This is a genomic window from Streptomyces sp. JN8, assembly GCF_055808075.1.
The window spans coordinates 113337-168482 of record NZ_CM147852.1 but is presented as its reverse complement, the minus strand read 5'-3'; the positions used below and the strand labels follow the sequence as shown (position 1 = coordinate 168482).

The window sequence follows — 55146 nt, the reverse complement described above, 5'->3', positions numbered from 1 at the left end:
GACGTCGACGGCCCACGCCGCTACGGACAGGAGCGGCGAGGAACGGCTCAGCATCCCGACCAGCAGCGCGTGCAGGGCGGGCCGTACCGTCATGCAGGGCATGGTCGCGGGGGCGGGCGGCCAGCTCTACATCGTGTTCACCAAGGCGGGTGGGGAGGAGCCGGTCCTCTCCAGGTGGTTGCGCGACGGCTCGACCTGGGACGGGAGCAGCTGGACCTGCGCTGGGGCGCCGACCTCCATCCCCGCACTCGGCCACGGCAACGACCTCGCCTACCATCCGAACTACCAGGGTCAGGGGCCTGCCTTGATTGCGACGCAGGGAAGTCAGTCGGCCTTCCCGAGCGACGATGTGGCGATCGTCCATCTGGATTCCTCGGGAGCCATCGGCGCGAGCGAGGTGGTTCATCTGCCCATCGGCAACATCAGCGGCCTCTGCTACAGCGCGACGGCGGCCGGAGGGGCCGGCAAATACGCCGCCCGCCGTGCGGGCAACCTGTGGACCCATCCTGGTTCCGGTTCGCTCACCAGCGGATGGACGCTGGTGAAGAGCAACCTGACAAGCCACGACAATCGTTCCGACCAGGGCATCGACTGCTCTGAGAACTACATCTGGAACACCAGGTCCATCAACACCTCGACGCCCGTGACCGGCTGGAACTGGGTCTACCAGTACAACTGGTCCGGAGGTGACGTGGAGAGCGACATCGGTATTCCCGGGAACGACCTGATCGACGAGATCGAAGACATCACCCACGTGGGCAGCGACTTCTTCATCAGCGTCAACCGAAACGACGGGGCGGCCGACTCGGTGAAGGTCTTCACCCCGTGAAGTCCGCCCCTCCCCGCAGCTGAGCATCCGCACCGACCGGCGACTCGCGCCCCCGCGCCTCAGGCCCTGCTTCGGCCTCGCACCCGAGGGCGTGGCCGTCGCTGGTCGGGACGCGGCCCCTCGGGCGACACATCACAGACGGCGTATCGAAGGGTCCCTTCACCTGCGAAAGGCGGGCTATGGCCGGCACCAGCTCGTGCCGGCTGCTGTGGTGCCAGCGCCGTGTCGGTGTGTCCAGCGACAATGTGGCGGTGATCGATGCCTCAGCCAAGCTCCCGTATCGCGGACGGAACCTCCCGGTCGAGCGCCGAAAGCGCTTGGCTTCGACCATCCGCGACTACTCCCAGACGTCGTGACAGGGGGAGAAAGGCCGGGCAGCGGCCGAGAACCGCGAGAGCGCGATGGCGCCTTGTACGAGGCGCTGGACTTCCTCACCACCTTCAAGAGGGCCCACCAGAGTGCCCGCAAGCAGGAACTGCAAGCAGCGTTCATCGGCGCCTTCGGACCGAGGCGCGTTCGGAGCGTGCTTGTCGGCGACGGCTATGCACTCCGGTTCGCAGAAGCGCAGGCGGGTTCCTTCTCGAACACGGTCTTGTCCCTCTCGGCATTGCAGCAACACGACCAGGCTCCGTTCGTCGTCGTCGTCGTTCGTCGAGATCGACTGGACTTCATGCTTGCCAACTCGACGATGCTGAAGAAGGTGAGCCACAGCTCGCGGGACCTTCGGATCGGCCGCGTTCGCGGGAGCTTCAACGGCAGCGACATCGTCCGGGAGTACGACGAACTGTCCAACATCCCGGCCAACTTCGGCGCACTGTTCGCCCTCCACGCCGCGTTCACCTGGGATGACAACGTCGAGCGCCTGGTAGAGGCAACCCATGCCATCGTCCCGCGGGACGTCCGCTTCCATCCCGGCACCGACGAACAGGCGGCGATTCTGGCCGCCCCGAACCGTGCCGCAGCGGCTTTGGCCTCTGAGGAGTTCGCTGCCATCGGCCACGAGCTCGTCACCACGGTGAATCACCGTCGCCAGGCCATCCTCAGGCTCGCCGCCCTCGACAACGTCAACCTTCGCGGCAACGAGATCGAGCAACTCATCACGGGAGACGGATCCGCCCACCGACTCGACGATCTCGAGCGTCGGTGTGCCGACGTTCTGCTCTCCATCGACATCAAGACCAAGCTGCTGGACCGCGCTTCCGCGCCGAAGGCGTACAACGTCGACAAGATGCTGCGGTTCCTCGCGAGGCCCGACACCGTCGCCGCGGTCCTCGTGATCGGCATCGACGTGGCCGGCCACGATGTCCGCGCCCTGCTGATTCCCGTCCTCGAAAGGTCCCTTCTCGCGGCGACGAGGATCCAGCACCACTGGGCGGGCCGAGGGTCACGTGGGGTCACGCAGCTCTCGGGTCCGTTCCATCAGGTGCTCGCGAGTGGTTACGGTCCGACCGTTCCCCTTGACCAAGGTCGTGAATTCCTGCGAGAGCTCATCGCCCTCTGAGCGCGAAGGCGCCGTCCGGCCGCCGGCGTCGAAGGTGCGCGGTGTCTTGCAAACCGTCATCGGAGTTCCACGAGACTGTACACAGCCGTGCAAGGTGCTGAGGGTCGGCCGAACAGGTCCTAGCCGAGCCGCTGATGCCTGCGGCCCGTCCAGCCGACGGCGACCCAGGCGCCGAAGAGGGCGATCGCCGCGACGAATCCGGCGACGGTCTCGGTGAGGACGAGCGCGAAGAGCGCAGAGAGCAGCACGACCGTTCCCGTCGAGGACGTGGCGACGGAGTCGGCTTTCAGGACGGCACGAAGGAAACCTGAGGGGGTTGACTCGGGCAAGGCGTATCCGATCTCTGACAAGAACTCTTCGTGGTCACATGATCATAGAAGGCGTCTCACCCTCACCGGCTCCACCTGGGAACCGTGGTCCCGACTTGGGGCGTCTCCGAGTGCGACCTCGACGGGGGCGGTGGCCGAGCATCTCTGAGGGATCGATCAAGTGGCTGGCCAATCAACACACTTGACGTCAGTCCGAATGCTGCGGCGTCATGGATGAGAGCGGAGGTGGTGTGGGGTGAGCAGCGAGGAAGACGACACCGAGAACCGGAGCGACGATCGCCCGCGAGGCAGCGGTTCAGGAATCGAGGACCACTTCTGGTTGTGGCTGCTCGTGGTGATCGTGGCGGTTCTCTTCCTGATCGGACTCACGCGCGGAGACAGCGGAGGAGGACTTCCGGACGGGTACACCGGCTGGCACTAGTAGCGTCGGCGCACCCATGATCGATAGCCTCGCCAGCCATGAAGCAGCGCAAGCAGAAGAAGTTCTCCCACCATCTCTTCGAAGCAGTGCTGGCAGGCGACGCCATGCGCACGAAGGCTCTGTTGCGCAGTGGAGCAAGTCCGGAGAGACCAGACAGCGACGGCACTACTCCGCTGTACCTGGCTTCAGTGCAGGGCGAGGCCGAGATAGCTCGTTTGCTCATGGCAGCCGGAGCTTCCCCCGAGACCGAAAGCAGCGGCCTCGGATCGGAGGGCACGCCGTTGTGCGCAGCAGCCTGCTGGGGGCACACCGAAACGATTCGGCAGTTGTTGGCATTTGGCGCCGATCCCGACCTTCGCGAAGACCACGGCACAGGCAGATCCCCGCTGGACTGGGCGAACAACGGACCTCACCCCGACACGGCCGAGATCCTCCGGGCAGCAGGGGCGCAATCAACCACGCACCCAGCTTCGTAACCTGCGCTGCCTCGGCATGCGCTGTCGTGAACCCCCCCCGAGGGTCTGTACGGCGGATGTTGCCAGGCCCTGCCGGGCGCAGTCGGCACTGGGGGAGACTTGACGGCACTTCCGATCAATTGGGTCGACACCCGTTCCGGGCTGCGGGAAACTCCTCGAGATGACTCGACGAACCGACACGCCTTCCTCGTGGGACGAGCGTACGCAGCTGGTCACTTTCCTGGACTACGCCCGTGACACCGCGCGAGCCAAGTGTGAGGGCGTGTCCGCCGAGGACGCCCGCAAGGCCCCGCTCTCGAGTTCACCGCTGATGACGCTGTGCGGGCTGATCAGCCATCTGCGTTGGGTCGAGTACTACTGGTTCCAAGTGATGTTTCTGGGCGAAGAGCTCGCGGGGCCGCTCACCGGGGCGACCGAAGATGATCCCGACCCTGAGATGCGGACAGCAGTCGACATTCCGTTGCCCCGGCTTCTTGCCGAGTACGAGGAGCAGAGCGCGCGCTACCGCCGGCTGGTGTCCGACCACGACCTGAACTCAACGGCCAAGCGTTCCATCAGCGACGGCCGCAATGTGGACCTCCGGTGGGTGATCCTCCACCTCATCGAGGAGACCTCCCGCCACAACGGCCACCTCGATGTCGTGCGTGAGCTCGTCGACGGGCGGACCGGCGCCTGAAACCGGGGCTTCCGGGGCGCGCGTCTCTTCCCGGCACGCGCGGCGGCTTCTTGCGTGCCCCGGCGGCGGGCTGCGGGGTCACGGCACGAATGCCGCGCCGGTGAAGATGCTGCTCAAAGAACTTGCGGAACGCACTCGCGCGGTCCGCCAGGACGGCATCCGGTCGGGTCCGTGAGCGTCCCAGCCCGCTTCGCGGAACACGGATGCCTGCCGTGGCCACCTGGCAGGCAGGCGTGCCGCCCGCCTGGCTCGCGGAGACACAGATGGCCGAAGGTCGTGCGTGGCCGTCGCTGACGACACACCGGAGAGGTCGGAGGCAACGGCTCCATCCGGGCCCACACTTCGGCGCCCCGTGACTGTCAGCGCCCTGACGTAGGTTCTGTTCGTTCGGCCTGACAGGTGGGTCGTTGAGTCGAGGGATCTTCGTAGTGAGCATCTACCTGCACTTCCGTGCCGTGACTGAGTCCGAGATCCGACACGACCACACGTGGCTCGCTGCGTTCATGGCTGAGGCCTGGGAGAACGACGACGCCGAGTACGCCGCCGGCATCGCTCACTCGATCAACAAGGGGTGGGACGCTGTCAACGACCTCTACGCGGCAGCCGGGTACCCATGCACTGACTCCGACGAGCCTTGGACTCTGCCGATCTACGGAGGCCGGCCTGTGCCGCACAGCGCTGGCGCCGACTACTCCGACGTCCCTTTGATGGTTCTGGAGCCGTCCGGTGTGTCAGAGGCTTCGCGGTTCCTCACCACTGTCTCCTTCGACGAGCTGTGGAGCGCCGTCGGCCCCAAGTTCGCTGACCTCGGGTGGAGCAGGGAGGAGCACCTCGACCATCACAGGGACCTCCAAGAGTTCTACGGGCAGGCTGCTTCGGCGGGCCACGCCGTGGTCAAGGCGGTGTGGGCTTGAGCCGTAGCGCCGTGTCGATCACTGCCGCGCAGTGCTCCTGTAAGTGGTTCATCCCGCATTCAGCGTGGACGGCCCTGTCCGGAGGCGGCGCACGCGGACTCATTCCACTACAGATGCGAACCGCGCAGGGACGAAGGCATCCGGAGCCAGGGTGAACATGCTCGCCCCGTCCGGTCCTGCCCAGTCGTCCACGAGGACGAGGTGGTCGACCGCCCCGGGCCGCAGATCCGATGCCTCCCGCACGACGAGCCCGGAGCAGCTGTGGCCGACGAGTATGAGTTCCTCACCCCTCCGGGACCCGACGCCGACGAGTGGCGCCAGAGGCTGTACCGCCGAGCCGCGAACGGAGGGCTCGTTCCTGAACCTGACGGCGCAGCAACGTGAGGAGCCCGGCTCCGGAAGGCCTCCTCGGCTGCCGCACACCGTACGACGAGGCGCCGGACGGCCGGTCGTTCCAAGTCCGGCGACTCAGGCGACCGCCTCCGGGATAGTGGGATCTCATGGATGAGGTCAAGGTCGTCGTAGCCCATTCCGAGCGCGCCACCCTGCGCGTCGGCGACGTGTTTCTCAAGGTGGACTCCGATCAGGCGCGTATCGACGCCGAGGTCGAGGCCATGTCCCTCGCACCGGTCCCGACCCCGGAGATCCTCTGGCGCAGGCCGCCCGTGCTCGCGATCGCCGCGGTCCCCGGGTCGACCCTCGGGCGCCTCGGCGGGCCGTCGACCGGATCGTCGGCGGCGTGGGCCGCGGCCGGCGCCGCCATCCGGAAGCTCCACGACGCGCCGCTCCCGGACCGTCCCGGCGGGGCCGGCCGGAGCGTCGTCGCGCTCGCGGCGGAGCTCGACGAGGAGTGCGAGCGACTCGTGGCGGACGGCCTCCTGCCCGCCGAGCTGGTGCACCGAAACCGACACATCGCTCAGGCCGCGCTGCGGCCGTGGACTCCGGTGTTCACGCACGGAGATCTCCAGATCGCGCACGTCTTCGTCGCCGATGACGAGGTGACGGGCATCATCGACTGGTCCGAAGCCGGACAGGGCGATGCCCTGTACGACCTGGCCACCTTCACCCTCGGACACGAGGAGCGCCTGGACGACGTTCTCTCCGGCTATGGCGCCAGCCACGGCATCGGTATCAGCAACGGCACCGAATCCGACCAGGCGACCGAAACCGGCCTCGACGCGCGCACCGAAACCGGCCATGACGCGCGCAACGGCACCGGGATGGGCCTCGCCCCCGACCCTGACCTCGACGTGATCCGCGGATGGTGGTCGTTGCGCAGCCTGATGGCAGTGCGCTGGCTCAGCGAGCACGGCTTCGACCCCTTCGCGCCCGGCTGCGAGGTCGACGTACTGCGATCTCGGATGTGAGCGCGCGGGAACCGCTCGGCGCTCGGCGCACGACGCCGGTAGAGGAGCACCCTGGCTGTGGCGAGCTGATCGGGGTGTGGGGTGACGGTGTCGGTGGTGGCGTGGTGTTCGTGGTTGCGGCCGCCTGACGCGATGCGTCAGGGAAGGGGTTCGGGGTGGGTGGCGAAGCGGGCGAGGTTCTCGGCGGAACCGCGGGGGAGGCCGGACACCGCTGAGTCAGGCAAGCCCGTGATCACCTTGCACAGCCGTTTCCTGAGGTCCGGGAACAGGCCCCAGGCCGAAGCCGGGGCGTCCACCGCGGCGAGCAGCAGGTCACCCTCGTAGAAGTATGCGTCGAGCATCGGCTCGTCGAGCAGCAGGCCCACGGCCAGCGGCAGTACGTACGGGAGTGCCACCTGCTGGGAGACGAGCGTGCGGAGATCCGCCGGCCCGAGCGCGCGGAGGGGAACCTGCCGCAGGCCGTGCACCGTGCGTACCAACGGAGTCGCGTCCCCGCCGGGAGGTGCCCAGGCGGGCGGATCGAGTTCGTCGAGGGTGCGGTCGAGGTGCAGGAGACGGTCCATGCGGTCATTGTCACCGAGCGCCGGCCGGCGGCGGCTCGCGTCGGGGCCGGCTCCACCGCTGCCGCGGAGCGTCGGCAGGGGGGGGCAGAGGGGTGCCGACCGGGCATGTCGTAGAGCGGGGCGCGGGCGTGGCCGGCCCTGGCCCGCCGCCCGCGCACAGGGTCGTCCGGCCCGGTCGGTGGGGCCGGCGTCGAGTCTGCGGCGAGCCCTGCGGACCTCACGCGCTTGACGGGGCGCGTGCCTGCGAATCCAAACCCTTCCCGCGCCCTGGCGTCTTCGTTCCGAAGGGCTGAGTGTACATCAGGCATCGTCATGAAGGGAGGGTGCTGCCAAGTGGTGCGCTTGGGCGGGGCTGGCTGGACCCCCGCGCGGTGGGCGCGAGAGGCCGTGGGGCGGGCTCAGTAGCGTCGTGACCATGCCTCGAAGTGAACCAAGCAGGGCTGACCGGGAACTGATCCGGTATGCCCGAGCGCAGGGATTCGAAGTCAGTGCGAGTCAGTTGGAAAGATGGCGGCGGCGCGGTCTCGTCCCGCAGCCCACGCGTGTCTACCGCGGCCGGCACGGCACCGCGTCGGTCTATCCCGGCGGGACGAGTGACCTCGTCTGCGCGCTGGCGCGGCACAGCGTTCCGGGACGACGGAGCGACGACCTTGCCCTTCTGGCGTTCTTCGACGGCTCCGACGTCCCCGAGACGGCACTCAAACTCGCGATCGCACGCGCGTACTTCGACAGCCGCCTCCGTCACGAGAACGTGCTCTCGGAGGCATCGGCAAGTGTCCCTGAAGGTTGGGGATCACTGCTCGGCAGCGACTGCGAACAAGCCGAGGCGGAGGCTCGGATCGACCTGGCGAAGGGCGGACGGGCGGTGCGTCAGATGAGGATCAACCTGCGCCGTCTCCCGGATCTCGCGGGTGCTCCACAGCGCGAGGTCGACGAGCGGCTCCTCGGCGTCCTCGTGGGACTGAACAGGCTGCGTCTGCCGGAGGACGACCGCGAGTTCATGACCGACCTGTCGGCGGCGCTGGCCTTCGACTGCGGTGAGGACGGCGACGACGCCTTCGCCGTATGGGAGTACGCGGCCCTGGCGCATGGACCGCAGATGGCCGGTCATCAGGAGACGTCCCCCGAGGAGCGTCTCCACCTGCTCCTGCAGGCGAGCAGGGAGGAGCTCCGCAGCCTCAGGGAAGAGGTGCGCACGGCCGTCGACCAGGTGTGGCACCGCGCGACGTGGGGCCTGGAACCCGAAGCGGACCTGACTCGCCCGTGGATGGCCCGGAACTCGGCCGGCATGCTGATGGAGTGGATGAGCGCCCGGCAAGTCCAGCCGGGGAGGGTGTCCATGGCCGACCGCTATTTCCTGAGTCTCGGCCATCTCGAACTGTGTTGCCGGGCGGCGGAGCGCCGCGCGGGGGAGGAGTGGCAGCGCCCGGTGGGCGAGGGGCGTGCCGGGTTCATCGAACGTACCGCCCGGTCCGCGGATCGGGTCGGATCCACCACCGCTGACTGACGGCGCCGAGGGTGCGAGGGCCCGCCCCGCCGTTGCGCGGCGGCCCCCTGGCCGATCTCGTGGCTGCTCTCATGAGGAGAGGCCCACGCGTGGACCGAACAGCTGCGAGCAGGCCCGCCGGTCGATGGCGCGGCGCCCCGCTGAGCGCGTGGCACGTGACGGGACGAGCGCGCACTCCGGCCCTGTGTAAGGTTGATCTCTTCGGGCGCCGTCGGGGCCTGGAGTTCTGAAGGTGTGTCGATGACGCCTGGCGAGCCGCCCGTCGTGTGGAGTCTCCCGATCGAGGACGCCCGAGCCGGTTGGCGGGCCCTGTGGTGGACGGTCGGACCGAGCAACGCGCTCGGCGTGATGCTGGTCCATGAACGGAACCTCCACCGCTCTCCCCACAGCAGGGGATGGGTCGGATGGCGTGTGGTGGCTCCGTGCGACGGAGTGTTGGTGGTGGTCTCGGACGGGCGGGAACAGCGCATCCCGGTGACCGGCATAGACGCCGGCACGAGCCACCTGGCCCTCCTCTCCTGGTCGCGGTTCCTGCTGGTCTCGTCCCGTACCAGCCGAGACGAGAAGGGGACCTGGAACCGGAACGCGATCGTGTACTCCCCGGGGGACACCCCATGAGCCACCTCTGCATCGGCGACGACATCGAGGACGTGCTCACCGACCGTGAGGGAGGCATCTGGACCTCGCACGGCGATGAGGGCATCTACGGACTCCACCCTGCCTGCTCCGAGGGCCTGGCCCGCTGGGACACCGACGGCGCACAGACCTGGGGCCCTCTGGGAGAGCAACGACTCCCCGTGTTGCCCCTCGGGGCCATCGGCGGCACCACCGAGGGCGGCGTAGCCTGGCTCGGTTGGTTCAGCCCCGAGGGCGCCTTCGTGACCAGGGTCGACCCCGCCCTCGGCGAGACCACCAGCTATCGCCTCCCGCAGAAGGACATCGACGGCATCGCCGTCCGCGGCACCCGCATGCTCCTCAGCCACGCCTTCCACAACCGCCCCGGCGTCGAGCTGGCTCGCCTCGAACTCGTCGGCGACGCCTGGGCGACCACCTCGCACGAACACCTACGGCTGAGCGAACCGGTCACCAGACGGTGTGTGCAGGGCCGTGAGGGTGTTCTCTGGATCCGCGGTGGCGACACCTGGACACGGATCGAAGCCTGAGCCGCCTGGCGCGTCGAGGACCCCGGCCCGCCGGCCCCGCCGCGCACGCGGGAGAGGGTCACCGCTCGGCATGTGACCTGGTGAGGGCGCCTCCGACCCTGGCCAGCATCTGGCCGAGGAGATGGAGGGCGCGCGGCCCCGTCGGCAGGCCGCGCGCCGTTCCCGTCCAGTACGCGTCGGTGAGCTTCTCGGTCACCGAGAGCGTCTGCTCTTCGTCGCGGGCGGCCAGCACGAGGACGAACCTCACGTAGTCGCCGATGTCGCTCCCGCGGGGGTGCTGATCGGCGAAGGGGCGCAGGCGCGGGGTCAGCGCGGGCAGGGTGCGGTCGGTGGGGAAGACGACGGCGAGGCCGGCGAGGGCGAGCCGCACCGCGGGACACTCCGCCGGCCAACGGGCCAACAGATCCGGGAGGTGTGTCCTGACTGCGCTTCGAGCGGAGGCCTCGTCGGCGGGGGCGCTGTGGATCGGTGCGCCTGGCCGGGATTCGGCGAGCCGGCGTTCGGTGACGGTGGCGGCGCTGAACAGCTGAGTGACGGCCTTGAACCTGTAGCGGGCAGGAATGCGGTCATCGACGGCGAGGGCCGCGACCAGGGCCAGACCGCCGGCGGTGGACGGCCGGCAGGTGTCCTGATGGAGGATCTCGTTGAAGAAGTCCCCGAGGAAGCTCCCGTCGTCCTCACAGGGGTCGACCGCAGTATCGAACAGCATGGAGGCCTGGGGCGGCCTGGGGTCGGGTACGCGGTCGGCCACGACCTCCCGGAACAGCTGCCGGATCGGCGGACCGGCACCGAGCGCGTCGCTCCGGGACTGTGGGGGTTCGGCACTCGTCTGCGTGGCCGACGCAGCCTACAGAACCCTCGTGGGCCCTCGTCCGATCCCGGAGCCGGACGGCATCGACCGGTGCGTCAGACCACTCCCGAAGGCGGTTGTCAGCCGGAACCCCCTGGCAGCATCGGCCCTGCGCAGGCAGGGCTCGGGGTGATGACCCAGCACACCGAGGAGACCGCCGAGGCACGGGCGGCGGCCCAGGCGCGGTGGGCGGCGCCGCCTCCCGATCAGCTGCGCCGCGGTCGGTCAGTATCAGCAGAGCCATGGCGGGGGAGCCACGGCGTGCCCGACCCCACGCCGCCCTGCGGCCATCGGGCCAGGAGGCCCTTCACCGTACGAGGTGCTCTGAGAGGATCGGCGTATGGCCCACGCAACCATGCAGATCAACGCCCTCATCATCGACGCCCGTGATCCCGAGCGGCTGGCAGCCTTCTGGTCCGAGTTGCTCGGCAGGCCGGTCGTCGGCCGGATGGGACCCTACGTGTGGCTGCAGCGGGAGAACGGCTTGGGCCTGGGATTTCAGCGGACGAACGAGTCCCAGCAGGGCAAGAACCGGCTGCACTTCGACGTCACCTCACCCGACCCGGCGGCCGAGCAGAAGCGTGTCGAGGCGCTCGGCGGTCGTCGGCTGGAGGAGTACGACGCCGGCGGGTTCCTGGTGATGGCCGACCCCGAGGGCAACGAGTTCTGCATCATCCCCGAAGGCCCCTTCGAGCTCGACGACGAGGGGCGCGCGGACTATCTCTCCTGACGGTCCGCACCCCGGGACCTCGGTCTTCGACGGTGTGCCCCTTACCGGGAGCGCCAAGACCAGCCAGAGCGCCGAGAGAACCAAGAGCACGGCGATCGCCGAGCGTCACGGCATCTCCGCCCTGAGCCGCCCTGAACCGCCCTGAGCCGCCGTGAGGCCGTCACGTGTGCGCAGGATCGTGCGGCCGTCCCCGGCGCGACCGTCGTGCCGGGTCCGGCTGTGGGGAGTGCGCTGTGCGACGCTACCGGGACTCGCGTCTGCGGCGGCGCGCACGTTCGAACTCGTCGACGTCCGTGAACCACGGGCCGTGCCGGTCGAGGGCGGCGCAGCCGCCGCGGGCGAAGGCGCTCACCAGGGTCCGGTACTCGCTCATGCCGTCGACGAGGCGGTACTCGACCGCGTGCTCCGGCTCCGATCCGCCCCTGCTCTCGCGCAGCGTCGTGATGCGGGCGAGGGAGTCGGCGTAGAAGTGGACCTGGATCCCTTCGCCCATCGCCTCGTCCTCGATGGTGAACACGTCGTTGTTCGGACGCGACCGCTCGGCGACGAACTCCCAGAACGCCGCAGCGGCGGTACTGCCGCCGCCGTGTCGCCACTTCTGCTCGGCGTCCCTGTCGTCGGTGAAGGTCAGGGCCGTCTTCCGGCCGCCTCCGCCGGAATCGGCGTGCTCCTCGTCGGTGTCCACGGGGGCGTTCCTGGAGCGGGCGGCGGCCTCGCTGCACATCAGGAAGCAGACGGTCCGTACCGCGTCGTCGGCGAGTTCGGGGTGCGCGCGGCGTAGGGCCGCGGCGACCGCGGACTCCATGCGGGCCCAGTCTCCCTTGTCGGTGGCGCGCTTGCCCCGCCGCGGATCACGCCCGATGGCCATGCCCGCGGACGCCTGCTCCGCCGTGCCGACCACGCGCATGACCGTCGGAAGCAGCGCGGGGTCGACGGCGTCGGGCTTCCGCCCGGGGATCGTCGAACCGTGCACGTACTGGCCCGTGTACTTCAGGATCGCGGCGTCGAGCCGGGCGAGGACGACGCCGCGCGCGGCGCGACGGCGGTCCGCGTGGTGCTCCTGCGCACGCTTCTCGTTCGGCGTCTCCGTCGCCGTGCGCATCGCCTCGTACACGTGGCCGCGCTCCAGGAGACCGATGTGGGCGCCGTGGGCGACGAGCCGAGCCCTGCTCCAGGGGATGCTCCGGAACAGCGCGTCGACGTCCGCGGACGTCCCGTGGAGGAGGGGGTCGAGGAGCGCGACGGCAGCGCTCTCGTCGAGCGGTCCCCGGGTCCCGGCCGCCTCGCACAGGGGAAGGACCGCGGCCCACAGCAGCAGGTGCCGGGGCAGGTCCTCCTGGATCACCGCGAGGTCGGCCTCGGTGACGGGGAAGGTAAAGGTGCGGGGCTCGTGGTTCGCGTCGGCCCCGGCGCCGAGCATCAGCTTCAGCCCGTCGTCGTCGCGGATCACCGTCGGGATCCAGCCGCTCGCACGAGTGAAGACGATGTCCCTCACCGGTGCGGACCCGTTCGTCCCGCGGACGGCAGAGGGAAGCCCCGGCCGCCGGCAGAACGGTGCGGCCGCGACAGTGCCCTACCGCCTGCCGTCATGACCATCGTGCGCATTCGGCGTGCAGGCGCGGGTCGGTGCGCACCCAGACCTCGCCCGCGGCGGCCCCGGCCGGGGCGTCCACCCGCTGGAGACCGAGGAACCCGATCAGATGCAGCAGCGCCGCGCGCTCGGCCGGCTCCTCGTCGACGTCGTGCCCGTCGAAGAAGACGTAGTACTGGTCACTGGGGTCCACACAGCCCGAATCCGACCAGATCCGTCCGACCTCCTCCAGCGCCGAGGCCTCGGTCGTCATGGCGGCGGCGCGGGCGGCACCGCGCGCCTCCGGCGACGCGTCGAGGGCGGAGAGGTCGGAGAACCACTGGCCGAAGTGGTCGAGCCCGCCGAAGCCGTTCTCGAAGAACAACATCGCGCTCGGAAGGTAGCGGTTGGGCCGGTCGATCCGGAGGTACTCCGTCCGCCGGGGCTCCGCCTCCTCGACACGGCAGACCACACCTTGCTCCGGCATGAGCACCAGACGCTGCCCCGCCGGTTCGTCGACGATGCTGCAGGTGTCGGAGGTCCGACCGCGGAAGTACTCGGAGAACGCCACATAGGCCTCCTGGGGATCCCCCACGGAAACCTGCCGGTCGTTGCCATCGCCGGACGCGAAGAGGAACTGCTTCGGCCCGGACTTGTAGGGGCGAGCCATACGCGTCCTTCGCTTGCGTGTTTCAGCGCCGCCAGCCTAGCCGAGCCCGGGGCGGGCGGACCCGGCCGGGCCCGCGCCGACGACGGCAGCGGCGCGCCGACACCCGCCCCGCGCCTCAGGCGGCTCCTGTCCGCGGCGGCACCCTCTGCGTAACGGTGCGCCAGGGTTCCGGCGCGAGCCGAGGACGACCCGCGCCCACGGGGCGGCGACGCCGGGAGCCCCGCACCCACTCGGGGGCGAAGGGCCGGGGGTGAGCCCGACTGCGGGCAGGACCACTCCGCTATACCGTCGACGGCGTTTCCGGACTGGTCTAGGTCGGCATCTGTCCTAGTTCCGTCCTACGGTCGTCGCATCGCGAGGGACCGTACGAGAGGACGAGACCGATGAGGCACACCGCGCCCGAGGGGTACACCAGCGTCGCACCGTGGGTGGTCACCGACGACACCGGTGCGTTGCTCGACTTCGTCACCGCCGCGTTCGGCGGCGAGGAGGTCGCACGGGTTCCGGTCGAGGACGGCACCATCGGCCACGGCGAGGTCCGCGTCGGCGACACGGTGGTGCTGGCGTTCGACCGGCGGCCGGACTGGCCGGTCATGCCGGCGCTGCTGCGGGTCTACGTCCCGGACGCGGACGCCGCCGTGGCGGCCGCCGTCGCGCACGGCGCCCGGGTGGTCACCGAGGTCGCCGACAGTGCGTGGGGGGATCGCGGGGGGCGGGTGCGGGATCCGTTCGGCAACATCTGGTGGGTGGTGAGCCGGGTCGAGGACGTCGACCCGGACGTGGCCTGGGAGCGGATGGACGAGCCCGAGTACGCGGAGGCGATGCGCGTGGCGCAGCAGACGCTGGACGTCGAACTGAGCGGCCGGGACTCGGGAGTGGCGAGTGCCCCCCGCCGCCCGGGCGTCGAGTGACCGATGCCCCGCGTCGCCCCGGCGCGTTGAGCGGCCCTCGCAGCCCCGGTCGTTGAGTGATCGATGCCGTATGCGGTTCGGCCGTCGATCGACCAATGGCCCGTGTGGCCAGGGCCGTTGAGCGGATCCGGCCCCTCCGGCAGCGCCCCCGCCGGAACCGGTGGTTCGGGCGCGGGCGATCACGTATGCGCAGCGGTGTGTGGAAGGGTTGACGGCATGACTGATTACTCCGGACCACACGATCCGAGCAAGCGGATAGAACCCGCGGGGGATCGCGCGAGCGAGCTGCCGGCCTCCGACGACGATCGCGAGCGCGTCGCGGAGAAGGTGCGGGCCGCCGTCGCCGTCGGCCGTCTGGACATCGGTGACCTCGACGACAGACTGACCCGGGTCTACGAGGCCAGAACCCTCGGGGAGCTCGAAGCGGCCGGCCGGGGACTGCCGGACATCGGTCCCCGCGACGCGCTCGTGGTGGACCGTGCGCCGACCTCGCGTCTCGCCCTGGGCATGTTCGGAGGGTTCGACCGCCGCGGCGAGTGGGTGGTTCCCCCGCGCTTCACCGCCTGGTCGATGTGGGGCGGCGGACGACTCGACCTCAGCGACGCGCGGTACGCGGAACAGGAGACGGTCGTCCGGGCCGTCGCGCTCTTCGGCGGTACCGAGATCATCCTCCCCGACGACATCGAGGTCGAAGTCAGGGGCTTCGGACTCTTCGGAGTCTTCGGCAAGCGCGGCGCCCGGAATCAGAGCCGCCCGGGTGCCCCACGAGTGATCATCAAGGGACTGGCACTGTTCGGCGGCGTCGTCACCAAGACCAGGCAGACGGGTCACCGCTCCGTCGAGAAGTAGTCGGACTTCCCGCGAACGCGGCCGCCCGATTGACCGGCCCGGCCCTGCCCTGCCCTCACGGCGTGCCAGGAGTACGAATTCCCGAATGCCACCTAGTACAGCCGAACGGGTTCTCTGCGGACAGCGACGCATCCATGCTCCAAGGTCGTGCGGAAACGCCAATCAAGTCACGACCCTGGAGGAAAGAGATGCACATCCTCATCGGTTTGATCGTCGTCGCCGTCCTGTGCGGAGCATTCGTCCTGGGGGCCAGCATCCGCGAGAACGAGTCAGAGCCCCCGCAGCCGCAATCCCACCCGGTGCGTCCCGCCACCAAGCGACCCCCTGGGGAGGTGGCGGAGTACAGACGTCCCGTCGAGGTGCCCCGTACGGACAAGGCTCACCGACTGCGCCCCTACCAGCTGAGGGGCGTCACCGAGGCCGCGCAGCGCCCCGGGGACGAGTGATCGGGCAGGCGGTGCCGTACGGGAACGGGACGATGCCGATCAGGCCTCCGGGCCGAGCGATCCGTGGTCGCTTTCACATGGGCCATCGGCGCTGACATTCCCTGGTTCGACCGGCCGGTTCGGGACCCGTGAAACGCGTGCGTGGTCCTGAGCCGGCCTTTCCTTCGTGGGGAATCATCGGGTGAGGAGCGGACTTGCGCCGGAACGCGGAGCTGACGGGTGTGCGGAGCCGACGGATATGTCGAAGCGTGCTTCTCGTTCCTGATAGACCGTTCGGGATTCATTTGTCGTCGCCGAATCCGGATGAGCTGGGATTCCGCCTTCCGGCGGGCTATAGATACATGCCACGTGGAGGGGCAGCTCATCTCCCTCCGATCGACATCCCGGAGGCTCCCATGCCCGACATGAACGGTACCTACAGCCCGGGCACCCCGTGCTGGATCGACCTGATGGTCCCCGACCAGCAGGCCGCCATCGACTTCTACAGCGACCTCTTCGGTTGGCAGGGCGAGATCGGCCCCGCGGAACAGGGCGGGTACTCCGTCTGCACGCTCAAGGGCAGGCCGGTCGCCGGGATCATGAAGGCCATGAACCCGGACGGGACCGTTCCCGACCCGCTGCCGCCGACGGTGTGGACCACCTACCTCTCCACGGACGACATCAGTGCCACGATCGACGCCGTCACCGGCGCCCACGGCACGGTCATGATGGGGCCGATGGACGTCATGGACCTGGGCAGGATGGCGCTCATCGCCGACCCGACCGGCGCCGTGGTCGGTCTGTGGCAGCCGGGCACGTTCCCGGGTGCGGGCATCGTCAACGAGCACGGCGCTCTGATCTGGAACGAGCTGACCACGAGCGACATCCCGGCGGCCTCCGCGTTCTACTCCGCGGTCCTCCCGGTGACCACGGCCCGCTCCGCGATGCCCGGCGCCGAGGGCTACGTCGAGTTCAAGGTCGGCGAGCGCGCGGTCGGCGGGATGATGGACATGACGCAGATGCCGCCGGGGGTCCCCTCGCACTGGCAGCCCTACTTCCACGTGGACAGCGTCGACGACATCCAGGCCGCCGCCGTGCGCGCGGGCGGCACCGTCCTGGCCCCGGCGTTCGACATGGCGGCGGGCCGTATGGCCGTCCTCGCGGATCCGCAGGGGGGCGCGTTCTCGGTGATCACCGCGACCAGCCCCGAGCAGACGTCCTGACGCCTTCCGCGGTCACTCCCGCCGGCCGTTCCGGCACCCGAGCCGGTCCGACGACGCCCGCTCCGGGGCGTGGTCGCCCGCTCCACGCACGTCGGCCGCACCCGGTGGGGCGCTGCGGTGCACCAAGCCTTCGGCCGCCGGCTTCGTCCTCGGCGGCGACGGCTCTGGACGATCGCGGCGCAGGGCCCTGGAAGACAAAGGGGAAATTTTGAGTCAAACTTTCTAAAAGACCGGTTTCCCCTGCTCGTGTGAGGGGCCCCCATGCTCGACGTGCCGTCCTGGTTGTGGGTGGCGTTCGCCGTCACCGTCGTCGTGTCGCTGGCCGTGGACCTGCTGGCGCACCGGGAGGCCCATGTCATCGGCTTCAAGGAGGCCGCGGCCTGGAGCGGGGTCTGGGTGGGCCTCGCCCTCCTCTTCGGCGCGGTCGTCTTCCTCGTCCTGGGGACGGCGCCGGGCGTGGAGTACACGACCGCGTGGCTGCTGGAGAAGAGCCTCTCGGTCGACAACCTGTTCGTCTTCGCGCTGATCTTCGCCTACTTCAAGGTGCCCCGCGCCTATCAGCACCGCGTGCTGTTCTTCGGCGTCATGGGCGCGCTCGTGTTCCGGGGCGTCTTCCTGGCGGCCGGAGTCGCGGTCGTCAGCCGGTTCACGGCGGTGCTGTTCGCCTTCGCGGCCGTTCTCTTCTACAGCACCTACAAGATCCTCAAGGGGGAGGACGACGAGTTCGACCCGGGCAAGAGCATCGCGGTGCGGCTGCTCCGCAAGATCGTGCCCGTCCGGGACGAGTACTCCGGGATGAAGTTCTTCGTCCGGGAAGCCGGGAAGCGGGTGGCCACGCCGCTGCTCGCGGTGGTCGCGGCGATCGAGGCGGCGGACCTGGTCTTCGCCGTGGACAGCGTGCCGGCCGTCCTGGCGGTGAGCGACGACGCCTTCATCGTCTACACCAGCAACGCGTTCGCCATTCTCGGCCTGCGGGCCCTCTACTTCCTGCTGTCGGGGCTGCTCGACCGGTTCCACTACCTGAGCAAGGGCCTCGCGCTGATCCTCTCCTTCATCGGCGTGAAACTGATCCTCCAGGCGTCCCACAAGATGTTCAGCAGCAGCATTCCGGAGATCCCGTCACCGGTCAGCCTGGCGGTCATCGCCACGATCCTGGCGGTGTCCGTCGTCCTGAGCATCCGCGATCCCCGGCCGCCGGCCGAGTCCGCGGACGGCGAGGGCGGGACCGAGGGCGGAACCGGGAGTGGAACCGAGGGCGGCACCCGCGCCCCGTAAAATCTTCACCATTTTCGGGCAAAATATCCTATTCTTGACATATGAGCAGAGACGAGCGTGCGTCGACACCGCAGGCCGGACATGTCTGCCCCGCCTGCCACGAGCCCGTGACCGCGCAGATCACGCGGCACAAGACGATGGGAGTCTTCATTCCCCAGTGGAAGTCGGGCCCCTGCCACAACCCGACCTGCATGAAGTACGTCCCCGATGCCCAGCAGCCGTCGGCCGGCAGAGAGAAGCCGTAGCGTGGCGGCGGACGGCCGTCCGGGATGTCGTACCCCCTCACTACCCTGACGGTCATGTCTCTTTCTGTCGATCAACTGGCCGGGTACGTGGAGCGGGGTCTGGACGACGACCTGGCGCGCTGGTTCCCGGAAGCGCCGCCGGTCGAGGTACCTGCCTCGACCCGCCCGGTCGGGCCCTTCCTCAGCAGGCTCCCGCAGCACGCGGCGACGGCGGAGGCCGCCTTCGACCGCAAGGTGCGCTCGGGAGGCATGAAGCAGTGCCTCGACGTCTTCGACTGGTCCTACGCCTTCGACTTCGCGGCCAACGGCTGCGCCGTCCTGGACAGCGACTACACCACGGAGCTCGGCGACGAGGAGGTGTGGTCCCTCGGAGCCGACGGCGGAGGCAACCTGTACGTGCTGCGCACCGACGGCCGGGTCTCCGTGTGGTTCCACGAGGAGGAGGTCCTGGAGGAGGGCACGGGCTTCGACACGCTCGACGCGTTCGTGTGGTCCGCCGTGCGGTTCCGGGCCGTCCGAGCGGGCGTCCTCGACCTCGCCACCGTCGAGGCCGACTTCCGCTCCCTCGCCCAGCCGGGCGCCCTGGCACCGGGGATCGGTCTGCTGGCGTCGATGACCTGACCCAAACCCGACTCAGGGGAGACAGACGGCGGCCGGCAACGGCCCCGGCAGCGCGTTCCGTTCGTCGTCGGTGAGACCTCGACCGAGGCGGTATAGCCGTAGGTCAGGATGAAGTCGGCCCGGCATCGGGCGCGGAGGACGCCTCCCCGCAGGCGGCGCAGTAGTGGGTGGCTTCGGTGCCGGCCGCGGCGGCGCGGTCCGCGGCGGCTCGTGCCTTGCGCGCGTCGCGGTTTCCGCTCCGGACGACGGCGATCGTCCCGACGAGGAGAAGCGCCGCGACGACGGCCCCGACCGCCGTGAGCCAGGGTCGGCCCTGCTCGTCGGCGTAGTAGGCGCCGGCGGCCCCGGCCATGAGCGCGATCACCGTGCCCTCGGCGACGTGCATGCATCCGCTGCTGTCGGTGGCGTCGGCGACCGCCGTCATGTCCGCGGCTCCGCACCGGGGGCACACCACCGGACCGCTGGCGGCCTCACCGTTCACGCTGTTCGCCATGGCCCCATCATGACGCGTCTTTATGTGTCCACGCCAACCACCCCCTGCCAACCACCCCCTACGGGGAGGGGCGGGTGAAGCGGGCCGGAGGCCTTCCAAGATCGAAGTAGGGTGGTCCCTTGTGCGTGATCATGTACAAGGAAAGACGGGGGCAAGGAAGTTGAATCGCATACGGATGACCGTGGCGCTCGGTGTGGTGCTGTCCGCGGGTCTCGCGTCCGGCTGCTCCGGAGCCGCGGAGCCCGAGGCGAAGGCCGGTGGCAAGGAGACGGGCCAGGCCACCGAGTCCGCGTCGGCCGCGCCGCAGCGCCCGGTCTACAAGGGCAAGGCCGTGCCGGGACTCGCCGCGAAGCCGGCCTGGAGCCTGCCGGGCGACGAGGCGGGGAACTGTGCGAGCAAGGCGTCCGAGGAGGACACCTCGCAGCGCGACGTCTGCACGGTCGGCGACGCCGTCGTCCTCACCGGCTACGACGACGGGCCGTCGGGCAAGAGCACCTTCACCGCCCGGCTCCTCGACGCGCAGAGCGGCACACTGCGCAAGAAGTTCGAGTTCGCCCTCCCCGAGGAGGCCGCCGGGAGCACGTCCTCGCCGGCCACCGCCGTCGCGCAGGTGGGGGAGTGGCGGGACGGTTCGCCGGCCCTGCTCATCCGCAACCGCGTCGAGACCCCGGCGAGCGGCCTGAAGAAGGCCTCGACCCAGACCGTGCTCACCATGTACGCGCCGTCCGGCGAGAAGCTGGGGAGCTCCTCCTTCGACGAGGACACCCACATGTCCACCCCGGTCCGGAACGGCTACCTCGTGGACTCCGGCACCGCCGGCGGCGCCACGTTCATCCCGATCGGCGACGGGGAGACGCTGCAGAGCGAAGCCTCGCACGTCGATCTGCAGGGAACGGTCGGCTCCGGGCTCGGCTACTACGCGCAGCAGGACATCTCCTTCCAGCCCTCCGCCGAGTGGCTGACGGCGAAGGACGTCCGCACGGGCAAGAAGGCCTGGAACACCAAGGACCTGACCCCGCCCGCCACCGTCGCGAAGCTCGTCACCTCCGACACGGCGACCAGCGCACGACTGATGCCGTTCCGGGGCGACAAGGCCCTCCTCGAATGGTCCTCGTACGGCGACTCCGAGGCGGTCATGACGCTGATCGACGTCACCAGCGGCCGCCGGCTCGCCGAGGGGCCGGGCATCGACACCAACGGCACCGTGGACGACGACGGCCTCGCCGTCTCCCCGGACGCCAAGACCGCCGTGGTGCAGTACGGAAAGGGCGCGGTCGCCTGGAACACCGAGACGGGCAAGGAACTGTGGCGCCAGGCCGCGGACGAGGTGACGATCATGCCGAACGCCCTCCCGGGCAACGGTGTCCTCTACGCCTACCTGGACGGCACGGCGGCCGCGCTCGGCGCCGACGACAAGAAGCTGCTGCTCTCCGGGATCGAGCAGATGCCGCAGTTCACGACGAACGGGTACGCCGCCATCCGCACCGCCGAAGGCCTCTTCGTCTTCGCCACCCAGCCCGTCTGACGGACACCCGCCCGCCTGACGCGTTCCTGCCCGTCTGACGTGTCCCTGCCCGTCGGACGAGCCCCGGCCCGCCCGACGAATCCCGGCCCCGGTCCCGACCGTCCGCCCGGTCCGAGCGGAGGGCCGACGCTCCACGCGTCGGCATCCGTCCGGATCAGGCGGGAAGGGCCATCAGGAGCAATGGGTCGGTGGTGGGCCGGGGAGACCCCCCGGCCGGTTCCAGGGTCAGCCCGACGGCGCCGGCGTCCGCGGGGTTGCCGGTGAGGAGCACCGTCCCGTTGTCGTCGATGAATCCGGCCGGGACCATGGTGCCGTCGTGGTCGAGCCACAGCTGGTAGGTCTTCCCGGCGCCGGGAGCCGGCAGGCCGGCGGCGGTGAAGACGGCCTTGTCCTGCTGGTCCGAGGAGACGACGGTGGTGAGCGCTCCGTTCGCGGCCCTGCCGTGGACGGTGCGCGCGTCCGGCGCCGCCAGGACGGCGCTGACCGCGGCGAGTTGCCGCTGCGCCTGGCGGGCCTCCTGCCGGAGGTCCTGGCTGCTGCGCGTCTGCCACACCGCCACTCCGCCCAGGGCCGCCGCTGCCACACAGGCGGCGAGGGCCAGAGGGACGGCCCGGCGACGGAGGAGGCTGCCGAGCGCGGGTGCCTGGCCGGGCGCCGGAATCCGCGGCGGCAGCTGGCGTACCCCCTCGATGGCGGCCATCACCCGCGCCTTGGCCGCGGCCGGGGGTGTCTGGGAGACGGCCGAGGCAAGGCGCGCCGTGGTCTCCTGGAACTCGGCCGCCTCAAGCCGGCACGCCTCGCACCTCTGCAGGTGGGCTTCGAAGTCCTCCCGCTCGGCGTCGTCGAGTGCGCCGAGCGCGTAGGGGGCGGCGAGGGTGTGGGTGTCGGTGGCGTGGTGTTTCATGTGGTCACCCCCATGCAGTCGCGGAGCCGGATGAGCCCGTCGCGCATGCGTGTCTTGACGGTCGGAAGAGGTGTGCGAAGGGATTCCGCGACTTCACGGTAGGTCAGCCCCTGGTAGTAGGCCAGAGTCACGGCCTGGCGCTGGAGTTCGGTCAGGCCGCGAAGACAGCGCCGTACCTGCTCGGACTCCAGACGTGCCTCGACCTGTTCGGTGACCTCGTCGAAGGCGGTCGTGTGCTCACGTGCCGCCTGGGCGTGCTCGCGGTCGCTGGCGGCCTGGGCGGAGCGGACCCGGTCGACCGCCCGGCGGTGGGCGATGGTCGCGGCCCACGCGGTGACGGAGCCGGCTTCGGGGCGGTATCGGGCGGCCTGGCGCCACAGCTCGATCATGACGTCCTGGGTGACCTCCTCGGACTGCGCCCGGTCGCGAACGACCTTGAGCACGATGCCGAAGACCAGGGGTGCGAGGGCGTCGTAGAGGGTCGAGAAGGCCTGTTTGTCGCCGTGGGCGACCCGCTGCATGACCTCGGTGATGTCGTTGCGGCCGGTGCCGGAGGGGCGGCCGACGCCGAAGGGGGTCGGTTGGTTCACGTGTGCCGCTCCGCCCGTGGGCAGAAGGCGAAGCGGCGGCCTGGTACCGCCGTCGGGGGGCGGGGCGTCCATCGCATGCCACTCCTTGCGTCGTCGTGCGTACGTGACCGGACCGTCCGCGGAGGCGGCCCGGAGTGGGGAACCTGGTGGTGTGTCGCCTGTTCTTCGGAGCGGACCGGTCCGCGGATGGGGGACGGTCGACGCCTGCGGCGACACCGTCAGCATCATCGGGCTGCTGAACCCGAGCTTCGGGAACACCTGCGTCAACGCCTGACCGTCCGACAGGCGAACGTCCCCGGTCCGCGCCGAGCAGTCGGCGCGGACCGGCGACCCGAGGAGCACCTCGCCCCCGGACGCCGTCAGGGCAGCTTGGCCGCCAGGACGTCCACCTTCTGGATGTCGGGGGGACTGGCGAGCAGGGTGGCCGCGACCTCCATCAGCGCGGCCGCGATCCGGCCGTTCAGATGAGCCTGGCGTCCCGCCTCGTCGTCGAAGGTGTCGAAGACCCCGAAGCTCGTCGGCCCCAGCCTGAAGGAGTACCAGGAGACCGTCCGGGTCTCCTGACGGGCCAGTTCCAGCGCGTTCTCCAGGAGTTCCTGGACTTGGGCCGCGTGCTCGGGCTTGGCCTCGATACGGGCCAGAAGACCAATCTGTGTCATGGGCTGCTCCCTTGTCGATCGGGTGGCGACCGGCCGCGACGCCCTCGGAGACCGCTCCGGGTTCGCAGCGTCCTCGGCCGCTCTCGCCGTGATCCTCCTCGACTCCCGGGCGATCCGCCGGGCGGCCCGCCGAGACACCGCCACCCGAGGTCGGCTCCGGTTCCAGCGCGCTTCGAGGACGGTCTCGACGGCGGGCACCGGCCTGGACCGACCCGTCGTCGGCGGGGCCGCGCCCGCGTCGAACGGATCATCAGTTCGTCACCGATTCGCAGGACACACCCATCCGCTCGGCGCCGCGCGCCGAATGCCGGTCGTGAGCAACTTCCGCACCACCCTCTCCCGTATCGCGCTGGGCGCGTCGGCCGGACTCGTCGCCGGCTTCACCGCGCTGGCCGTCGCCGAGCTGGTCGCGGGTCTGATCCGGCCCGCCGCCGGTCCCCTCACGGTCGTCGGCGGAGCGGTGATCGACCGGACACCGGCCGCGGTGAAGGACTTCGCGATCCGCACGTTCGGCGAAGACGACAAGACGGTCCTTCAGCTCGGGATCCTCGCCGTCCTCGCGCTGATCGCCGCCGCCCTGGGTGTGGTCGCCCTCCGACACCGACGAACGGGTTCCTGCGGGATCCTCGTCTTCGGGGCCGTCGGGGCGGTGGCCGCCCTGAGCCGTCCCGACTCCGAGGGCATCGGCGACGTCCTGCCGTCGCTGGCGGGGGCGCTGGCAGGAGCCCTCGCCCTGTACCTCCTGGCCGGCCGGGCCGCACCGGCGTCCACCACGGAGGAGGGCGCGAGCGGAGGAGGCTGGAACCGGCGCGGCTTCCTCGTCGCGGCGGGCGCCACGGCCGTCGGCGCGACGGCAGCCGGCTTCCTCGGCCGCTACCTCACCGGCCGTCAGGCCCAGGGCGCCACCGCCTCCCGACAGGGCCTGGTGCTTCCCGCACCGGCCTCACCGGCACCGGCCGTCCCCCAGGGCGTCCAGCTCAAGATCCCCGGGATCACCCCCTTCACCACCCCGAACGGTGACTTCTACCGCGTCGACACCGCACTCGTCGTACCCAAGGTCGACGCGGGAAGCTGGCGCCTGCGGATCCACGGCAAGGGCGTGAAACAGGCCCGGACCTACACCCTCGACGATCTGCTGGCCCGGCCGCTCATCGAGCGGGACATCACGCTGACCTGCGTATCCAACGAGGTCGGCGGCCCGTACGCCGGCAACGCGCGATGGCTGGGAGTCCCGCTCTCCGAGCTGCTGGCCGAGTGCGGAGTGAAGCCGCCCTCGGCGGGAGGCGGCGCCGACCAGCTCGTCGCCCGATCCGTCGACGGCATGACGCTCGGTTCTCCCGTCGAGGACGTCATGGACGGCCGGGACGCCCTCCTCGCCGTCGGGATGAACGGCGAACCCCTGCCGTTCGACCACGGGTTCCCGGTACGCATGGTCGTCCCCGGCCTGTACGGCTACGTGTCCGCCTGCAAGTGGATCGAGGACATCGAACTCACCACGTTCGACGCCTACGACCCCTACTGGGTGAAGAGGAAATGGGCTCGCAAGGCGCCGATCAAGACCCAGTCCCGGATCGACACCCCCAAGCCCTTCGGGCGTCCCGACGCCGGAACCGTGGTCGTCGCCGGTGTGGCCTGGGCCCAGCACCGCGGCATCACCCGCGTGCAGATCCGGGTGGACGACGGTCCCTGGCAGGACGCGGACCTCGCCGCGCAGGACACCGTCGACACCTGGCGCCAGTGGTCGTATCGCTGGCAGGCCACACCGGGCGGCCACAACCTCACCGTCCGCGCCACCGACAGCACGGGACAGGTCCAGACCGAGCAGCGGGCCAGGACCATCCCCGACGGAGCAAGCGGCTGGCACAGCGTGTTCGTCACCGTCACCTAGACCGGTGCCGTCCGGACCTCCGTAACCCAGACCTCTGTCGGCCTCGCCGAGCGCCGGCAGACCAGGACCAACCCCTTCGTACAGATTCCGATCATCCATTCAAGGAGCAGTCAGCATGAACTCTCAGCGTCTCCGCCGTGGTGCCGTCGCCGTCGCCGCGGCCGCCGTCCTCCCCTTCTCCCTCGCCGCCTGCTCGGACTCCGACGGTGAGGGCAAGGCCTCCGCGTCCTCCTCGGCCGCCGCCGACTCCAGCACGCCCTCGGAGGCCCCCGCCGATACGTCCACGGCCATGGACGAGCCCTTCGGCCCGGCGTGTGCCGGCGTGCCGAAGGAGGGTGCGGGCTCCTTCGACGGCATGGCGAAGGACCCGGTGGCCACCGCCGCCTCCAACAACCCCGCCCTGTCCACGCTCGTGACGGCGGTCAAGAAGGCCGGCCTGGTCGACACCCTCAACAACGCCCAGAACATCACGGTGTTCGCCCCGACCAACGACGCGTTCGCCAAGATCCCGAAGGCCGACCTCGACAAGGTCCTCGCCGACAAGGCGACGCTCACCAAGATCCTCACGTACCACGTCGTGGGTCAGAAGCTCGCTCCCCAGCAGCTTGAGAAGGGCTCCTACGAGACGCTGCAGAAGGGCAAGCTCACCACCACGGGTTCCGGCGAGGAGTACACGGTGAACGACTCGTCCAAGGTCGTGTGCGGCAACGTCAAGACCGCCAACGCCAACGTCTACATCGTCGACACGGTCCTCATGCCCAAGTAGGAGACCTCCCGCTCACGCCTGAGACACACCCGTGGTCCGTCGTCCTCTCCGGGGAACGGCGGACCACCGGCGTCTCCGCGGGCGTCGGCCGCTCACCGCATGCGGGGCCGCAGCCGAGCGGATCCCCCGGTCGAGCTCCACGCACGGCACGTCATTGGTGTGGAGGTGGGCGTGGCGGTAGGACTATTGCGGGCCGTTCGAGGGGTTGCCCCGCAGGCCCCCCATCCGGGTTCCTCCGGGGGGCGAAGGATCCGCAGACGCGCCTCACCGTTGAGGCGCGCGAACCGATCGGAGCCTTCCTGTGCGTACTCTTCGAGTCGCCGCCACCGCTGTGGCCGCAGCCGCGATGACCGCTTCCCTGTTCTCCCCGGTCCTGGCGTCGGCGACCGAGGCCGGCGGTGATCCGTTCGGACCGCAGCACCGCGCCGCGGGGCACGGCCTGATCAGCGTGGGCCTCACCGCCGACCAGCGTCTGGTCGGCTTCGACGTCCGCAACCCCGCCGACACCTGGTCGCTGGGCAAGATCCAGGGCCTGCGGGGCGACAGCAAGCTGGTCGGGATCGACTTCCGCGTCCAGAACGGCAAGCTGTACGGCGTCGGCGACAAAGGCGGCGTCTACACGGTCGACAGCAACGCCAAGGCCGTCAAGGTCTCGCAGCTGACCGTCGCCCTCCAGGGCCGGTCCTTCGGTGTCGACTTCAACCCCGCCGCCAACCGCCTGCGCGTCATCAGCGACACCGGCCAGAACCTGCGTCACAACATCGACGACCCGGCCGCGCCGAACACCACCACCGTCGACGGCACGCTCACCAACCCGACCATGCCGCCGTCCACCGCCCTCGGCGTCACCGGCGCCGCGTACACGAACAACGACGTCGACGCGGCGACCGCGACGACGCTGTTCGACATCGACACCACCAACGACCGCGTCTCCCTGCAGTCCCCGGCCAACGCCGGCACCCTCGCGCCCACCGGCAACCTCGGTGTGAACGCCGGCCCGTCCGCCGGGTTCGACATCTACTACCAGGCGTCCGAGGGCTCCAACCGCGGCTTCGCGGCCCTGTCCACCGGAGGCAAGCAGCGCTTCTACAAGGTCGACGTCCTCACCGGCAGGGCCACGCTCGTCGGTGACTTCCCCGCCGGCCGTCAGATCGTCGACCTCGCGCTCCCGCTGAACCAGCACTGACCCGGACCGGCGGTGGAGGCGGGCTCGTGCGGCCCGCCTCCACCGCACGGCACGGTCCGTGCGGCACCGCACGGCCCGCAGGTGGGGCGAGGGCGTCCGGGAGCGCGGCACGAGCCGAGCGGCCGACGAACTCCCGCGCTGTCGAACCGACCTGAGAGGCCCTCTCACCGCCTCCGACGAGAAGATCCACTACAGCAGGATCCTCGGCGAATCGGTCTCGCGCGCCCGTGAATGAACCCACCTGGGGGAAGCGGGTCTCCCGGTTGCACTAGCCCCAGTGGCACACGAGAGCGCCGGAGCTGACGGTGGGCCATGTCGCTGCGTATCGAAAGCCGACAACGGGTCGGCCCACGCAGCAGACGGAAGGAAGCCGAAGATGCGCTCTGCCCGCATTCTGTTCGCCGCAACCGCCGCCGCCGGCACCCTGGCGCTCGCCGCACCCGGCGCCTACGCGATCACGTCCGGAGACTGGGACAAGGAGGACTCCTCCCACAGCCGCGACCACGACAAGCCGCACGGCGGCATGCACACCGGCTCGGGCGCCCTGTCCCTGGTCGACGCCGACGACTGGTCGAAGGACGAGCACGGCAAGAAGGACGACCACGGCAGGAAGGACCACGACAAGCCGCACGGCGGCGTCCACACCGGCGGCGGCGCCCTCACCACCGTGTCCGGTGACGAGTGGTCCAAGGAGCACGACAAGGGCGGCAAGCACGAGAAGGACCACGACAAGCCGAAGGGCGGCATGCACACCGGCTCCGGCGCCCTGTCCCTGGTCAACGCCGACGACTGGTCCAAGGACAAGGACAAGGAGCAGAAGGACGAGAACAGCTGGTCGAAGGAGAACCAGAAGGAGGAGGGCGGCTCGAAGCACGAGAAGCCCAAGGGCGGCATGCACACCGGCGGCGGCGGCCTCACGAACAGCGGTACGAGCCTGACGGGAGCCCTGGTGCTGGCCGGCGCCGCGGGCGCGTTCGTCCTCTACCGCCGCAGGCAGGGCGCCGGCTCGGCGGCCTGACGCGCAATCGCTGCGGGGGCCGGCGTGTCCGGCCCCCGCACACCCCCCCCCGCGTTCCGACCTGATCGCGCGCACGCGCTTCGAAAGGTGCTCACAGTGAAGACCCGTCCAGACTCCGCCGCTGACACCACGCCTCGGCGTACCGCACGGTGGGCTGTTCCCGCGGTGTTCTGGACGCTGGTACTGGCGGCGCTCCTCTTCGCCTTCGGCCCGGGCATGTTCGACCAGGACGACGCCTCCCCGCCCGGGCCCACCGTCCCGGCCGCCGCCGGGAACCCCCCGGCGGCCCCGACCGCCCCTTCGGGGCCCGCGGTGCCGGGTGCGTCGGAGGCGACCCCCGGCGCGGACGCGACGTCGTCGTCGCCCGCCATGCCGCGGTCGGCGCCCACGCGCCTGGTGATCCCCAAGATCGGCGTGAACGCACCGTTCACCGACCTGGAGATCGGACCGTCCGGGGCGCTGAACCCGCCTCCCGCGGACGACACCAACCTGGTCGGCTGGCACGCCGCGGGGGTCTCGCCGGGGGAGACCGGCACGGCGCTCGTCGCCGGCCACCTCGACACGGCCACCGCCCCGGCCGTCTTCGCCCGGCTGGGCGAGCTCGTCGCCGGCGACACCTTCCAGGTGCGGCGCGCGGACGGCTCCACCGCCGTCTTCCGCGTCGACTCCGTGGAGAGCTTCGACAAGGACGACTTCCCCGACGACCGGGTCTACGAGGACACGCCCCGGGCACTCGTCAGGCTCATCACCTGCGCGGGGGCGTACGACCGCACCGCCAAGGACTACACCGAGAATCTGGTCGTCTTCGCCCACCTGGAGCCCGTCGACTGATGCGGCGCCCGTCGGCCGCCCGTCTGCCGCCCTTCGGCCGGCCCCGGGCGGACCGTGGGCCGTCGCATTCCTCGATGAAGTGAACTCAGGTTTCCCACGCCACTCTCAGGAGTGACATGCGGCGAGCGGACCCATCCGCCGGTCACCGCCCTCCGAAGCATCACCGGAAGACGTCGGAGTCTCCCGGTGATTGTCCGGGGCGGGAGGGTCCGGCTGGTCCGTCGGCGCGACCGCACCCCGTGTGAGAGCGGAGTCATAGGTGCGGACCGAGGCGGGCCGAGGGGCGGAGGACGGTAGGGGCCGTCCTCCGCCCTTCATGTGAGAGCCCCCTACGTACGTCCTCATGGGAAGGCCCCCCATGCGAGCACCTTCACGCGAGCGGCCGGTCCGTCGCTCTGATCGGTGAGGGGAGCTCGGTGGCCCCGCGCAGGAAGCGATCCGCGGCCGCGGCGGCCGCCCGGCCCTCCGCGATGGCCCACACCACCAGCGACGCTCCGCGCCCGGCGTCGCCCGCGACGAAGACGGCGGTGGAGCCGGGCCCCTCCCGCGGTGGTGTCGCGGCGACGGGAAGGGCCGCGAAGTCGGGGGTGCGTGCGAACGTGCCCTGGTCGGTGGCCGTGAGACCCAAGGGCACGACCAGACCGGGATCCTGGTCCGGGCCCCGGAACCCGAGTGCGAGCAGGACCAGTTGAGCCGGGATCTCTCGGTTCGTGCCGGGGAGGGGCCGCCGGTCGTCCGGGGCCACCGCGTTGAGCACGAGGGCCCGCACGGCTCCTGAAGGATCACCGTCGAAGCGCACCGTGACGGAGGAGAAGGCCCGGGGGTCGGCACCGTCGCGGGCCAGCGCCTCCTCGTGGGCGTGGGACAGCCGGTGGATCCTCGGGTGGACGAGCGGCCACGGCTCGTCGGCCGTACGGTCCGGGCCCGGCCGGGGGTTGACGTCCACCTGCACGACGGACGCGGCGCCCTGACGCAGGGCGGTGCCGAGGCAGTCGGAGCCGGTGTCGCCTCCTCCGACGATGACGACGTCCTTGCCCCGCGCGGAGAGCTCGGCGGGCACGGGACACGAGGACGTGGCACGGTTGGCCGCGGTGAGGTACTCCATGGCGTGATGGATCCCTCTCAACATCCGCCCTTCACACTGGAGTTCGCGGGGCCGGGTCGCTCCGGTGGCGACCACGACGGCGTCGTGGTCGGACCTCAGACGATCCGCGTCGAGGCCGCGGCCGACGTCGACGCCGGGGCGGAAGACCGTGCCCTCCTCTTCCATCTGGGCGATCCTGGAGTCGAGGCGGTCCTTGGACATCTTGAAGTCGGGGATGCCGTAGCGCAGGAGACCGCCGACGCGGTCGGCCCTCTCGTACACCGTGACGGCGTGCCCGGCGCGGGTGAGTTGCTGGGCGGCCGCGAGTCCCGCCGGACCCGATCCCACGACGGCGACCGACCGCCCCGACAGCCTGGCCGGCCGCAGCGGAGACACGTATCCGCGTGCCCAGGCCTGCTCCGCGACGGTCCGCTCGATCTGCTTGACGCCCACCGACTCGTCGGTCAGGGCGAGGACGCAGGAGTCCTCACAGGGCGCGGGACAGAGGCAACCGGTGAACTCGGGGAAGTTGTTCGTGGCGTGAAGGCGCTCCGCCGCCGTGGCCCAGTCGCCGTGGGCGGCGTACACGTTCCATTCGGGGATGAGGTTGCCGAGCGGGCACGCCCCGTGACAGAAGGGCACGCCGCAGTCCATGCACCGCCGCGCCTGATCGGACACGACCGGCAGCAGCGGCTGACCCTGGTGCACCTCGTCCCAGTCCCGAGCACGTTCGCCGGGCGGTCTGGAGGGTGTCGGTCGCCGCGGTATGCGGAGGAAGCCGGCGGGGTCGGTCATGGTGCCCTCGGCGGGCCCTTCGGAAACCGGTGCGTACGGCCCTCATCGTACGTCCGTCAGGGCCGCCCGGGCCTCTTCTGGCCAGGTCGGACACGCCTGAGGCCATGGGACGCGGCGCTCCACGGCGTGCGCTGCCGCGCCCCGCCCCCGGGCCGCGGACGGATTCCGCCGGAAGTTCGGATGCGATACGACTTTCCGCCCGTCGGTCTCGAATCCCTTGTGTGAGCGTGTGCCGCAGGCCGCGGGGAGAGGCTCGTCCCCGAGCATCGCGGGGGGCTGCGGCAGACACCGGACACCGTCCAGGGAGAGACCTCATGGGACCCGATCCGCTCGACACCGCGGCCGCCCCCGTCGCCGTGGCCCCGGCGCCGGTCGACGGGGTCGACCGAGAGGCGGTCGAGGAGGTGCTGGCCCGGCTCATGACGGAGGTCGCCGAGCTGGAATCCGTACCGCCGGACGGCGACTTCTTCCACGACCTGGGAGCGGACTCGCTGCTCATGGCGCACTTCTGCGCCAGGGTGCGGAAGCAGCCCGGCATGCCACCGGTTTCCATGAAGGACGTGTACCAGCACCCGACGATCAGGAGCCTCAGCGCCGCCCTGACGGCACCGACCACCGCGCCACCGCGCGACGAGCAGGAGACGGAGCGCGAGGCCCCCTGCGACGTACCGGTTCACCGCGCACCCGCCGCCGGCCCCACCGGGCCCGGCCGCCCGCACGTCGTCCTCTGCGGCCTGTTCCAGCTGCTGAGCTTCCTGGGCTACGCCCTCCTCATCGCGGCCATCGTCACGCGGGGGTACGCGTGGATCGCGGCGGGCCACGACCCGGTCGACGACTACCTGCGCTCCCTGGCCTTCGGCGCTGTCGTGCTCGCCGTCCTGTGCACGCTGCCCATCGCGGCGAAGTGGCTGCTCATCGGGCACTGGAAGCCGGCGAGGATCCGTGTCTGGAGCCTCGGCTACATGAGGTTCTGGCTGGTCAAGACGCTGCTGCGGGCCAACCCCATGGTGCTCACGGTGGGCACGCCGCTGTACTCGCTCTACCTCCGCGCACTGGGTGCGCACGTGGGGCGCGGCGTCACCGTCCTGTCCCGCAGTGTGCCCGTCTGCACCGATCTCCTCTCCATCGGCGACCACACGGTCGTGCGCAAGGACGCGCTGATCAGCTGCTACCGAGCGCGCGACGCCATGATCGAGACCGGACCCGTCACCCTCGGCCGGGATGTCGTCGTCAGCGAGGCGACGGTCCTCGACATCCGGACCGCGATGGGCGACCGCTCCCAACTCGGGCACGCCTCGTCGCTCCACGCCGGGCAGTCCGTCCCCGCAGGACAGCACTGGCACGGGTCCCCCGCCCAGCCGTCCGACAGCGACTTCCGGGGAGTCGAGCCGACCCGCTGCGGCGGTGTACGACGCACCCTCCACGGCGTCGGGCAGATCCTCTTCGCGACGGCGATCGCCGCGCCCCTGGCCGTCGGCGGTCTGGACGCCATCCTCTCCAAGACCCCGCAGGTGGCCGCGGTGCTCGAACCCGGACCGGCCGCCCTCCTCGACCCCGGCTTCTACACCGGACTGCTCGTGGTCACGGCCCTCGCGTTCTTCGGGTCGATTCCGGTGGTCCTCCTGCTCCTGGCCGGCGTCTCGCGGCTGGCCGGCCGACTCGTCGTCCCCGGCCGCGTGTACCCGCTCTACGGGTTCCACCACGCCGTCCACCGGCTCTCGACGGTCCTGACCAACCGCAGGAGCCTGAACCGACTCTTCGGCGACAGCACGGCCGTCGTGCGCTACCTCCGCTGGATCGGGTACGACCTCTCCCGGGTGGAGCAGACCGGTTCGAACTTCGGGACGGTCGTCAAGCACGAGAGCCCTCTGCTGAGCCGTGTGGGCCGCGGGACGATGGTCGCCGACGGCCTCTCGCTGATGAACGCGGACTACTCCAGCACCTCCTTCCGGCTGTCCCCGACCCGCATCGGGGCGCACAACTTTCTCGGCAACGCGATCGCCTACCCCGCGCGGGGGCGGACCGGGGACAACTGCCTGCTGGCCACCAAGGTCATGGTCCCGGTCGACGGGCCGCTCCGGGAGAACGTCGGCCTGCTGGGTTCCCCCAGCTTCGAGATCCCGCGGTCGGTGCTCCGCGACAGCTCCTTCGACGACGTCCGCAGCGGTCCGGAGCTGCGCCGCCGTCTCGCGGCGAAGAACCGGCACAACGCCGTGACCGCGGCCTGGTACCTGATCAGCGCGTGGCTCTACCTCTTCCTCGTCACCGTGCTCTTCGCCGCCGCCGCGGACCTGTACGCCTCGGCTGGGGTGTGGGCGTTCGCCCTGGCCAACGCGGTGCTGCTGCCGTTCACCATCGCCTACTACGTGCTCGTCGAGCGACTCGTCACGCTGTTCGCCCCGCTCGGGCCGCTGTTCTGCTCGATCTACGACGTGCGGTTCTGGAGGCGCGAGCGGTACTGGAAGGTGCCCTCGGAGGCGTACCTCCGCATCCTGAACGGCACACCGTTCAAGAGCGCCGTCTGGCGCCTGCTGGGAGTGCGCGTCGGCAAGGGCGTCTTCGACGACGGCTGCAGCCTGCCGGAGCGGTCCATGGTGACCATCGGCGACGGCTGCACGCTCAACGCCGGCAGTGTCATCCAGTGCCACTCGCAGGAGGACGGCGCCTTCAAGTCGGAGCCGAGCGAGGTGGGCCCGGGGAGCACGCTCAGCGTCGGCGCCTTCGTCCACTACGGCGTGGAGATCGGTGCGCGCGTGCTCCTGGAGGCGGACTGCTTCCTGATGAAGGGCGAGACGGTTCCGGACGACAGCCGCTGGGCCGGGAACCCCGCCCGGCCGATGGACCACGGTGCGGACGGAGGCGGGTTCCGATGACGGTCACACGCGACGCCCCTCGCGAGGGCACGCCCTCCGCGGCCCGATGGACCACGATTCCCCGCTGGACCACCGCACCGGTGGCAGGCGTGGACGACCGGGTCGTCGAACTCCCCGACGGCATGGCGCTCGCGCTGGGGGAGCGGGCGAGCGAGCTCGGCGTGCCGGTGTCGGCACTCCACCTGGCAGCGCACGCCAAGGTCCTCGCGGCGCTCTCCGGTGAACGAGCGGTGACCACCGCCCGCCTGACGGCACCGGCGCGGTACGTGCCGTACCGGTCGACCGTCGCTCCCGGAACGTGGCGGGACCTCGTGGCCGCCGCCGCGCGTGAGCAGGAGCTGCCCGGGGACGGGGGAGGGCCCGGGACGGACGGCGGACCCGGGAGGTCGTTCGGAAAGGACGGGGCCCTCTGGCCCGACGCCTCGCCAGGGGAACCGCTCGGAGACCGCGGAGCCCGCGGACCGGACGACCCGCCAGGGGAACCGCTCGGAGACCGCGGAGCCCGCGGACCGGACGACCCGCCCGCTTCGAGCCCGCGGGGCGGCCCCGAGGTGCTCTTCGATCCGGACGGATACGGGCCCGTCCTGCCGGCCGGCGCGATCCTGTGCGTCACCGTGACGGAGGACGACGGCCGGCCGGTACTGAGGTCGCGCTTCCGCACCGACGCGCTCGACGGGGACGCCGCCGCCCGGATCGGCGGTTACCACATCACGGCCCTGCGCGGCCTCCTCGACGACCCGGAAGCAGCGCACGACACGCAGTGCCTGCTCTCCGAGGCGGAGATCCGCTTCCAGGTCGACGGCCTCGCCGGACCTTCGGCGCCGCTGCCGGACCTGAGGTTCCACGAGCTGTTCGAGGAGCGCGTGCGCCGGCACCCGGACCGGGTCGCGGCCGTGCACCGCGGCCGGCGGTGGACCTACCGCGACCTGAACCTGCGGGCCAATCGCCTGGCGCGCGCCCTGCTGGCCCGGGGCATGCGGCGCGAGGAGGCGGTCGCGGCCGTGCTGCCCCGCGACCTGTACTGGATGGCCGGCGTCCTCGCGGTCCTCAAGGCGGGCGGCACCTACCTGCCCGTGGACCCCGACTATCCGCCGGACCGCATCGCCACGATCCTGCGCCGCGCCGGGTGCCGCCTCGTCCTCAGCGAGCCCGGCAGCACCGGGAACGTCGACAGGGCGCCACGACCCCCTCGCGCACCCCTCACCGTCGTCGACGCGCCCTCCGTCGCGGAGGGCGGGGACGACGGCAGCGACCTCGGCATCCCCGTACCCGCCGACGCCCTCGCGTACATCTTCTTCACGTCGGGCTCGACCGGCGAGCCCAAGGGAGCGATGATCGAGCACGCGGGCATGCTCAACCACCTGCTGGCCAAGACCGAGGACCTGCACATCGGCGCGGGATCCGTCGTGGCGCAGACCGCCTCGCAGTGCTTCGACATCTCCGTGTGGCAGCTGCTCGCCGCCCCCCTGGTCGGCGGACGGACCCTCCTGGTCGAGCAGGAGGCCGTCCTCGACGTCCACCGCCTCCTCCAACTCGTCGCGCTGGAACAGGTCAGCGTGCTCCAGGTCGTGCCCTCCTACCTCGACGTCATGGTCTCGGCCCTGGAGCGCACCCCCCGCCCGCTGCCCAGCCTCCAGTACCTCTCGGCGACCGGTGAGGCGCTGCGGGCCGAGCTGGTGGGACGGTGGTTCCGCGTGCAGCCCGGCAGCAGCCTCGTCAACGCGTACGGACTGACCGAGACGTCCGACGACACCAACCACGACGTGCTGCACCGCGCGCCGGAGGACGGCCGTGTCACCCTGGGCCGGCCGGTCCGGAACGTCCGCGTCTACGTGGTGGACGACGGCCTGACCCCGGTCCCGCTCGGCGCCACCGGGACCGTCGCCTTCTCCGGGGTCTGCGTCGGGCGCGGCTACGTCAACGACCCCGAACGCACGGCCGCGTGCTACCGCCCCGACCCCCACCGCCCCGGAGAGCGCCTGTACCTCGGAGGCGACCTCGGCCGCTGGCTGCCCGACGGAAGACTCGAGTTCCTGGGGCGCCGCGACGCCCAGGTCAAGATCCGGGGATTCCGCGTGGAGATCGGCGACGTCGAGGCCGCCCTGCTGCGCGTGCCCGGCGTGCGCGACGCCGCGGTCGTGGTCACCGGGCGGACGGGACACGGACGGAACCTCGTCGCCTTCCACAGCGGGGACCCGGAACTCGGCTCCGACCACCTGCGCCGTCTGCTGGGCGAGCTGCTGCCCGCCTACATGGTGCCCGCCGTCTGCCACCGGCAGGACCCCCTTCCCCTGACTCCCAACGGAAAGATCGACCGCAAGGCGCTCGGCTCCCTCGCCGAAGAACTGGCCCACGGCGACACCCGTGGCGACGCCCCCCGCCCCGGGACCGAGGAACGACTGGCCCAGGCCTGGGCGGCGGTGCTCGGCACCGATCCCGCCGGGATCGGCCGGGGCGACGGGTTCATCGACCTCGGCGGAACGTCCCTGACCGCCGTACAGCTCGCCGTGGCACTGGACCGGGTCGTGTCGCTGCGGGATCTGACGACGTCCCCCACCCTGGCGGACCTCGCCGCCCTCATCGACGCCCGCACCGGGGGCGACGGATCCGCCGGCGCCCTCATCGACGCCCGTACCGCCGGCGGATCCGCCGGCGCCCGCACCGACGCCCGCACCCCCGACCGATCCGACGGCGACCGCACCGACCCGGACACGCCCTGACCCGCACGACACGAATCAGGAGACCGACATGAGCACCACACTGTTCCCCCGGCACGACGCCCCGGCGACGTCCGTCCTGCCGGAGATCGGGAGCCCGGCAGGGCAGTCGGGAGCGGCCGCATGGGCGGCGGACCACCACGCCGAGGTGCTCGCCGCCGTCGCCGAGCACGGGGCGGCCCTCGTGACCGGCCTCGGCCTGCGCACCGTGCCCGATGTCGTGGCCGTGCTCACCGGGCTGGACCTGCGACCGGCCCGGGAGACCGAGGGCTTCGCCCACCGCACTCCGTACGCCGACGGCCTCTACTCGTCCGCCGCGTGGCCGCCCCAGCGGCCGATGTGCATGCACCACGAGCTGAGCTACGCCGGGCAGTACCCCGGACTCCTGTGCTTCGCCTGCCTGGAGGCCCCCACCTCGGGAGGCGCGACCGCACTGGCCGACGCCGCCGCCGTCCTGGAGGCGCTGCCCGCGGACGAGGTGGCCCGCTTCGAGGAGGAGGGCTGGATCCTCACCCGGGCCTACCACGACGAGATCGGCGCGACGCTCTCCGAGGCGTTCGGCACCGGTGTCGCCGCCGAGGTCGACGCCTACTGCCGGGACAACGGCATCGACACGGACTGGCAGCCGGACGGCTCGCTCCGCACACGCCAGCACCGCAACGCCGTCGTACGCCATCCGGACACCGGCCGACGCTGCTGGTTCAACCAGATCGCCTTCCTCAACCAGTGGACGATGGACCCGGAGGTCCGCGACTTCCTCGTCGAGGAGTTCGGCGTCGACGGACTCCCGTTCAACACCTCGTACGGCAACGGAGACACCATCTCCGCCGACACCGTCGCCCGGATCAACGAGGTGTACGAAGCCCACACCGTCCGCCGGCCCTGGAACGCCGGCGACCTGATGGTGGTCGACAACATCCGCACCGCGCACAGCAGGGAGTCCTACGAGGGCCCCCGCGAGGTCGTGGTGGCGATGGCGGACCCGAAGCGCCAGACGCCGCCCGCCGGAGGAGACGGGAGGGCGGCCTCGTGAACGGCGTCCAGCCCCTGTCCGAGCGGGCCCGGCCCGTCGAGTCCGTCTCGGTGCCGCCCTTCGCCGTCGTCCCCGGGCGGCAGGTGAAGGAGGTCCTCGACGGCAGGGAGCCGACGGTGCGGGACATCGTCGAGTCGACGTACCACCTGCACGCCGCAGGCGGCACGGTCAACCCCGCCTCGACCTTCCTCCGCTTCCCCGACCGCAGCACGGCGCGCATCATCGCCCTGCCCGCCTCGCTGGCCGGCGACGCCCGTGTCGACGGCCTCAAGTGGATCTCCAGCTTCCCGGGAAACATCCGGTCGGGGATCCCCCGGGCCTCCGCGGTCCTCATCCTGAACGACCCGGTGACCGGCTACCCCGTCGCCTGCATGGAGAGTTCCGTCATCAGCGCCGCCCGGACGGCGGCGTCCGCAGCCGCCGCGGCGGACTGGCTCAGCAGAGGCCGCCCGCGGGCCACCCGCGTGGGGTTCGTCGGAACGGGGCTCATCGCGCGCTACATCCACACCTATCTGCGGAGGACGGGCTGGGCCTTCACCGACACCGGCCTCCACGACCGGTCCCAGGAGAGCGCCGCGGGCTTCCGGCTGTACCTGGAGCAGTCCGGAGTCGACGGGAACATCACCGTGTACACCGACCCCGAGCAACTCGTGCGCACCAGCGACCTGCTGGTCTTCGCCACCGTCGCCGCCACGCCGCACATCACCGCGAGCTCCTGGTTCGACCACCACCCGGTGATCCTCCACGTCTCGCTGCGCGACCTCGCCCCAGCCGTCCTGCTGTCCGCCACGAACATCGTCGACGACCCGGACCACTGCCTGCGCGCCCAGACGTCCCCGCACCTCACCGAACAGTTGACCGGCAACAGGGACTTCGTCCGCGGCACCCTGGCCGACGTCATGGCGGGCCGGGTCTCCGTACCACCGGACACCACCGCGATCTTCTCGCCGTTCGGTCTCGGCGTCCTCGACCTCGCCGTCGGCAAGTACGTCTACGACCGGCTGGCGCAGACCGGCGAACTCGCCGTCGTCGACGACTTCTTCGACGAACTCGGCCGGTACGGCTAGGCCCCGCGAGGCCATCCGCCGCCCGGCCTCCGCGCCCGAAGAGGAGAGCACCGTGCCCGTCATCACCGCACCCCACGACTTCAACGAGGACGACCTCTACGTCGACCTCATGCCGACGCTCGGCCGACCGCTCTTCCTGAAGTGCGAAGGCTTCAACTTCGCCGGCTCCATCAAGGTCAAGGCAGCCGCCGAGATGGTCGCCTCGGCCGAACGCAGCGGCGTCCTGACCCCCGATTCGATACTCGTCGAGTCGTCCTCCGGGAACCTCGGCGTGGCCCTCAGCGTCATCGCCGCCAGCAAGGGATACGCCTTCGTCTGCGTCACCGACTCACGCTGCAACCTCACGACCCGACTGCTGATGGAGGCCCTCGGCGCCCGCGTGCACATCGTGTCGGATGCCGGCGACGGCAGCCTGCTGGCCGCACGACTCAGCGCGGTCCGCGGCCTGTGCGCCTCCGACCCCCGCTACACCTGGCTGAGCCAGTACTCCAACCCGGACAACTGGAGGGCCCACTACCTGCGGACGGCACCCGCGATCGCCCAGGCCTTCCCCCGCATCGACGTCCTCTTCGTGGGCGTGGGCACCACGGGCACCCTGATGGGCTGCGCACGGTACTTCCGGACCTGGAACCGTCCGGTGCACATCGTCGCCGTGGACACCGTGGGCTCCGCGATCTTCGGCGACCGCCCAGGACGCCGGATGATCCCCGGACTCGGCATGAGCATGCGGCCCCCGCTGCTCGACCGGACCTACGTGGACGAGGTCGTACGGGTCGAGGAGCCCGACACGATCCGCACCTGCCGCGCCATGGCCTCGCGCGGATTCCTCTTCGGCGGATCCACGGGGACGGTGGTCAGCGGTGCGACGGACTGGCTCGACGCGCACCGCGAGGAGAACCTCACCTGTGTGGCGATCGCCCCCGACCTCGGCGAGCGTTACCTCGACACCATCTACCAGTCGAACTGGGTCCAGGCCCTCTACGGCGACGACGTGCTGGACGCGGACGCTCCGCCGCAACAGGGACAGGCACGGAGCCCGGCCCCCACGCTGCCGCAGGCCTGAGCTTCGTCCCCGGCCACTTCCGAGTTCCGTCCCGCCCCCTTCCGGGCTTCGTTCCGGCCGCTGCCGGCAGGAGCGCCTCACGGGCGGTCTGCACCGGTCGTCTCGTCGCCATCAGCTCCGCGTACCGCAGGTGATCCCGAGGGAGTCCCCCGGGATCTCTTCTGTCTCCGCTAGGCCTTGGAGCTGATGGGGATGATGCCCAGGGGCTCGGTGGTCGGCTGGTCGGACCCGCCCGCGGGCTCGACGGTGATGCCGACGGCGACCGCGTTGCCCAGGGGGCCGTCGAGGACGCGTGTGGCGCGGTCACCGGAATCGTGCAGGAGGCCCGCCGGGCGCAGGTCGCCGGCTTCACCCGCGTACCAGAGTTCGTACACCTTGTCGCGCGGCAGTGCCGGGAGATCGCGGGCGGTGAACGCGGCCTTGGCCTCCGCTCGGGAGACCACGACGGCCGCCTCGGCTCCGTCGGAGAGCTCACCCGTGTGTACGGAGGCGTCGGGCGCGGTGAGGATGTCCGCGAAGGCGCCGACCGCGCTGCGGGCCCGCTCCTGGGCCAGAGCCGACTGCGCGCGCGCCTCGTCCGCCTGCTCGTGCTCCCGGAGCGCCAGCGCGCCGAGGGCGGCCGCGGCCGCGATGCTCGCCGCGAGCGCGAGACGGGCCCCGTTGCGGCGCAGCGTGCCTCGGGAAGGGGAAGGGACACGGTGCAGGACCCGGTCCTGCGACGTGCGGGACACCTGCTCCAGGACACGTGCCCGCAGGTCGTCCGGCACCGGAGCGGTCTCGGCGGCGGCGAGCTCGGCGGCGGTCCTCTCGTAGCCGGTCACGTCCCTGCGGCAGTCCTCGCAGCCCGCGAGGTGATTCTCGAAGGCGGCCTCCTCCGCGGGGGACAGCGCGTGGAGGACGTACGCCGCGGCGTCGAGGTGCGGATCCTCTGGCGTGGTCATGATCCGGCCTCCAGACAGGCGCGCAGCTGATCGAGGCCCTTGCGCATGCGGGACTTCACCGTGCCCTCGGGCGAGGACAGCGAGCGGGCCACCTCACGGCACGTCATCCCCTGGTAGTAGGCCAGCACCAGGGGCACCCGGTGGCGGCGCTCCAGGGCTGCCAGGCAGCGGTGGACGCGGCGCCGCTCGTCGAGCCGCTCGACGGTCTCGGCGACCTCGTCGAAGTCCCGGTCCGTCTCGAGCATCCCGGCGCGGACCTCGCGGTCCTTGCTCGCCTGGACGGAGCGCACCCGGTCCACGGCGCGCCGGTGGGCGAGGGTGAGCACCCATGCCTTGGCCGTTCCGCGCTCGGGCCTGAACCGGTCCGCGGTCCGCCACACCTCGATCATGACGTCCTGGGCCACCTCCTCGGCCTGCCCCGCGTCCCGCAGGATGCGGCAGGCCAGCCCCATGACGGGCTGGGCGAGTGCGTCGTAGACGTCGGCGAACGCCTCCCGGTCACCGTCCGCCGCCTGGAGCAGGCGCGCGTCGAGGTGGGAGGTCGGTTCGCGTGAGTGAGGCAATGGTCTTCCCTCGTCGAGCCTCGGTGGTCGGGTGCCCGGGTGCGTGCCGTCGTGTCGGCCTGTTCGGGGCGGACCGACGTGTCCGACTCTGCCGCCTGTCGCGGGGGAGCGCCGGGTGGGCCGCGCCGCCCGGGTGAGTCGGCGGCGCCCCGGGGCCTTCATGGGGGCCTGCGCCGATCGTGCGGTGGGACGGGGACCCGGAGGGTGACGTGCACGGTCTTGCCGCCGATGCGGGGGACCACCCTGACGGAGTCGCCGAGGTGGTGCATGATCTTCAGGCCGAAGCCGCCGGGACGGTCCAAGTCCGTGGGCTGGTGGACGTCGGGCATGTCCTCGCTGTCGTCGGTGACGGCGATGTCCAGAGACGCGCCGTCCTCGGTCAGGGCGAGCCGGCAGGGGCCACGGGTGTGACGGACGACGTTGGTGACGAGTTCGGACACGATCAGGACGGCGTCGGCCGTTCGGGGGTACGCGGCCGATTCCAGCCAGCGGGCCGCGGTCCGACGCGCGACGGCCGGGCTCCGCGCGTCCCAGGGCAGTTCCAGGGCCAGTCGCGTCACGCTGGGCGCCGAGGGTGAGGCGGTGATGGTCATGACTGCTCTCCGGGGGCGAGAACTTCCTGTGTGAGGGATTCGTAGCCGCCCCGACCACGGATGACGCCGGTGACCACGTGCGGCGGGGCGGCTGCCCAGTGCGGGGCCCGGCCGGCGTCTCCCAGCGTGGGCCGCTCGCCATGAGATTCGGCCGCCTCGCTTCATCCGCCGGGTGCCCTGCTCCGAATCCCTGATGACCCGCACGGCGAGACGGCCCTCGCGCATCACGGCATCGCTCGCCGAGCTCACAGAAGTCGATGAAACGAGGGAGGTGTGTCCGATGACCGCGTCCATACGTGCCCGCCGTCTGGTGGCGAGCGCCGCGGCGGCGGGACTGCTGGCCGGCGGCGCCGCACTCGGGATGTCCGGAACGGCGACCGCGGCACCCGCGCCCGCATCCGTCGCGACCGTGGTGGCCGGTGACCACCACGACCACCACGACCGGTGCGAGTGGAAGAAGGGGCACTGGGAGAAGAAGTGGGTGAAGGGCCACTGGGAGAAGAAGTGGGTCCACCACAAGACGTGGCACCCCGGCCACCACGACAAGCACGGTGACTGGCACAAGGGCTACTGGAGCCACGACCGCGCGTACAAGTGGGTCTACGTCCCCGCCCACTGGGACCACCACTGGGTGAAGGGCCACTGGGACTGCCACCACCGGTGACGGGTCGATCCACACTCCTGCCACAGTGAGGGCCGGGCACATGTGCCCGGCCCTCACTCTCCGGACGGCCTCGGTCCCGGCGGCTGGCGGGACCGAGGCCGATGCGAGCGGGAGCGGGTCAGACGGTGGCGGCCAGCCAGCCGATGGTCTCGGTGGTGTGCTTCCCGTCGCTCTTGGTGGCGCCGGCGTACACCTCGTTCAGACGGATGAGGAAGCCGCTGGTGGTGACGTCGTGGATGCGGATTCCGGGTGTCTCCGGGCCGTTGAACGTCTGGGTCAGGGGCAGAACGACGACGCTGGAGCCGGGCGGGAACGGCGTGGGGAACGTGACGCGGGTGAAGGTCGACGTGTTGCCGCCGGCCGTCTCGATCGCGTTGTCGGACTTCAGGTCGATCTTGCCGGTCTGAATGAAGCTCATCACTGACTTCCTGATCGAGGAGGTTGCGCGGCCGACGACGCCGGCCGACGCAAGGCTGCTCCGGCGGCCGCCCGAATATGCCGAGGTCATACGGATGAGTGATCGCGTTCCGGCCACGGTGGAAGGTCCGGCCACAGACCCGTCCGAGCCCGCCGCACGAAGGGCAGAAGGCGCGAACCCCCGGGTCAGATAAGGCCGGTTCGCCTGGCCACGCCCTCGGACAGCTTCATCCGCTCGTGTCCCTTCTCGCCGACCCTCTCCAGGACCGCGGCGACCAGTGACTCGACCAGGGCGAGCGCGGGCGTGAGACTGTCGTACGGCGAGCCCGACGTCACCTGAGTGGTGAAGACGACGTCCGCGTGGGCGGCGGCCGGCGAGAGCCACGGGTCGGTGAAGACGATGACCTTGCCCCCCCGCTCGCGGGCGAGTTCGGCGATGACGGTCTTGTCAGCCTCGTAGCGCCGGTAGTCGAACAGCACGGTGACATCGCGCCGTGCGAGCTGGGTGAGGAACGACGTCCGCTCGACGTCCCGGTCGGGGAGGAACTGCACCTGGTCGCGGAACTGCGTCAGGTGCAGGCCCAGGTAGTGGGCCAGGAGGTGGGTGAACCTGCCGCCCGCGACGTGGATGCGCCGGCGGGGATCGCTCAGCAGCTGCACCGCGTCGTCGAACTCGTGCGGAGCGACCTCGTCGAAGGTCTGCGACACCGCCTGCTGCACCACGGACAGGTCCGCCCCGAGCCGGGGGTCGGCAGTGTCTCCGGCCTGGTCCCGGGTGCCGTGCCGGTGCGCCTCGGAGTGCTCGTACAGGGTGATGGGGGAGGCCGTGCGCGCGTCGAGTTCGGCACGGAGGGCCGCCTGCAGGTCGGGGAAACCCTTGAAGCCCAGACGGGAGGCGCAGCGCAGGACCGTGGGAGCGGACACGGAGGCGCGATCGGCGATCGTGGCGACCGTCTCGAAGACCGCCGCCGGGTAGCCGGCCAGCAGGACCCGCGCGACCTTGCGCTCGGCCGGGCTCAGGTCTCCCAGCCTCTTGCGGATCTCGTCTGCCAGCGTGGTGCTGCTCATCGGGTGCCTCTCCGGTGTGTTCCGATCGCGGTGATCTGCCCGCCGCATCCGGCCGTCATCAGAACCTGATCAGCCTGCGTCGAATGTACCGCCTGTTACGCCCGCCATGCAGGGCCCCGAGTGACGGATCTGGCGGTGCGAGGGTGCGGATCGATCCGGCAGGGGTGGAGACGCGCCGCCGGACGAGGGTGTAATGGATGTTCCAGATCGCTCTTGAACTCGCCTCCTGTAATGAGGGATACTCGGGTGGACGGTTGCCGAGAGTGGCCGTCCGTGACGGGGAACGGGTGCGGAGGGGTGCGCCGATGAACGTACGAAAGGAAGCGGCCGCCCTGGCTCATGGCGGGCTCGGCACACTGCCCGAGGACCGGGCCGGGGCCATCGTCGAGGCCTGTCGTCCATGGCCGCACAGGCCGACGGCCGGCTCCGGAGCCCCCGCGGGCACCGGAGCCGGACGTCACGGACTCCCTCCTCCGCCGCGCGACCTGCGGCGGAGCGTCAGCTCTTGGTGAGCGTGCAGGCGTAGGCGGAGGATCCGGAACCGCTGTACGCCTCGATGTCGACGTAGTAGGTGCCGGTTCCCGAGGCGGTCCTGGTGAAGGCGACGGACTCGTCCGCGCCGGCACCGTTGTTGACGGAGCGCTCGAGAGTGCCGCCGGAGGAGTCGAGCCAATAGAGATCGGCGTCGTAGGCGCCGGGTACGGCGCACTGCACGGACGCGGTCTGACCCGAGCCGAGGCTCACCTTGAAGTAGTCGCGGTCGCTGGTCGACTTCATGGAGCCGTTGAGGGTGGTGGGAGAGGAGAGGGCGGTGGCGTCGTTCGCCGTGTCCCGGGTGTCGTTCGGTTCGGTCTCGGTGAGGCTGCCGCCCGACGGGGAGCCGCAGCTGCTCACCGGGGTGCCGCTGTAGAGGTTGGGGTCGGGGACCCCGTTGGTGACGCTGCGCAGGTAGTACCCGCAGGTGGGACGGTTCCTGAAGTCGAACGTCGTACCCGGGGCGAGTCGCCAGATCTTGAAGTTCGAGTAGGTCAGCGGCTTCCTGTCCACGGCCTGCTCGGGCTGGTGGTCGGCGAGGATCACGTAGGCGTCCTTGCCGTACTCGGTGGCCATGCCGTTGCGGTCGATGAACAGCGACCCGCCGCCCTCCTCGACTCCGACGGTCCAGGCCGCTCCACCCGAGGTCAGCCCGTCCTTCACCGCGCGGGCGGCGAACGCCATGCTCCTGCCCATGCGGTCACGCGTGGCGAAGTGGGAGTCGTTGATGACCCCTCCGTAGTCGCCCCACTGGAACATGCCCGTGGTGAAGCTGACGTAGCGGTCGTAGGGATTGGCCAGCGCCTCGCTGCTGGTCACGCTGCCGTTGCAGGCGTCGTAGACGACGGGGCTGTTGATGTGGTGTCCGGCGCTGCCGCCGCCGGATCCGCCGCCCTTCGCCACCACGGACTCCACGGAGGCTTCGAGCGCGGTTCCCTTCCAGGCGGCGTACCGGCACTGGTCGCCGCCGGCGAAGTACACGAACTCGGCGTTGCGTATGTCGGTGTTGACCTGGCTGTTGTTGCCGTCGCTCGCCGCGGTGAGGGTCCAGGTCGTACAGGAGTTGACTCCGGTCAGGCCCATGACGGTGTCGCACTCGGGCGTCTGGCTGCCGGAGCTCGGCGCCGAGCCGGCGAGCACGACCACGTCGATGCTGCCCGTCCCGCCGCGGATCTCCGCGATCGCCCGGTTCATGGAGGCGGCGACGACGCCACCGGCCCCGTTCATCGTGAACGCGGGGCCGTTCCACGACGTGCGGCTGACGTCGGCGGCCGAACCGAGCCGCACGCGGTTGGCGGCGGCGTCGGCGGGCTGCAGGGCGGTGACGGACATGGTCAGGGTCAGCAGTGTGACGGCCAGTGCCGGGGTGGTTCTGCGAGTGCGGGGTGACGTCATGACGCGCTCCAGTGGACGGAGGAATGGGGGCGGCACGGTGCTCACCGGCGCCGAAGAGGATCTCGGCCAGGCGTGACCCGGGCCGCCGGATTGGTAGCGGAACTTACAACCTGTTCCGCTGGAGCGGAAGATGTAAGGCCGACTCCGCCGTCCTGACCGCCTTGAGGCGCGCTCGATGCGGCTCTGAACTGCACCTATGTGCTCGCGCCTCCTCAGGGAGGGTCGCGTTACAGCAACGTAACGCGCGATACATCTAGTCAATCTGAACTTTCATCTGTAACTTCCGTGCTGTGAACCGGCGGCTCGAAACCGTCGGCCGAATTCCCGAGAGGTTCGACCCGATGAACGCTCGCGTTACCCGACGCCTCGCCGCTGTCGCCGTCACGACCACGGCGCTCGCCACGCTCGCCGCGTGCGGGGACACCGACCCCGCCCCGGCCGCCGCCGGAACCGTCACCGTCAGCGGAGTCCAGATCAAGAAGGACCCCGCGCTCCACGCGATGCTGCCGGACAGCGTCAAGAAGGCGGGGAAGGTCCGTGTCGCCACCGACGTGCCCTACCCGCCGTTCGAGATGTTCGTGAAGGAGGGCGGAACCGAACTGACCGGCCTCGACTACGACCTGGGCCAGGCCCTCGGCGGCAAGCTCGGCGTGACCTTCGCCTTCACTCCGCAGAAGTTCGACGGCATCGTCCCCGCGATTCAGGCCGGCAAGTTCGACGCCGCCATGTCGGCCATCACCGACAACAAGGAGCGCCAGCAGGTCGTCGACTTCGTCGACTACTCCCAGTCGGGATCCGGCATCCTCGTCGGCAACGACAACCCGGCCAAGATCGCCGACCTGGACGACCTGTGCGGCAAGAAGGTCGCCGTCCAGACCGCCACCAACCAGCTCGACCTCCTCAAGGAGCACCAGGCCGAGTGCGCCGAAGCGGGCAAGGGACGCATGGAGATCCAGACCTTCCCCAAGGACTCCGACGCGCAGCTCGCGCTGCGCTCCGGCAAGGTCGTGGCGCAGGTCCTGACGAAGCCGGCCGCCGGCTGGGTCGCCAAGACCGCCGACGGAGGCAAGGCCTTCGACCTCGTCGAGGACCCGGCCGCGCCGGGCGGCTACAACGCCTCGCCCAACGGCATCGCCGTCAGCAAGCAGCAGCCCGAACTGACCGACGCGATCCAGAAGGCCCTCCAGGCCCTCATCGACGACGGCACCGTCGACAAGATCTACGGCACGTACGGCGTCGCCTCGATCGCGCTCAAGGAAGCCACCAGGAACGCGGCGGTCGACTGACGATGACCGACACCTCGACCCCCCTCAAGGCGACCGCCACGGCCGAGCCTCCCGCCCAGGACCTCGAAGTGGTGCCGGTCCGCAACTACGGGCGCTGGATCGCCGCCACAGCGTCGATCCTGGCCCTCGTCGGGCTCGTCGGCTCCCTGGCGAAGAACGACAACCTGCACTGGGACGTCGTCGGGACGTACCTCTTCGCCGACCTGATCTTCGACGGCCTGGCGACGACGCTGTGGCTCACGGCCGCCGCCATGGCACTCGGCCTCGGCCTCGGAACCCTCATCGCGGTGATGAGGCTGTCCACGAGCCCCGTGCTCTACGGACTGGCCAACGCCTTCGTCTGGGTATTCCGCGGCACGCCGCTCCTCGTCCAGATCATCTTCTGGGGCTACGCGGCGGCGCTGTACAAGTACGTGAAGATCGGTGTCCCGTTCACCGACATCACCTTCTTCCAGGCCGAGACGAACTCCCTCCTCACCCCCGCCGTCGCCGCCCTGCTCGCGCTCGGCCTGAACGAGGCGGCCTACGCCTCCGAGATCGTCCGGGCCGGCATCCAGTCCGTCGACCACGGCCAGGCCGAAGCCGCACACTCCCTCGGCATGCGGCCCGCGCTCACCATGCGACGGATCGTCCTGCCCCAGGCGATGCGCGTCATCATCCCGCCGATGGGCAACGAGACCATCAACATGCTCAAGATGACCGCCTTGGTGTCGGTCATCTCCGCCCACGACCTCATGTCGAACATCCAGGACGTGTACGCGCAGAACTACCAGGTCATCCCGATGCTGGTGGTCGCCAGCCTCTGGTACCTCGCGCTCGTCACCCTGCTCGGCATCCCCCAGGCATGGCTGGAACGCCGGTACGGACGCGGCACCGCCCAGGGCGGCCGCGTCTCCCCGCTCCAGCGGATGCTGGGAGGAGCGGCGGGCCTGATCGGCAGGAACAGCAAGGAGACGAGCCGATGAACGCCCCCATGGTGCGCGCCGAAGGCGTGCGCAAGAACTTCGGGAAGCTCGACGTCCTCCAGGGGATCGACCTCACGGTCGAGCGCGGGCAGGTCTGCTGCCTCCTCGGTCCGTCCGGCTCGGGGAAGTCCACCTTCCTGCGCTGCATCAACCACCTGGAGAAGGTGGACGGCGGCAGACTCACCGTCGACGGGGAGCTCGTCGGCTACCGGCAGCACGGGAACAAGCTGCACGAACTGCGCGAGCGGGAGGTGGCCGAGCGCCGCCGCGACATCGGAATGGTCTTCCAGCGCTTCAACCTCTTCCCCCACATGACGGCCGCCGAGAACGTCATGGAGGCCCCGATCCGCGTGGGCCGGGTATCCAGGGACGAGGCCCGCGAGCGGGCACGGCGACTCCTCGCGCAGGTCGGCCTCGGCGACCGTGCGGGGCACTACCCGGCGCAGTTGTCCGGCGGCCAGCAGCAGCGCGTGGCCATCGCCCGGGCCCTGGCCATGAAGCCCAAACTCATGCTGTTCGACGAGCCCACCTCCGCCCTCGACCCCGAACTCGTCGGCGACGTCCTCGACGTCATGCGCGACCTCGCCGCCGACGGCATGACCATGGTCGTCGTCACCCACGAGATCGGCTTCGCCCGCGAGGTCGGCGACACCGCGGTCTTCATGGACCAGGGAGTCGTCGTCGAAGCCGGCGACCCGCGACACGTACTCGTCGACCCGGAGCAGGAACGCACCCGCGCCTTCCTCTCCAAGGTCCTGTGAGCGCGCCCCCGCGTCAGCGGCTCAGCGCGGAGCTGCTGACCCTGGCACAGGGACGCCGTGACCAGTACCTGACCGATCTTCGGGAACTCGTCTCCATCGACTCCGGCTCCTACAGCCCGGACGGCGTCAACAAGGTCGCCGACTGGGTCCAGGAACGCCTTCTCCGACTCGGGTTCGACGTCGAGCGCGTCCGCTTCCCGGTCGACCACCGCTACCGAGCCGGTGACGCGATCGTCGGGCGCAGGCGAGGTCGCCTCGACCCCGCAGGGAACGGGCGCAGGATCCTCCTCGCCGCGCACATGGACACCGTCTTCGACGACGGCACCGCGACCGCCCGCCCGTTCCACCTGAACGGCTCGATCGCACACGGCCCCGGAGTCAGCGACGACAAGGGCGGACTCCTGGCCGGACTCACCGCACTGGAGGTCCTCCAGGAGGCCTCCGTCCAGGACTTCGGAGAACTGGTGTTCCTCGCCACTCCCGACGAGGAGATCGGCTCACAGGTCAGCAGGCCCCTCATCGAGCAGACCGCGCGCGGCATGCACTACGGCCTCGGCCTCGAGTGCGCCCGCGAGAACGGCGACCTCGTCGTCGCCCGCAAGGGCGTCGCCGACTTCCGCCTGACCGTCACGGGCCGCGCCGCACACGCCGGGATCGAGCCGGAGCGCGGAGCCAACGCGGCCCTCGCCGCCGCCCATCTCACGGTGGAACTGCAAGGCCTCAACGGGCACTGGGACGACGTCACCCTCAACGTCGGCGTCGTCCGCGCCGGCACCCGCCCCAACATCGTGTGCCCCGAGGCCGAACTGCACATCGAGGTACGCGCCGCCACGGCGGCCGACATGCGGCGCGCCACCCGGGCCATCCACCGGGCCGCGGCCCACCCCGCCGTGCCCGGCACCGCGATCACGGTCGAGCAGATCGACCTCTGCCCGCCGATGGAGGACACTCCCGCCTCACGGCGCATGTTCGACGCGGCGCGCAAGGCGGCCTCCGACTACGGCGTGCGACTGGGAGCGGCGGCCACCGGGGGAGTCGGCGACGCCAACCTCATCGCCGGCACGGGAGTCCCCACCCTCGACGGCCTCGGCCCGGTCGGAGGCGCCGACCACACTCCCGGCGAATGGCTCGACACCTCCAGCGTTCCGCACCGCGTCGCAATGCTGGCCTGCCTGATCGCCTCCCTCGGCGCCGCCGGCAACGACTGACGGCGCGCCGAGCGGACCCCCGCCCCGGCCGCCCACCACCACACCGCCCACGGGTCGCTTCCCGCCGCCCCGACGCGACACGACCAGGCTTTCCTGCGGACGCCCCGCAGCCCCGGCCACCCCACCCGCACCGCCCACGGAGGCATCATGCGCGCACGTCCCCGACCCGCCCGCCGCGTCGTCCTCGCCGGCAGTACCGCCCTCGTCCTCGCCCTCCTCACCGCCACCCCCGCGGCGCAGGCGACCCCTGCCCGCCCCCACCACCCCGGCTCCCTCGTGCTGGTGGGCGGCGGGCTCAAGGACGACAACAGCCAGGTCTACGGCGAGATCATCCGGCGCGCCGGCGGCTCCACGGCCCGTATCGGCGTCATCACCGCCGCTTCGGTGCCCGAGAGCCAGGACCCCGACGCCGCGGACCCGGACCGGTGCAGCAACTCCGCCTGCAACGGCGCCTACTACGCCGACCTGTTCAAGAAGCACGGAGCCGCCGACGCGCAGTGGGTCCCCATCGACCTCGACCACCTCGCGAACGCGGACTCCGACAGCGTGGTCGCCCAGGTCAACGCCATGACGGGCTTCTTCTTCGGCGGCGGCGACCAGTACCGCTACGTCACCACGCTCCTCAACGGCGACCGGCACACGGACTCCAGAGTCCTCGCCGCCATCCGGGCCAAGCTCGCCCACGGCGCCGTCGTCGCCGGATCGTCCGCCGGCGCCCAGATCGCCTCCGGACGCGACATGGTCACCGGCGGAGAGTCCTACGAAGGACTCCGCGACGGCAGCAGCCCCGGCTACTTCGACGACGCGACCCGCCTCGGGTACCTCCCCCGAGGAGGCTTCGGCTTCCTGCGCTCCGGCCTCATCGACACCCACACCGGCGCCTACGGCCGAGAAGGACGCGCCCTGCGTCTCGCCGCCGACACCCACCACGACCGCGTCTACGCCCTCGAGGAGAACACCGCCCTCGTCGTCGACGACCCCGGCACCAGCCGCGAGCGGCTGTCCGTCCTCGGCCCCAACGGCGTCGCCGTCCTCGACCTGCGCCGGGCGCACGCCCGCGACACCCCGGCCGGCTGGTCCCTGCACAACGCCCGCTACTCCTACCTCACTCACGGCGACCGGTACCTCGCCCGCACCTGGTCCGCAGTCCCGGCATCCGACAAGAAGCGGCTGGTTCCCCGCGACACCACCCCCGTACCGGAGAACCCCGACGTCTTCTTCTCGGCGGCCAACCCCGACGGCAGGCCCTACGCGTTCCGCAGCACCGCCCGCGCCCTCGCCGTACGCACCCAGAACCGGGCCACGGCGACGACCTACGAGACGCAGCCGGGCTTCACCGTCACCTTGACCGAGGCCCAGGGATTCACGGCGTGGTCCGCCACCGAGACCGACCCGCAGACCCTGATCGGCCTGCAGATCGACATCACGCCCAAGTAGCCGACGCCGTGCTCCGCGAGGCCTGGACGACCGGCCTCGCGGAGCCGAACCGCGCCACGCTCAGGAGCCGCGGCCCGCGCCGTCCCGACACCGAGGACCCTGACGTCACCCCGCACGAAACGGACGCCTTCCCCATGCTCCACCGCCCCCTCGCCGACGACATCCGGACGCGCCTCGGCACGCTCAGCCCGGCGGAACGCCGAGTGGCCCGCACCCTCCTCGCCGCCTACCCCTCCCTCGGCTTCGAGACCGCCGCCGCGATCGCCGAACGCGCGGGCGTCAGCGCGCCCACGGTCCTCCGCTTCGTCGCCCGCCTCGGTTTCACCGGCTTCCCCGACTTTCAGGCCGCGCTCCGCCGTGAACTCGACGAACGGAACGCCTCGCCCCTCTCGCTCTACGAAACGGCCCAGGGATCCGCCCCGTCCGATTCCACCGACGGGCTGGTCAGCCGGACCAGCGACGTCCTGAGCGGAGCCCTCGCCACGACCCTCGCGGAGATCCCGCCGCACGACCTGCAGAGCGCCATCGGGCTGCTGTCCGACCGGAAGCGTCGCGTCACCCTGCTCGGAGGCCGCTTCACCCACCTGCTGGCCCAGTACCTCGGCCTGCACCTCATGCAGCTCCGCCGGGACGTCCGCTTCCTCCCCGACCGTGACGTCGAACGCACCGCCGCCCTCGCCGCTCTCGGCCGGCGCGACGTCGTGGTCGTCTTCGACTACCGACGGTACGAGGAGAACAACCTGGCCGTCGCCCGGCTCACGCAGGAGAACGGCGGCAAGGTCGTCGTCTTCACCGACGCGTGGCTGTCGCCGGCCGCCACCCACGCCGAGGTCGTCCTGTCGAGCCGGGTCGACACGCTGTCCCCCTACGACAGCCTCGTCCCCACGCTCGCCGTCGTCGAGACGGTCGTCGCCGGACTCGTCACCGCCCTCGGCACCGACGCGCACGAGCACATGCAGCACAGCGAAGACGTCGCCCGCCGGATCCATCTCGTCTGACACGCCGAGGCGCGCGAAGACGCCGGGCCTGAAGGACTCCATCCGGGCCGCCCTCCAGCCCCTCATGGACGACGGCTCCTACGAGAAGATCCTCATGAAGTACAACGTCCCCGGCACAGCCATCCCGAAGGCGACGATCAACGCCTCGCTGGACTGACCCTGCCGCCGTAGCCGTCCCGGAGAGCCGCGCCGCGGGCAGGAGAGGCCGGGGCGCGGCTCACGCCCGCGAACGAAGGAAGGCCCGGCCGGCGCGGCCGAAACGTGGGCCCGGAGGCTCGCGAATTCCCCCTGGATCAGTCCTCGCTGCTCCACTGCCGGCCCGGCGCGTAGGAGCCGAAGCTCCACTCGTGGCCTTCCGGATCGAGCACGCGTGCCCGTCTGCTGCCCCAGTCGGTGTCCTCGGGCGCGAGGACGGATCGTCCGCCCGCCTGGACGGCCCGGTTGTAGAGGTCGTCCACGTTCCGGGTGACGAGATACAGCCCGCCACCGGTGGAGTCGCCCTTGAGCGCGGGAACGTCGTAGGCGGCGTTCGAGGTGGCGAGCATGACGACTGCCTGCCCGAGGCGCAGCTCGGCATGGACGATCCGGCCGTTGTCGTCGGCCTGCCGCGCGACGCTCTCGAAGCCCAGGTGCTCGAGCCAGCGCATTCCTGCGGGTGCGTCGTCGAAGCTCAGATAGGCGTGCAGTGTCACATGCGGTTCCATGGCCGAGAGCTCCTCTGCTTCCGCGTCGCCAAGGCCGTAGCCGTCGAACACCGGCTGGCGGCGAACCGCCAGGGCGGTGCTTCCGATGACTCTTCCGCCGACGCTCGCGTCCGGATGCACCGCACCGCAATCCGGGAGGTCCTCGTGCTCCGCCGGCCAGGGCCGTGCAGAAGCCTCGGATGTCCCCACCGAGTGGGGGTCCGACTGCCCTCCGCGCCTGTGGCATCGTCGTACTCATGATCGAGCCGTGGCCGACCCGGCTGCTTCGAGGGGGCGGGAAGGCCCGGAACAGGGGGAACAGCATGGTTCACAGCCGGATCGAGGTCTCGTCGGGGGACAGGCAGCGCATGTGCTGGAAGCTCGGCGGGGCCGGGTGGGCGACCTGGTCGTGGTCCGTCGGCGGTTCGGAGCAGACGGTTCTCGCCTCGTACGTGGGGCCCGTCTGGCCGGTTTCATGGAGGGTGTCCGGGCTCTGCTCCTGGGATGCGGAGCTACCTTCGTGACGTTCTTCGATGAGCCGAACGGGACACGCGTCTTCTTCAACCAGTCGGAGAACCTGGTCTTCGTGCAGATCGTGGCGTACGCGCATCTGCGTGAGCCGTCGACCTGGTGGTCGGACGGGAAGCTGGTGTGGGCCGATCGCGTACCGGTGGAGGCGTTCGTCGACGCCTTCCTGGTCATGATCGAGGAACTGCTCTCCGAGCACGGAACCGACGGCTACAGGAGGCGCTGGGGCTCCGACTTCCCCGCGTCGGAGTGGGCGGCGCTCCAAGCGGCGCACAGCTCTCGCGCACTCTAGATCAGCCGTACCGTCGCCAACCGACGGCCTCTGGCCGGGAGTTCAGCCGGACCCGTCCGACGCGGCCGGAACGACGGAACCAGGGGCCGCCAGGGCCGCGAGCTCCAGGGACCGCAGCATCGCCTCCCAGTCCGCCGGCACGTGCTCGGCCGTGGTGGCGGCCGCGTCCAGCACCTCCTGGATCTCGGCGGCCGTCAGGCCGCGCGTCTCGGCCGCGGCCAGCAGGCCGTCCGCCCGGCCGCGGGGCAGGCCGCGCTCCGAGGCGATGAGATCGCGCAGCAGCTCCTCGCGCACCGCGAAACGGCTCATGCCGCAGTCGAGGCCGTCGTCGTCCAGGCCGGCCGGATAGGGCGCACGCGCCCACGCGCCGTTCTCGTACCAGTACACGCAGCCCAGCTCCCCGCCCTCCAAGAGCGAGCGAAGGTGCTCGTACGGCAGCCAGTCCGGCGCCTGCGCCAGCATGTCGACGGCGGGCTTGTGCCACTTCACGGCGCTGGACTCGTCCTCGCCGTACAGCAGGTAGCGCCCCTCACCCAGCCGCTCGAACGTCCACCGGGTGCTGCCGCGATCGTCGAGGTGCAGACCTCGGTCGTCGATCCACGTGCCACCGCGGTGCACGCCCCGTGCCTCGGCCCCGGCCGTGGCCTCCAGCACGGCGACCAGGGCCCAGCGCGCCCAGAGCACATCGGCTGCGGGCAGGTTCTCCGGCCGTCCGGGCCTATCGATCGCCATTCCGTCCCCCAGTCCGTCCCGTACTCGTACAGCGCCGCGTCACGGCAGCACCATGATCGTAGAACAGCTCCGCTGCCACCCGCATCCGTCCGTCCCGGGCAGGCCGAACAACCTGAGGACAGCGCTCGTACGCGGCAGTGAAGGCGACTGCACGGCGGCGACGGATGCCGATCTCTCGCAAAGCGTTCCGCCGATGCGACGGGTGAGCGATTCCTTACGGAGGACCACCGATGATCGTCAAGAAGCTTCATGAAGCCGGACTGCGCAGTGAACACGCCTACGCGGCTGCCCTGGGATCGATCGTGCTGACCGGTGGGGGATATTCGTCGGGGAATGGGCACCGACGTTCTTCGGCCTCGGACTGGCTCTGGCCACCTACGAGCGAAGCGAGACCGAGTTCCCGTCCACGTTCGACCCGGCCCACTGACACGACAGCACCGGTATCGCGACGGGGCCTGTGATGTGCGGCGGCCG

General features: G+C 70.7%; 56 protein-coding genes and 1 pseudogene (1 of these 57 cut by a window edge). 39 read left to right on the top strand and 18 right to left on the bottom strand.

Annotation, left to right across the window (positions count from 1 at the left end; all coding sequences use genetic code 11):
- Both ACY0MR_RS00830 and ACY0MR_RS00825 read left to right on the top strand, forming a co-directional pair.
- Nucleotides 1-829, top strand: partial view of a hypothetical protein gene (locus ACY0MR_RS00830; RefSeq protein ID WP_404080682.1) — the 3' portion only. 62 nt of this gene lie to the left of the window's left edge; 829 of the gene's 891 nt are visible here — the last part of the coding sequence; its start codon lies beyond the left edge, outside the window; it ends in the stop codon at nt 827-829.
- A 409-nt stretch (nt 830-1238) separates the two neighbouring features.
- Nucleotides 1239-2330, top strand: coding sequence for a hypothetical protein (locus ACY0MR_RS00825; protein WP_473558274.1), 1092 nt, complete (start codon nt 1239-1241; stop codon nt 2328-2330).
- Nucleotides 2331-2449: 119 nt separating this feature from the next.
- On the opposite strand, the gene ACY0MR_RS00820 is transcribed toward ACY0MR_RS00825, so the two are convergent.
- Complete coding sequence (locus ACY0MR_RS00820) at nt 2450-2578, bottom strand: hypothetical protein (RefSeq protein ID WP_473558271.1); 129 nt, start codon at nt 2576-2578, stop codon at nt 2450-2452.
- Nucleotides 2579-2894: 316 nt separating this feature from the next.
- On the opposite strand from ACY0MR_RS00820, the gene ACY0MR_RS00815 reads away from it, so the two are divergent.
- From ACY0MR_RS00815 to ACY0MR_RS00795, 5 genes are all read left to right on the top strand, one after another.
- A complete protein-coding gene (locus ACY0MR_RS00815; RefSeq protein ID WP_473558269.1) occupies nt 2895-3080 on the top strand; it encodes a hypothetical protein in 186 nt (61 codons plus the stop codon).
- A gap of 38 nt (nt 3081-3118) precedes the next feature.
- A complete protein-coding gene (locus ACY0MR_RS00810; protein ID WP_473558268.1) occupies nt 3119-3556 on the top strand; it encodes an ankyrin repeat domain-containing protein in 438 nt (145 codons plus the stop codon).
- Nucleotides 3557-3716: 160 nt separating this feature from the next.
- Nucleotides 3717-4232, top strand: a complete 516-nt coding sequence (locus ACY0MR_RS00805; RefSeq protein WP_388800675.1) for a DinB family protein — start codon at nt 3717-3719, stop codon at nt 4230-4232.
- A 428-nt stretch (nt 4233-4660) separates the two neighbouring features.
- Nucleotides 4661-5146: a DUF1877 family protein gene (locus ACY0MR_RS00800; RefSeq protein ID WP_473558265.1), complete on the top strand. Its 486-nt coding sequence runs from the start codon at nt 4661-4663 to the stop codon at nt 5144-5146.
- A 500-nt stretch (nt 5147-5646) separates the two neighbouring features.
- A complete protein-coding gene (locus ACY0MR_RS00795; protein ID WP_473558262.1) occupies nt 5647-6513 on the top strand; it encodes a phosphotransferase family protein in 867 nt (288 codons plus the stop codon).
- Nucleotides 6514-6650: 137 nt separating this feature from the next.
- Here ACY0MR_RS00795 and ACY0MR_RS00790 read toward each other — a convergent pair whose 3' ends face one another.
- Nucleotides 6651-7076 carry a contact-dependent growth inhibition system immunity protein gene (locus ACY0MR_RS00790; RefSeq protein WP_473558260.1) on the bottom strand — a complete coding sequence of 142 codons (426 nt, stop codon included), beginning with the start codon at nt 7074-7076 and terminating at the stop codon, nt 6651-6653.
- 415 nt (nt 7077-7491) lie between these two features.
- Between ACY0MR_RS00790 and ACY0MR_RS00785 the strand changes: the two genes are divergently transcribed.
- The 3 genes from ACY0MR_RS00785 to ACY0MR_RS00775 all read left to right on the top strand — a co-directional run bounded on the left by ACY0MR_RS00785 (nt 7492) and on the right by ACY0MR_RS00775 (nt 9746).
- The gene (locus ACY0MR_RS00785; protein ID WP_473558257.1) at nt 7492-8583 is read left to right on the top strand and encodes a hypothetical protein; all 1092 of its coding nucleotides are present in this window, start codon (nt 7492-7494) and stop codon (nt 8581-8583) included.
- 240 nt (nt 8584-8823) lie between these two features.
- Nucleotides 8824-9201, top strand: a complete 378-nt coding sequence (locus ACY0MR_RS00780; protein ID WP_473558255.1) for a hypothetical protein — start codon at nt 8824-8826, stop codon at nt 9199-9201.
- A complete protein-coding gene (locus ACY0MR_RS00775) occupies nt 9198-9746 on the top strand; it encodes a hypothetical protein (protein ID WP_473558253.1) in 549 nt (182 codons plus the stop codon). Before ACY0MR_RS00780 ends, ACY0MR_RS00775 begins: the two co-directional genes overlap by 4 nt.
- A 58-nt stretch (nt 9747-9804) precedes the next feature.
- Here ACY0MR_RS00775 and ACY0MR_RS00770 read toward each other — a convergent pair whose 3' ends face one another.
- Nucleotides 9805-10497: a hypothetical protein gene (locus ACY0MR_RS00770; protein WP_473558251.1), complete on the bottom strand. Its 693-nt coding sequence runs from the start codon at nt 10495-10497 to the stop codon at nt 9805-9807.
- Between the two features lie 439 nt (nt 10498-10936).
- Here ACY0MR_RS00770 and ACY0MR_RS00765 point away from each other — a divergent pair, with 439 nt between their 5' ends.
- Complete coding sequence (locus tag ACY0MR_RS00765; RefSeq protein WP_392864324.1) at nt 10937-11326, top strand: VOC family protein; 390 nt, start codon at nt 10937-10939, stop codon at nt 11324-11326.
- Between the two features lie 241 nt (nt 11327-11567).
- On the opposite strand, the gene ACY0MR_RS00760 is transcribed toward ACY0MR_RS00765, so the two are convergent.
- Together ACY0MR_RS00760 and ACY0MR_RS00755 are read right to left on the bottom strand one after the other, a co-directional pair.
- Complete coding sequence (locus ACY0MR_RS00760; RefSeq protein ID WP_473558247.1) at nt 11568-12821, bottom strand: DUF6357 family protein; 1254 nt, start codon at nt 12819-12821, stop codon at nt 11568-11570.
- A gap of 91 nt (nt 12822-12912) precedes the next feature.
- Nucleotides 12913-13566 carry a hypothetical protein gene (locus ACY0MR_RS00755; RefSeq protein ID WP_388800706.1) on the bottom strand — a complete coding sequence of 218 codons (654 nt, stop codon included), beginning with the start codon at nt 13564-13566 and terminating at the stop codon, nt 12913-12915.
- Nucleotides 13567-13949: 383 nt separating this feature from the next.
- Between ACY0MR_RS00755 and ACY0MR_RS00750 the strand changes: the two genes are divergently transcribed.
- The 7 genes from ACY0MR_RS00750 (at nt 13950) to ACY0MR_RS00720 (ending at nt 19115) form a co-directional block, all read left to right on the top strand.
- The gene (locus ACY0MR_RS00750; protein ID WP_473558244.1) at nt 13950-14477 is read left to right on the top strand and encodes a VOC family protein; all 528 of its coding nucleotides are present in this window, start codon (nt 13950-13952) and stop codon (nt 14475-14477) included.
- Nucleotides 14478-14693: 216 nt separating this feature from the next.
- Entirely contained in the window at nt 14694-15326 is a 633-nt protein-coding gene (locus ACY0MR_RS00745; protein ID WP_473558241.1) for a DUF1707 SHOCT-like domain-containing protein, read from the top strand.
- Nucleotides 15327-15514: 188 nt separating this feature from the next.
- The gene (locus ACY0MR_RS00740) at nt 15515-15772 is read left to right on the top strand and encodes a DUF6479 family protein (protein WP_361848006.1); all 258 of its coding nucleotides are present in this window, start codon (nt 15515-15517) and stop codon (nt 15770-15772) included.
- 404 nt (nt 15773-16176) lie between these two features.
- Complete coding sequence (locus ACY0MR_RS00735) at nt 16177-16974, top strand: VOC family protein (protein WP_473558239.1); 798 nt, start codon at nt 16177-16179, stop codon at nt 16972-16974.
- Between the two features lie 261 nt (nt 16975-17235).
- Nucleotides 17236-18249, top strand: a complete 1014-nt coding sequence (locus tag ACY0MR_RS00730; protein ID WP_392864311.1) for a TerC family protein — start codon at nt 17236-17238, stop codon at nt 18247-18249.
- Nucleotides 18250-18290: 41 nt separating this feature from the next.
- Nucleotides 18291-18494: a hypothetical protein gene (locus ACY0MR_RS00725; RefSeq protein WP_388800725.1), complete on the top strand. Its 204-nt coding sequence runs from the start codon at nt 18291-18293 to the stop codon at nt 18492-18494.
- A gap of 54 nt (nt 18495-18548) precedes the next feature.
- The gene (locus tag ACY0MR_RS00720; RefSeq protein ID WP_473558235.1) at nt 18549-19115 is read left to right on the top strand and encodes a hypothetical protein; all 567 of its coding nucleotides are present in this window, start codon (nt 18549-18551) and stop codon (nt 19113-19115) included.
- A 103-nt stretch (nt 19116-19218) separates the two neighbouring features.
- Here the strand turns inward: ACY0MR_RS00720 and ACY0MR_RS00715 are convergent, their stop codons facing one another.
- Entirely contained in the window at nt 19219-19608 is a 390-nt protein-coding gene (locus ACY0MR_RS00715; RefSeq protein WP_473558233.1) for a hypothetical protein, read from the bottom strand.
- Between the two features lie 175 nt (nt 19609-19783).
- Between ACY0MR_RS00715 and ACY0MR_RS00710 the strand changes: the two genes are divergently transcribed.
- The gene (locus tag ACY0MR_RS00710; protein WP_473558230.1) at nt 19784-21133 is read left to right on the top strand and encodes an outer membrane protein assembly factor BamB family protein; all 1350 of its coding nucleotides are present in this window, start codon (nt 19784-19786) and stop codon (nt 21131-21133) included.
- A 154-nt stretch (nt 21134-21287) separates the two neighbouring features.
- Here the strand turns inward: ACY0MR_RS00710 and ACY0MR_RS00705 are convergent, their stop codons facing one another.
- Nucleotides 21288-22037 (bottom strand): anti-sigma factor, encoded by a 750-nt coding sequence (locus tag ACY0MR_RS00705; RefSeq protein ID WP_392864307.1) that lies wholly within the window; start codon nt 22035-22037, stop codon nt 21288-21290.
- Nucleotides 22034-22627, bottom strand: coding sequence for an ECF RNA polymerase sigma factor SigK (gene sigK, locus ACY0MR_RS00700; protein WP_392864306.1), 594 nt, complete (start codon nt 22625-22627; stop codon nt 22034-22036). The genes ACY0MR_RS00705 and sigK (ACY0MR_RS00700) overlap by 4 nt, the downstream gene beginning before the upstream one ends.
- Between sigK (ACY0MR_RS00700) and ACY0MR_RS00695 the strand changes: the two genes are divergently transcribed.
- A complete protein-coding gene (locus ACY0MR_RS00695) occupies nt 22557-22901 on the top strand; it encodes a chaplin (RefSeq protein WP_473558227.1) in 345 nt (114 codons plus the stop codon). The two genes, sigK (ACY0MR_RS00700) and ACY0MR_RS00695, sit on opposite strands and share 71 nt — an antisense overlap.
- A gap of 85 nt (nt 22902-22986) precedes the next feature.
- On the opposite strand, the gene ACY0MR_RS00690 is transcribed toward ACY0MR_RS00695, so the two are convergent.
- Entirely contained in the window at nt 22987-23286 is a 300-nt protein-coding gene (locus ACY0MR_RS00690) for a putative quinol monooxygenase (RefSeq protein WP_361847980.1), read from the bottom strand.
- 304 nt (nt 23287-23590) lie between these two features.
- On the opposite strand from ACY0MR_RS00690, the gene ACY0MR_RS00685 reads away from it, so the two are divergent.
- The 5 genes from ACY0MR_RS00685 to ACY0MR_RS00665 all read left to right on the top strand — a co-directional run bounded on the left by ACY0MR_RS00685 (nt 23591) and on the right by ACY0MR_RS00665 (nt 28975).
- Complete coding sequence (locus tag ACY0MR_RS00685) at nt 23591-25174, top strand: molybdopterin-dependent oxidoreductase (RefSeq protein ID WP_404080629.1); 1584 nt, start codon at nt 23591-23593, stop codon at nt 25172-25174.
- Nucleotides 25175-25289: 115 nt separating this feature from the next.
- Nucleotides 25290-25940: a fasciclin domain-containing protein gene (locus ACY0MR_RS00680; protein WP_392039935.1), complete on the top strand. Its 651-nt coding sequence runs from the start codon at nt 25290-25292 to the stop codon at nt 25938-25940.
- 301 nt (nt 25941-26241) lie between these two features.
- On the top strand, nt 26242-27126 hold the full coding sequence (locus tag ACY0MR_RS00675) for a DUF4394 domain-containing protein (RefSeq protein ID WP_473558222.1): 885 nt from the start codon (nt 26242-26244) through the stop codon (nt 27124-27126).
- 376 nt (nt 27127-27502) lie between these two features.
- A complete protein-coding gene (locus ACY0MR_RS00670) occupies nt 27503-28144 on the top strand; it encodes a hypothetical protein (protein ID WP_361847972.1) in 642 nt (213 codons plus the stop codon).
- 216 nt (nt 28145-28360) lie between these two features.
- Entirely contained in the window at nt 28361-28975 is a 615-nt protein-coding gene (locus ACY0MR_RS00665; protein ID WP_361848081.1) for a class F sortase, read from the top strand.
- Between the two features lie 370 nt (nt 28976-29345).
- Here the strand turns inward: ACY0MR_RS00665 and ACY0MR_RS00660 are convergent, their stop codons facing one another.
- Entirely contained in the window at nt 29346-30854 is a 1509-nt protein-coding gene (locus tag ACY0MR_RS00660) for a glutamate synthase subunit beta (RefSeq protein WP_404080620.1), read from the bottom strand.
- A 314-nt stretch (nt 30855-31168) separates the two neighbouring features.
- On the opposite strand from ACY0MR_RS00660, the gene ACY0MR_RS00655 reads away from it, so the two are divergent.
- The 5 genes from ACY0MR_RS00655 to sbnA are packed head-to-tail and all read left to right on the top strand — an operon-like array spanning nt 31169 to nt 39607.
- Nucleotides 31169-33727, top strand: a complete 2559-nt coding sequence (locus ACY0MR_RS00655) for a Pls/PosA family non-ribosomal peptide synthetase (RefSeq protein WP_473558219.1) — start codon at nt 31169-31171, stop codon at nt 33725-33727.
- Entirely contained in the window at nt 33724-36447 is a 2724-nt protein-coding gene (locus ACY0MR_RS00650; RefSeq protein WP_473558216.1) for a non-ribosomal peptide synthetase, read from the top strand. Before ACY0MR_RS00655 ends, ACY0MR_RS00650 begins: the two co-directional genes overlap by 4 nt.
- Nucleotides 36448-36475: 28 nt before the next feature.
- Nucleotides 36476-37477: a TauD/TfdA family dioxygenase gene (locus tag ACY0MR_RS00645; RefSeq protein WP_473558213.1), complete on the top strand. Its 1002-nt coding sequence runs from the start codon at nt 36476-36478 to the stop codon at nt 37475-37477.
- Nucleotides 37474-38544 (top strand): 2,3-diaminopropionate biosynthesis protein SbnB, encoded by a 1071-nt coding sequence (gene sbnB / locus ACY0MR_RS00640; protein WP_473558210.1) that lies wholly within the window; start codon nt 37474-37476, stop codon nt 38542-38544. The genes ACY0MR_RS00645 and sbnB overlap by 4 nt, the downstream gene beginning before the upstream one ends.
- Nucleotides 38545-38596: 52 nt before the next feature.
- Complete coding sequence (gene sbnA, locus ACY0MR_RS00635; RefSeq protein WP_388805513.1) at nt 38597-39607, top strand: 2,3-diaminopropionate biosynthesis protein SbnA; 1011 nt, start codon at nt 38597-38599, stop codon at nt 39605-39607.
- 170 nt (nt 39608-39777) lie between these two features.
- Here sbnA and ACY0MR_RS00630 read toward each other — a convergent pair whose 3' ends face one another.
- The 3 genes from ACY0MR_RS00630 to ACY0MR_RS00620 all read right to left on the bottom strand — a co-directional run bounded on the left by ACY0MR_RS00630 (nt 39778) and on the right by ACY0MR_RS00620 (nt 41704).
- Entirely contained in the window at nt 39778-40548 is a 771-nt protein-coding gene (locus ACY0MR_RS00630) for an anti-sigma factor (RefSeq protein WP_473558207.1), read from the bottom strand.
- Nucleotides 40545-41111 (bottom strand): ECF RNA polymerase sigma factor SigK, encoded by a 567-nt coding sequence (gene sigK, locus ACY0MR_RS00625; protein WP_403314675.1) that lies wholly within the window; start codon nt 41109-41111, stop codon nt 40545-40547. The genes ACY0MR_RS00630 and sigK (ACY0MR_RS00625) overlap by 4 nt, the downstream gene beginning before the upstream one ends.
- Nucleotides 41112-41269: 158 nt before the next feature.
- Nucleotides 41270-41704: an ATP-binding protein gene (locus ACY0MR_RS00620; protein ID WP_403314678.1), complete on the bottom strand. Its 435-nt coding sequence runs from the start codon at nt 41702-41704 to the stop codon at nt 41270-41272.
- 280 nt (nt 41705-41984) lie between these two features.
- Here ACY0MR_RS00620 and ACY0MR_RS00615 point away from each other — a divergent pair, with 280 nt between their 5' ends.
- Nucleotides 41985-42368, top strand: a complete 384-nt coding sequence (locus tag ACY0MR_RS00615) for a hypothetical protein (protein WP_388805525.1) — start codon at nt 41985-41987, stop codon at nt 42366-42368.
- 118 nt (nt 42369-42486) lie between these two features.
- On the opposite strand, the gene ACY0MR_RS00610 is transcribed toward ACY0MR_RS00615, so the two are convergent.
- From ACY0MR_RS00610 to ACY0MR_RS00600, 3 genes are all read right to left on the bottom strand, one after another.
- Nucleotides 42487-42786: a hypothetical protein gene (locus ACY0MR_RS00610; RefSeq protein ID WP_355655046.1), complete on the bottom strand. Its 300-nt coding sequence runs from the start codon at nt 42784-42786 to the stop codon at nt 42487-42489.
- Between the two features lie 185 nt (nt 42787-42971).
- The gene (locus ACY0MR_RS00605) at nt 42972-43853 is read right to left on the bottom strand and encodes a MurR/RpiR family transcriptional regulator (RefSeq protein ID WP_388805530.1); all 882 of its coding nucleotides are present in this window, start codon (nt 43851-43853) and stop codon (nt 42972-42974) included.
- A gap of 498 nt (nt 43854-44351) precedes the next feature.
- Nucleotides 44352-45782 (bottom strand): pre-peptidase C-terminal domain-containing protein, encoded by a 1431-nt coding sequence (locus ACY0MR_RS00600; RefSeq protein WP_473558203.1) that lies wholly within the window; start codon nt 45780-45782, stop codon nt 44352-44354.
- 341 nt (nt 45783-46123) lie between these two features.
- Between ACY0MR_RS00600 and ACY0MR_RS00595 the strand changes: the two genes are divergently transcribed.
- The 6 genes from ACY0MR_RS00595 to ACY0MR_RS00570 all read left to right on the top strand — a co-directional run bounded on the left by ACY0MR_RS00595 (nt 46124) and on the right by ACY0MR_RS00570 (nt 52437).
- Nucleotides 46124-47068: an ABC transporter substrate-binding protein gene (locus tag ACY0MR_RS00595; protein ID WP_388805536.1), complete on the top strand. Its 945-nt coding sequence runs from the start codon at nt 46124-46126 to the stop codon at nt 47066-47068.
- 2 nt (nt 47069-47070) lie between these two features.
- On the top strand, nt 47071-48033 hold the full coding sequence (locus tag ACY0MR_RS00590; RefSeq protein ID WP_473558200.1) for an amino acid ABC transporter permease: 963 nt from the start codon (nt 47071-47073) through the stop codon (nt 48031-48033).
- 8 nt (nt 48034-48041) lie between these two features.
- Nucleotides 48042-48794 carry an amino acid ABC transporter ATP-binding protein gene (locus tag ACY0MR_RS00585; RefSeq protein WP_473561994.1) on the top strand — a complete coding sequence of 251 codons (753 nt, stop codon included), beginning with the start codon at nt 48042-48044 and terminating at the stop codon, nt 48792-48794.
- Complete coding sequence (locus ACY0MR_RS00580; RefSeq protein WP_392864289.1) at nt 48791-50002, top strand: M20 family metallopeptidase; 1212 nt, start codon at nt 48791-48793, stop codon at nt 50000-50002. Before ACY0MR_RS00585 ends, ACY0MR_RS00580 begins: the two co-directional genes overlap by 4 nt.
- 147 nt (nt 50003-50149) lie before the next feature.
- Nucleotides 50150-51439 (top strand): cyanophycinase, encoded by a 1290-nt coding sequence (locus ACY0MR_RS00575; protein WP_473558197.1) that lies wholly within the window; start codon nt 50150-50152, stop codon nt 51437-51439.
- A gap of 8 nt (nt 51440-51447) precedes the next feature.
- The gene (locus tag ACY0MR_RS00570) at nt 51448-52437 is read left to right on the top strand and encodes a MurR/RpiR family transcriptional regulator (RefSeq protein WP_473558195.1); all 990 of its coding nucleotides are present in this window, start codon (nt 51448-51450) and stop codon (nt 52435-52437) included.
- A gap of 293 nt (nt 52438-52730) precedes the next feature.
- Here the strand turns inward: ACY0MR_RS00570 and ACY0MR_RS00565 are convergent, their stop codons facing one another.
- A complete protein-coding gene (locus ACY0MR_RS00565; RefSeq protein WP_403314696.1) occupies nt 52731-53141 on the bottom strand; it encodes a VOC family protein in 411 nt (136 codons plus the stop codon).
- 499 nt (nt 53142-53640) lie between these two features.
- Between ACY0MR_RS00565 and ACY0MR_RS00560 the strand changes: the two genes are divergently transcribed.
- Nucleotides 53641-53940 (top strand): hypothetical protein, encoded by a 300-nt coding sequence (locus ACY0MR_RS00560; protein WP_473558192.1) that lies wholly within the window; start codon nt 53641-53643, stop codon nt 53938-53940.
- A gap of 42 nt (nt 53941-53982) precedes the next feature.
- Here ACY0MR_RS00560 and ACY0MR_RS00555 read toward each other — a convergent pair whose 3' ends face one another.
- Nucleotides 53983-54672, bottom strand: a complete 690-nt coding sequence (locus tag ACY0MR_RS00555) for a hypothetical protein (RefSeq protein ID WP_473558187.1) — start codon at nt 54670-54672, stop codon at nt 53983-53985.
- A gap of 230 nt (nt 54673-54902) precedes the next feature.
- On the opposite strand from ACY0MR_RS00555, the pseudogene ACY0MR_RS00550 reads away from it, so the two are divergent.
- A pseudogene (locus ACY0MR_RS00550) lies at nt 54903-55099 on the top strand (hypothetical protein).
- Nucleotides 55100-55146: the final 47 nt, after the last annotated feature.

What these genes read in the sequence shown, in the direction of transcription:
- ACY0MR_RS00810 (WP_473558268.1), top strand. Translation starts at nt 3,119, where the DNA reads ATGAAGCAGCGCAAGCAGAAGAAGTTCTCCCACCATCTCTTCGAAGCA.
- ACY0MR_RS00805 (WP_388800675.1), top strand. Translation starts at nt 3,717, where the DNA reads ATGACTCGACGAACCGACACGCCTTCCTCGTGGGACGAGCGTACGCAG.
- ACY0MR_RS00795 (WP_473558262.1), top strand. Translation starts at nt 5,647, where the DNA reads ATGGATGAGGTCAAGGTCGTCGTAGCCCATTCCGAGCGCGCCACCCTG.
- ACY0MR_RS00790 (WP_473558260.1), bottom strand. Translation starts at nt 7,076, where the DNA reads ATGGACCGTCTCCTGCACCTCGACCGCACCCTCGACGAACTCGATCCG.
- ACY0MR_RS00785 (WP_473558257.1), top strand. Translation starts at nt 7,492, where the DNA reads ATGCCTCGAAGTGAACCAAGCAGGGCTGACCGGGAACTGATCCGGTAT.
- ACY0MR_RS00780 (WP_473558255.1), top strand. Translation starts at nt 8,824, where the DNA reads ATGACGCCTGGCGAGCCGCCCGTCGTGTGGAGTCTCCCGATCGAGGAC.
- ACY0MR_RS00775 (WP_473558253.1), top strand. Translation starts at nt 9,198, where the DNA reads ATGAGCCACCTCTGCATCGGCGACGACATCGAGGACGTGCTCACCGAC.
- ACY0MR_RS00765 (WP_392864324.1), top strand. Translation starts at nt 10,937, where the DNA reads ATGGCCCACGCAACCATGCAGATCAACGCCCTCATCATCGACGCCCGT.
- ACY0MR_RS00755 (WP_388800706.1), bottom strand. Translation starts at nt 13,566, where the DNA reads ATGGCTCGCCCCTACAAGTCCGGGCCGAAGCAGTTCCTCTTCGCGTCC.
- ACY0MR_RS00750 (WP_473558244.1), top strand. Translation starts at nt 13,950, where the DNA reads ATGAGGCACACCGCGCCCGAGGGGTACACCAGCGTCGCACCGTGGGTG.
- ACY0MR_RS00745 (WP_473558241.1), top strand. Translation starts at nt 14,694, where the DNA reads ATGACTGATTACTCCGGACCACACGATCCGAGCAAGCGGATAGAACCC.
- ACY0MR_RS00740 (WP_361848006.1), top strand. Translation starts at nt 15,515, where the DNA reads ATGCACATCCTCATCGGTTTGATCGTCGTCGCCGTCCTGTGCGGAGCA.
- ACY0MR_RS00735 (WP_473558239.1), top strand. Translation starts at nt 16,177, where the DNA reads ATGAACGGTACCTACAGCCCGGGCACCCCGTGCTGGATCGACCTGATG.
- ACY0MR_RS00730 (WP_392864311.1), top strand. Translation starts at nt 17,236, where the DNA reads ATGCTCGACGTGCCGTCCTGGTTGTGGGTGGCGTTCGCCGTCACCGTC.
- ACY0MR_RS00725 (WP_388800725.1), top strand. Translation starts at nt 18,291, where the DNA reads ATGAGCAGAGACGAGCGTGCGTCGACACCGCAGGCCGGACATGTCTGC.
- ACY0MR_RS00720 (WP_473558235.1), top strand. Translation starts at nt 18,549, where the DNA reads ATGTCTCTTTCTGTCGATCAACTGGCCGGGTACGTGGAGCGGGGTCTG.
- ACY0MR_RS00715 (WP_473558233.1), bottom strand. Translation starts at nt 19,608, where the DNA reads ATGGCGAACAGCGTGAACGGTGAGGCCGCCAGCGGTCCGGTGGTGTGC.
- ACY0MR_RS00710 (WP_473558230.1), top strand. Translation starts at nt 19,784, where the DNA reads ATGACCGTGGCGCTCGGTGTGGTGCTGTCCGCGGGTCTCGCGTCCGGC.
- ACY0MR_RS00705 (WP_392864307.1), bottom strand. Translation starts at nt 22,037, where the DNA reads ATGAAACACCACGCCACCGACACCCACACCCTCGCCGCCCCCTACGCG.
- ACY0MR_RS00695 (WP_473558227.1), top strand. Translation starts at nt 22,557, where the DNA reads ATGACCTCGGTGATGTCGTTGCGGCCGGTGCCGGAGGGGCGGCCGACG.
- ACY0MR_RS00690 (WP_361847980.1), bottom strand. Translation starts at nt 23,286, where the DNA reads ATGACACAGATTGGTCTTCTGGCCCGTATCGAGGCCAAGCCCGAGCAC.
- ACY0MR_RS00685 (WP_404080629.1), top strand. Translation starts at nt 23,591, where the DNA reads ATGCCGGTCGTGAGCAACTTCCGCACCACCCTCTCCCGTATCGCGCTG.
- ACY0MR_RS00680 (WP_392039935.1), top strand. Translation starts at nt 25,290, where the DNA reads ATGAACTCTCAGCGTCTCCGCCGTGGTGCCGTCGCCGTCGCCGCGGCC.
- ACY0MR_RS00670 (WP_361847972.1), top strand. Translation starts at nt 27,503, where the DNA reads ATGCGCTCTGCCCGCATTCTGTTCGCCGCAACCGCCGCCGCCGGCACC.
- ACY0MR_RS00665 (WP_361848081.1), top strand. Translation starts at nt 28,361, where the DNA reads ATGTTCGACCAGGACGACGCCTCCCCGCCCGGGCCCACCGTCCCGGCC.
- ACY0MR_RS00660 (WP_404080620.1), bottom strand. Translation starts at nt 30,854, where the DNA reads ATGACCGACCCCGCCGGCTTCCTCCGCATACCGCGGCGACCGACACCC.
- ACY0MR_RS00655 (WP_473558219.1), top strand. Translation starts at nt 31,169, where the DNA reads ATGGGACCCGATCCGCTCGACACCGCGGCCGCCCCCGTCGCCGTGGCC.
- ACY0MR_RS00650 (WP_473558216.1), top strand. Translation starts at nt 33,724, where the DNA reads ATGACGGTCACACGCGACGCCCCTCGCGAGGGCACGCCCTCCGCGGCC.
- ACY0MR_RS00645 (WP_473558213.1), top strand. Translation starts at nt 36,476, where the DNA reads ATGAGCACCACACTGTTCCCCCGGCACGACGCCCCGGCGACGTCCGTC.
- ACY0MR_RS00630 (WP_473558207.1), bottom strand. Translation starts at nt 40,548, where the DNA reads ATGACCACGCCAGAGGATCCGCACCTCGACGCCGCGGCGTACGTCCTC.
- ACY0MR_RS00620 (WP_403314678.1), bottom strand. Translation starts at nt 41,704, where the DNA reads ATGACCATCACCGCCTCACCCTCGGCGCCCAGCGTGACGCGACTGGCC.
- ACY0MR_RS00615 (WP_388805525.1), top strand. Translation starts at nt 41,985, where the DNA reads ATGACCGCGTCCATACGTGCCCGCCGTCTGGTGGCGAGCGCCGCGGCG.
- ACY0MR_RS00610 (WP_355655046.1), bottom strand. Translation starts at nt 42,786, where the DNA reads ATGAGCTTCATTCAGACCGGCAAGATCGACCTGAAGTCCGACAACGCG.
- ACY0MR_RS00605 (WP_388805530.1), bottom strand. Translation starts at nt 43,853, where the DNA reads ATGAGCAGCACCACGCTGGCAGACGAGATCCGCAAGAGGCTGGGAGAC.
- ACY0MR_RS00600 (WP_473558203.1), bottom strand. Translation starts at nt 45,782, where the DNA reads ATGACGTCACCCCGCACTCGCAGAACCACCCCGGCACTGGCCGTCACA.
- ACY0MR_RS00595 (WP_388805536.1), top strand. Translation starts at nt 46,124, where the DNA reads ATGAACGCTCGCGTTACCCGACGCCTCGCCGCTGTCGCCGTCACGACC.
- ACY0MR_RS00590 (WP_473558200.1), top strand. Translation starts at nt 47,071, where the DNA reads ATGACCGACACCTCGACCCCCCTCAAGGCGACCGCCACGGCCGAGCCT.
- ACY0MR_RS00585 (WP_473561994.1), top strand. Translation starts at nt 48,042, where the DNA reads ATGGTGCGCGCCGAAGGCGTGCGCAAGAACTTCGGGAAGCTCGACGTC.
- ACY0MR_RS00575 (WP_473558197.1), top strand. Translation starts at nt 50,150, where the DNA reads ATGCGCGCACGTCCCCGACCCGCCCGCCGCGTCGTCCTCGCCGGCAGT.
- ACY0MR_RS00565 (WP_403314696.1), bottom strand. Translation starts at nt 53,141, where the DNA reads ATGGAACCGCATGTGACACTGCACGCCTATCTGAGCTTCGACGACGCA.
- ACY0MR_RS00555 (WP_473558187.1), bottom strand. Translation starts at nt 54,672, where the DNA reads ATGGCGATCGATAGGCCCGGACGGCCGGAGAACCTGCCCGCAGCCGAT.